Annotated in this window: 59 protein-coding genes (1 of these 59 only partly in view); 23 read left to right on the top strand and 36 right to left on the bottom strand. The window is 67.4% G+C overall.

Going from position 1 to position 54,606, the window contains the following annotated elements:
* The 17 genes from N7590_RS03405 to N7590_RS03325 all read right to left on the bottom strand — a co-directional run.
* On the bottom strand, positions 1–564 hold the 5' end (the start) of the coding sequence (locus tag N7590_RS03405) for a phage tail sheath C-terminal domain-containing protein (protein WP_164240538.1). The gene continues 639 nt to the left of window position 1, outside the view; only the first 564 of its 1,203 coding nucleotides appear in the window; the start codon lies at positions 562–564; its stop codon lies beyond the left edge, outside the window.
* 102 nt (positions 565–666) lie between these two features.
* Entirely contained in the window at positions 667–1,299 is a 633-nt protein-coding gene (locus tag N7590_RS03400; RefSeq protein ID WP_008264619.1) for a hypothetical protein, read from the bottom strand.
* A 1-nt stretch (position 1,300) separates the two neighbouring features.
* Entirely contained in the window at positions 1,301–3,502 is a 2,202-nt protein-coding gene (locus tag N7590_RS03395) for a tail fiber domain-containing protein (protein ID WP_164240536.1), read from the bottom strand.
* A 7-nt stretch (positions 3,503–3,509) separates the two neighbouring features.
* Complete coding sequence (locus N7590_RS03390) at positions 3,510–4,037, bottom strand: phage tail protein I (protein WP_239544111.1); 528 nt, start codon at positions 4,035–4,037, stop codon at positions 3,510–3,512.
* A gap of 244 nt (positions 4,038–4,281) precedes the next feature.
* Positions 4,282–5,178 (bottom strand): baseplate J/gp47 family protein, encoded by an 897-nt coding sequence (locus N7590_RS03385; protein ID WP_164240532.1) that lies wholly within the window; start codon positions 5,176–5,178, stop codon positions 4,282–4,284.
* Between the two features lie 2 nt (positions 5,179–5,180).
* The gene (locus N7590_RS03380) at positions 5,181–5,519 is read right to left on the bottom strand and encodes a GPW/gp25 family protein (protein ID WP_049457610.1); all 339 of its coding nucleotides are present in this window, start codon (positions 5,517–5,519) and stop codon (positions 5,181–5,183) included.
* A gap of 52 nt (positions 5,520–5,571) precedes the next feature.
* On the bottom strand, positions 5,572–6,162 hold the full coding sequence (locus N7590_RS03375; RefSeq protein WP_164240531.1) for a phage baseplate assembly protein V: 591 nt from the start codon (positions 6,160–6,162) through the stop codon (positions 5,572–5,574).
* Complete coding sequence (locus tag N7590_RS03370; protein ID WP_164240529.1) at positions 6,159–6,713, bottom strand: hypothetical protein; 555 nt, start codon at positions 6,711–6,713, stop codon at positions 6,159–6,161. The genes N7590_RS03375 and N7590_RS03370 overlap by 4 nt, the downstream gene beginning before the upstream one ends.
* Positions 6,714–6,805: 92 nt before the next feature.
* A complete protein-coding gene (locus N7590_RS03365; protein WP_164240527.1) occupies positions 6,806–7,081 on the bottom strand; it encodes a hypothetical protein in 276 nt (91 codons plus the stop codon).
* Positions 7,056–7,433: a hypothetical protein gene (locus N7590_RS03360; protein WP_164240525.1), complete on the bottom strand. Its 378-nt coding sequence runs from the start codon at positions 7,431–7,433 to the stop codon at positions 7,056–7,058. Before N7590_RS03360 ends, N7590_RS03365 begins: the two co-directional genes overlap by 26 nt.
* Complete coding sequence (locus N7590_RS03355) at positions 7,430–7,915, bottom strand: glycoside hydrolase family 104 protein (RefSeq protein ID WP_164240523.1); 486 nt, start codon at positions 7,913–7,915, stop codon at positions 7,430–7,432. Before N7590_RS03355 ends, N7590_RS03360 begins: the two co-directional genes overlap by 4 nt.
* On the bottom strand, positions 7,912–8,262 hold the full coding sequence (locus N7590_RS03350; RefSeq protein ID WP_053448970.1) for a hypothetical protein: 351 nt from the start codon (positions 8,260–8,262) through the stop codon (positions 7,912–7,914). Before N7590_RS03350 ends, N7590_RS03355 begins: the two co-directional genes overlap by 4 nt.
* Entirely contained in the window at positions 8,259–8,687 is a 429-nt protein-coding gene (locus N7590_RS03345) for a Mor transcription activator family protein (RefSeq protein ID WP_230078891.1), read from the bottom strand. Before N7590_RS03345 ends, N7590_RS03350 begins: the two co-directional genes overlap by 4 nt.
* A 352-nt stretch (positions 8,688–9,039) precedes the next feature.
* A complete protein-coding gene (locus N7590_RS03340; protein ID WP_279935153.1) occupies positions 9,040–9,423 on the bottom strand; it encodes a hypothetical protein in 384 nt (127 codons plus the stop codon).
* A gap of 151 nt (positions 9,424–9,574) precedes the next feature.
* Positions 9,575–10,126 carry a hypothetical protein gene (locus tag N7590_RS03335; RefSeq protein ID WP_164240521.1) on the bottom strand — a complete coding sequence of 184 codons (552 nt, stop codon included), beginning with the start codon at positions 10,124–10,126 and terminating at the stop codon, positions 9,575–9,577.
* A gap of 40 nt (positions 10,127–10,166) precedes the next feature.
* Entirely contained in the window at positions 10,167–10,394 is a 228-nt protein-coding gene (locus N7590_RS03330; RefSeq protein ID WP_164240519.1) for a hypothetical protein, read from the bottom strand.
* 120 nt (positions 10,395–10,514) lie between these two features.
* Positions 10,515–12,851 (bottom strand): VapE domain-containing protein, encoded by a 2,337-nt coding sequence (locus tag N7590_RS03325; RefSeq protein WP_164240517.1) that lies wholly within the window; start codon positions 12,849–12,851, stop codon positions 10,515–10,517.
* A gap of 480 nt (positions 12,852–13,331) precedes the next feature.
* Between N7590_RS03325 and N7590_RS03320 the strand changes: the two genes are divergently transcribed.
* The 5 genes from N7590_RS03320 (at position 13,332) to N7590_RS03300 (ending at position 18,204) form a co-directional block, all read left to right on the top strand.
* Entirely contained in the window at positions 13,332–13,556 is a 225-nt protein-coding gene (locus tag N7590_RS03320; RefSeq protein WP_080375926.1) for a hypothetical protein, read from the top strand.
* Between the two features lie 11 nt (positions 13,557–13,567).
* Entirely contained in the window at positions 13,568–13,822 is a 255-nt protein-coding gene (locus N7590_RS03315) for a hypothetical protein (RefSeq protein ID WP_164240514.1), read from the top strand.
* A 211-nt stretch (positions 13,823–14,033) separates the two neighbouring features.
* Positions 14,034–14,420, top strand: coding sequence for a DUF2946 family protein (locus N7590_RS03310; RefSeq protein ID WP_164240594.1), 387 nt, complete (start codon positions 14,034–14,036; stop codon positions 14,418–14,420).
* Positions 14,421–14,548: 128 nt separating this feature from the next.
* Entirely contained in the window at positions 14,549–16,687 is a 2,139-nt protein-coding gene (locus N7590_RS03305) for a TonB-dependent receptor (protein WP_164240513.1), read from the top strand.
* Between the two features lie 11 nt (positions 16,688–16,698).
* Positions 16,699–18,204 (top strand): PepSY domain-containing protein, encoded by a 1,506-nt coding sequence (locus tag N7590_RS03300; RefSeq protein WP_279935151.1) that lies wholly within the window; start codon positions 16,699–16,701, stop codon positions 18,202–18,204.
* Between the two features lie 9 nt (positions 18,205–18,213).
* Here N7590_RS03300 and N7590_RS03295 read toward each other — a convergent pair whose 3' ends face one another.
* Both N7590_RS03295 and N7590_RS03290 read right to left on the bottom strand, forming a co-directional pair.
* Positions 18,214–19,347, bottom strand: a complete 1,134-nt coding sequence (locus N7590_RS03295) for an MFS transporter (protein ID WP_164240509.1) — start codon at positions 19,345–19,347, stop codon at positions 18,214–18,216.
* 11 nt (positions 19,348–19,358) lie between these two features.
* Complete coding sequence (locus tag N7590_RS03290) at positions 19,359–20,135, bottom strand: DeoR/GlpR family DNA-binding transcription regulator (RefSeq protein ID WP_053508597.1); 777 nt, start codon at positions 20,133–20,135, stop codon at positions 19,359–19,361.
* Between the two features lie 126 nt (positions 20,136–20,261).
* Here N7590_RS03290 and smqnr point away from each other — a divergent pair, with 126 nt between their 5' ends.
* Positions 20,262–20,909, top strand: coding sequence for a SmQnr family pentapeptide repeat protein (gene smqnr / locus N7590_RS03285; protein WP_164240507.1), 648 nt, complete (start codon positions 20,262–20,264; stop codon positions 20,907–20,909).
* Between the two features lie 15 nt (positions 20,910–20,924).
* Here smqnr and N7590_RS03280 read toward each other — a convergent pair whose 3' ends face one another.
* Together N7590_RS03280 and N7590_RS03275 are read right to left on the bottom strand one after the other, a co-directional pair.
* Positions 20,925–21,599: a class I SAM-dependent methyltransferase gene (locus N7590_RS03280; RefSeq protein WP_164240505.1), complete on the bottom strand. Its 675-nt coding sequence runs from the start codon at positions 21,597–21,599 to the stop codon at positions 20,925–20,927.
* Positions 21,600–21,677: 78 nt separating this feature from the next.
* On the bottom strand, positions 21,678–23,057 hold the full coding sequence (locus N7590_RS03275; RefSeq protein ID WP_164240503.1) for a PLP-dependent aminotransferase family protein: 1,380 nt from the start codon (positions 23,055–23,057) through the stop codon (positions 21,678–21,680).
* A gap of 132 nt (positions 23,058–23,189) precedes the next feature.
* Here N7590_RS03275 and N7590_RS03270 point away from each other — a divergent pair, with 132 nt between their 5' ends.
* From N7590_RS03270 to N7590_RS03260, 3 genes are all read left to right on the top strand, one after another.
* Positions 23,190–24,053, top strand: a complete 864-nt coding sequence (locus tag N7590_RS03270) for a DMT family transporter (protein WP_164240502.1) — start codon at positions 23,190–23,192, stop codon at positions 24,051–24,053.
* 201 nt (positions 24,054–24,254) lie between these two features.
* Entirely contained in the window at positions 24,255–25,091 is an 837-nt protein-coding gene (locus N7590_RS03265; protein WP_279935149.1) for an SDR family NAD(P)-dependent oxidoreductase, read from the top strand.
* Between the two features lie 38 nt (positions 25,092–25,129).
* Positions 25,130–26,008, top strand: coding sequence for a LysR family transcriptional regulator (locus tag N7590_RS03260; RefSeq protein WP_164240497.1), 879 nt, complete (start codon positions 25,130–25,132; stop codon positions 26,006–26,008).
* A gap of 13 nt (positions 26,009–26,021) precedes the next feature.
* On the opposite strand, the gene N7590_RS03255 is transcribed toward N7590_RS03260, so the two are convergent.
* On the bottom strand, positions 26,022–26,921 hold the full coding sequence (locus N7590_RS03255; RefSeq protein ID WP_164240495.1) for a LysR substrate-binding domain-containing protein: 900 nt from the start codon (positions 26,919–26,921) through the stop codon (positions 26,022–26,024).
* Positions 26,922–27,027: 106 nt separating this feature from the next.
* Between N7590_RS03255 and N7590_RS03250 the strand changes: the two genes are divergently transcribed.
* The gene (locus tag N7590_RS03250; protein ID WP_053508584.1) at positions 27,028–28,545 is read left to right on the top strand and encodes an MFS transporter; all 1,518 of its coding nucleotides are present in this window, start codon (positions 27,028–27,030) and stop codon (positions 28,543–28,545) included.
* Here N7590_RS03250 and N7590_RS03245 read toward each other — a convergent pair.
* Together N7590_RS03245 and N7590_RS03240 are read right to left on the bottom strand one after the other, a co-directional pair.
* Positions 28,529–30,616, bottom strand: a complete 2,088-nt coding sequence (locus tag N7590_RS03245; RefSeq protein WP_164240493.1) for a TonB-dependent siderophore receptor — start codon at positions 30,614–30,616, stop codon at positions 28,529–28,531. The genes N7590_RS03250 and N7590_RS03245 overlap by 17 nt on opposite strands.
* Before the next feature lie 331 nt (positions 30,617–30,947).
* Positions 30,948–31,352 carry a GFA family protein gene (locus N7590_RS03240; protein WP_053448989.1) on the bottom strand — a complete coding sequence of 135 codons (405 nt, stop codon included), beginning with the start codon at positions 31,350–31,352 and terminating at the stop codon, positions 30,948–30,950.
* Positions 31,353–31,523: 171 nt separating this feature from the next.
* Between N7590_RS03240 and N7590_RS03235 the strand changes: the two genes are divergently transcribed.
* Positions 31,524–32,498: a DUF4105 domain-containing protein gene (locus N7590_RS03235; RefSeq protein ID WP_164240592.1), complete on the top strand. Its 975-nt coding sequence runs from the start codon at positions 31,524–31,526 to the stop codon at positions 32,496–32,498.
* The gene (locus tag N7590_RS03230) at positions 32,498–34,519 is read left to right on the top strand and encodes an alpha/beta hydrolase (protein WP_164240491.1); all 2,022 of its coding nucleotides are present in this window, start codon (positions 32,498–32,500) and stop codon (positions 34,517–34,519) included. Before N7590_RS03235 ends, N7590_RS03230 begins: the two co-directional genes overlap by 1 nt.
* 87 nt (positions 34,520–34,606) lie before the next feature.
* Here the strand turns inward: N7590_RS03230 and N7590_RS03225 are convergent, their stop codons facing one another.
* Positions 34,607–36,028, bottom strand: a complete 1,422-nt coding sequence (locus N7590_RS03225) for an MFS transporter (RefSeq protein WP_053448992.1) — start codon at positions 36,026–36,028, stop codon at positions 34,607–34,609.
* A gap of 29 nt (positions 36,029–36,057) precedes the next feature.
* Between N7590_RS03225 and soxR the strand changes: the two genes are divergently transcribed.
* A complete protein-coding gene (gene soxR / locus N7590_RS03220) occupies positions 36,058–36,492 on the top strand; it encodes a redox-sensitive transcriptional activator SoxR (RefSeq protein ID WP_008267329.1) in 435 nt (144 codons plus the stop codon).
* 42 nt (positions 36,493–36,534) lie between these two features.
* On the opposite strand, the gene N7590_RS03215 is transcribed toward soxR, so the two are convergent.
* The gene (locus N7590_RS03215) at positions 36,535–37,137 is read right to left on the bottom strand and encodes a short chain dehydrogenase (protein ID WP_006422483.1); all 603 of its coding nucleotides are present in this window, start codon (positions 37,135–37,137) and stop codon (positions 36,535–36,537) included.
* A 100-nt stretch (positions 37,138–37,237) separates the two neighbouring features.
* On the opposite strand from N7590_RS03215, the gene N7590_RS03210 reads away from it, so the two are divergent.
* Positions 37,238–38,113 (top strand): LysR family transcriptional regulator, encoded by an 876-nt coding sequence (locus tag N7590_RS03210; protein WP_164240487.1) that lies wholly within the window; start codon positions 37,238–37,240, stop codon positions 38,111–38,113.
* A 39-nt stretch (positions 38,114–38,152) separates the two neighbouring features.
* Here the strand turns inward: N7590_RS03210 and proC are convergent, their stop codons facing one another.
* Positions 38,153–38,974 carry a pyrroline-5-carboxylate reductase gene (proC, locus tag N7590_RS03205; protein ID WP_164240484.1) on the bottom strand — a complete coding sequence of 274 codons (822 nt, stop codon included), beginning with the start codon at positions 38,972–38,974 and terminating at the stop codon, positions 38,153–38,155.
* 18 nt (positions 38,975–38,992) lie between these two features.
* Complete coding sequence (locus N7590_RS03200) at positions 38,993–39,670, bottom strand: YggS family pyridoxal phosphate-dependent enzyme (RefSeq protein ID WP_164240483.1); 678 nt, start codon at positions 39,668–39,670, stop codon at positions 38,993–38,995.
* A gap of 87 nt (positions 39,671–39,757) precedes the next feature.
* Here N7590_RS03200 and N7590_RS03195 point away from each other — a divergent pair, with 87 nt between their 5' ends.
* The 3 genes from N7590_RS03195 (at position 39,758) to N7590_RS03185 (ending at position 43,222) form a co-directional block, all read left to right on the top strand.
* On the top strand, positions 39,758–40,795 hold the full coding sequence (locus N7590_RS03195) for a type IV pilus twitching motility protein PilT (protein ID WP_006422551.1): 1,038 nt from the start codon (positions 39,758–39,760) through the stop codon (positions 40,793–40,795).
* Positions 40,796–40,894: 99 nt separating this feature from the next.
* Entirely contained in the window at positions 40,895–42,037 is a 1,143-nt protein-coding gene (locus tag N7590_RS03190; protein ID WP_006422552.1) for a PilT/PilU family type 4a pilus ATPase, read from the top strand.
* 201 nt (positions 42,038–42,238) lie between these two features.
* Positions 42,239–43,222, top strand: a complete 984-nt coding sequence (locus N7590_RS03185; RefSeq protein WP_279935146.1) for an aldo/keto reductase — start codon at positions 42,239–42,241, stop codon at positions 43,220–43,222.
* Between the two features lie 82 nt (positions 43,223–43,304).
* Here the strand turns inward: N7590_RS03185 and N7590_RS03180 are convergent, their stop codons facing one another.
* Positions 43,305–44,201 (bottom strand): LysR family transcriptional regulator, encoded by an 897-nt coding sequence (locus N7590_RS03180; RefSeq protein ID WP_279935145.1) that lies wholly within the window; start codon positions 44,199–44,201, stop codon positions 43,305–43,307.
* A 325-nt stretch (positions 44,202–44,526) separates the two neighbouring features.
* Here N7590_RS03180 and N7590_RS03175 point away from each other — a divergent pair, with 325 nt between their 5' ends.
* Together N7590_RS03175 and N7590_RS03170 are read left to right on the top strand one after the other, a co-directional pair.
* Positions 44,527–44,739 (top strand): DUF4287 domain-containing protein, encoded by a 213-nt coding sequence (locus N7590_RS03175; protein WP_053448999.1) that lies wholly within the window; start codon positions 44,527–44,529, stop codon positions 44,737–44,739.
* 110 nt (positions 44,740–44,849) lie between these two features.
* Entirely contained in the window at positions 44,850–45,557 is a 708-nt protein-coding gene (locus N7590_RS03170; protein ID WP_164240476.1) for a YitT family protein, read from the top strand.
* 73 nt (positions 45,558–45,630) lie between these two features.
* Here the strand turns inward: N7590_RS03170 and N7590_RS03165 are convergent, their stop codons facing one another.
* Entirely contained in the window at positions 45,631–46,173 is a 543-nt protein-coding gene (locus N7590_RS03165) for a DNA-3-methyladenine glycosylase I (protein ID WP_053449000.1), read from the bottom strand.
* 89 nt (positions 46,174–46,262) lie between these two features.
* On the opposite strand from N7590_RS03165, the gene N7590_RS03160 reads away from it, so the two are divergent.
* From N7590_RS03160 to N7590_RS03145, 4 genes are all read left to right on the top strand, one after another.
* Entirely contained in the window at positions 46,263–46,829 is a 567-nt protein-coding gene (locus tag N7590_RS03160; RefSeq protein WP_006422622.1) for a YqgE/AlgH family protein, read from the top strand.
* Positions 46,830–46,848: 19 nt separating this feature from the next.
* Positions 46,849–47,316: a Holliday junction resolvase RuvX gene (gene ruvX / locus N7590_RS03155; protein ID WP_180879650.1), complete on the top strand. Its 468-nt coding sequence runs from the start codon at positions 46,849–46,851 to the stop codon at positions 47,314–47,316.
* 16 nt (positions 47,317–47,332) lie between these two features.
* On the top strand, positions 47,333–48,283 hold the full coding sequence (locus N7590_RS03150; protein ID WP_279935144.1) for an aspartate carbamoyltransferase catalytic subunit: 951 nt from the start codon (positions 47,333–47,335) through the stop codon (positions 48,281–48,283).
* Between the two features lie 370 nt (positions 48,284–48,653).
* Positions 48,654–49,145, top strand: coding sequence for a transposase (locus N7590_RS03145; RefSeq protein ID WP_164240473.1), 492 nt, complete (start codon positions 48,654–48,656; stop codon positions 49,143–49,145).
* Between the two features lie 102 nt (positions 49,146–49,247).
* On the opposite strand, the gene N7590_RS03140 is transcribed toward N7590_RS03145, so the two are convergent.
* From N7590_RS03140 to N7590_RS03115, 6 genes are all read right to left on the bottom strand, one after another.
* The gene (locus tag N7590_RS03140; RefSeq protein ID WP_080376049.1) at positions 49,248–50,045 is read right to left on the bottom strand and encodes a prolyl oligopeptidase family serine peptidase; all 798 of its coding nucleotides are present in this window, start codon (positions 50,043–50,045) and stop codon (positions 49,248–49,250) included.
* A 70-nt stretch (positions 50,046–50,115) separates the two neighbouring features.
* Positions 50,116–50,382, bottom strand: coding sequence for a hypothetical protein (locus tag N7590_RS03135; RefSeq protein ID WP_053449002.1), 267 nt, complete (start codon positions 50,380–50,382; stop codon positions 50,116–50,118).
* Positions 50,383–50,442: 60 nt separating this feature from the next.
* Positions 50,443–51,804 carry a magnesium transporter gene (mgtE, locus tag N7590_RS03130; protein WP_164240471.1) on the bottom strand — a complete coding sequence of 454 codons (1,362 nt, stop codon included), beginning with the start codon at positions 51,802–51,804 and terminating at the stop codon, positions 50,443–50,445.
* Positions 51,805–51,998: 194 nt separating this feature from the next.
* Entirely contained in the window at positions 51,999–53,768 is a 1,770-nt protein-coding gene (gene ptsP / locus N7590_RS03125; RefSeq protein WP_164240469.1) for a phosphoenolpyruvate--protein phosphotransferase, read from the bottom strand.
* A gap of 2 nt (positions 53,769–53,770) precedes the next feature.
* Entirely contained in the window at positions 53,771–54,040 is a 270-nt protein-coding gene (locus tag N7590_RS03120; protein ID WP_005408385.1) for an HPr family phosphocarrier protein, read from the bottom strand.
* On the bottom strand, positions 54,033–54,425 hold the full coding sequence (locus N7590_RS03115) for a PTS ascorbate IIA component (RefSeq protein ID WP_006422749.1): 393 nt from the start codon (positions 54,423–54,425) through the stop codon (positions 54,033–54,035). The genes N7590_RS03120 and N7590_RS03115 overlap by 8 nt, the downstream gene beginning before the upstream one ends.
* Between the last annotated feature and the right edge of the window lie 181 nt (positions 54,426–54,606).

Here is a 54,606-nt window from a genome sequence, read left to right as displayed (position 1 = left end):
GGTGCTCTTGGCGGCCTCATCGTTGCTGTTCGGGCCGTCCTTGATGATCACCGCGCGCAGCTTGTCGGCGATGCCGAGAAGCTCGGCCACGACCGGGTTGGCCAGTACCGCCTCGGGCTTGGCCGGATCGGTGGGATGCACATGGGTGAAACCCGGTGCGACCAGGATGCGCGGCTTGACGCCGACGATGGACTTGGCCGCCAGCAGGGCATGCACGCCTTCATAGGCGCCGGTCTGTGCGTTCACACCGCCCAGCACGTTGGCCAGGGTGGCGCTTTCGTTGGCACCGTTCTCGACGCGGATGACGACGACGACAGCACTGGACTGATCGAAGATCGCATCGAGTGCGCCGGGCAGCGTGCCGGCTTCGGCGCCGGTCTTGGCCGACAGCTTGGCCGCCTGCGAGGGCGAGGTCACCAGGACGGGGGTGTTGATGGGGAACGCTTCGGTGTCAGCCAGCGGTGCGGTGCCGACGATGCCGATCACGCTGCTGGAGGCGATGGCAATCGAACGGGCACCGGTATCGATGCTGACGACCTGTACGCCATGGAGAAATTCGGTCATTCGGGGTTCTTCCTCGGTGTGGGTGTGTGCCGGCGTGTGCAGGCGACGGGGTAATGTTCGGAGAAGGCGGCGCTGGCGATAATTGCAATCGTGGCCGCGGCGTCATTCCATGATGGGTCCGGTGTCACCACGCGAGTGCGATGCGCTCATGTAGACCTGGTCTTCGCGCGCCAGGACGACGCCGGTGCTGGCTCGGCGAATCTCGACGATGAGGCTGCAGCCCGCGCTGCCGTAGACAACGTCGAATCCGCAGTAGCGATCGGTACCGAGATTCAACCAGGCACCCGTTCCGGAAGGATTCGCATCGCCTTCGACCTTGGTGTAGCGGATCTCGAAGTTGCTCGCGATACCACGGATGAGCCATGGACCGAAGGTGCGGGTGACGCCGTTGGGGTTGTTCGTCCACGTCTGCACCATGCCGTTGGACTTGAAGCTGAAGGCCGCGTGTCCATTGGGCGCAGCGCCGGCGTAGGACGAGCCACCGATGCTCGGGTTGGGGATGGTGACCGCGTCGTACTGCGCGGTGCCCCGGGCCGCCCACAGGTTCGACACGTCCATGCCGCCAATGCGATGCCCGACGTCCGCACGCTTGCTGCCGTACTGGATGTGGGCGTAGCGGCGGCTCAGGTCGGTGCCGCCGACGCGGCGGCCCGAATCCTGTGCCAGCGGACCCTCTACATAGGGATCGAACAGGTCATCGAAATCCGTGCCGCCGGAGCGATAGCCACTGGCCATATCAACGCTCCGCCTTCAGGGCGCGAACCTCGGCCGACAGCTCCTGGATGGCCTTGGCCAGGACCGGCAGCAGCTGGTCGAGCTTGACCGATGCCACGCGCTCGCCCTGGAACTCGACGCCTTCCAGGTCGACCGCTTCCGGGACCAGTTCGGCCAGCTGCTCTGCGACGAAGAACAGGCGGCGACGACCGTCATCGTTGTACTCGGGCTTGTAGTGGCCGGCTGCCAGTTCCATCCGCTCGACAGCTGCCAGGCCGTAGGGGAGCGTGCCTTCGATGTTCTTCAGCTTGCGCGAAGAGCCGAAGTCGTAGCCACCCGATGTGGTGAGCACGCCATTGCCCCCCAGCGTCATTGCGGCAGCCATGCTGTTCGGATAGGTGCTGATACCCCATTGCATGGTGCCGGCGGCCATCCACCACCCACCCTGCATCGAGTTGTCGAGCATTCCGAAGCCCCCGCCGAACGAGCCTTCAGAAGTGAAGCCAAAGCCCGTAATGCCGGTGCCGGGGTTCGTGGACTCCGGGCTGGTGGTCACCTGTCCGGCATTGGACATGCGGATGCCACGTCGCAACGAGGGGTTGTAGAAGTGGAAGCCGTTGCTGATCGCGTGCATTTCCGCGAAGCTGCTACTGTCACCCGTGACGGCTTCAATCGTGGTGCGCGGATAGCCGTTGAGCGTTTGTGAGTGGAATCGGATGCCTGGCTGGGAATCGCCCGCGGCGCGGATCATTGACGGACCGCTGGCGAAAATGCCGGAGTTGAAGGTGTGTCGTGTGCCGTAGTAGTTCATCGGCACGTATGCATCGACTGCTGGGTTGGTACCCATGATGCACGGATAACCGTCCCCGGAAACGGTGATGCGAACTTTGTTGCTGGCTGCTGGACCTGCGGTGATATGCGAGAGGTTCTTCAACTCGCCCGTCATCGTGTCGCCAGCTTTACTTACCTTGCTCGCCGGATCGAAGTTGCCGCTGGTCCAGACAGTGCCACCGGCGTTGAGCATGGCGGTGTATCCGCCTGCCGCATTGGCGAAAGTGAAATTCGATCCGTTCTTGAAGATGTACGAGTTGGCGTCGCCCAGCACGAGTACGCCATCGTTGGCCACACCATTCCAGCCATAGGAACGAAGCGAGTTTCCATTCACGCCGACGTGTCCGGTGAAAGTCCCTCCGGTCTTGTCCATTTTCGTATCGGGCGCGAAGTTGCCTGCATGCCACATCGCCGAGCCGTTCCAACGCGGCACGTCGTTGTGTGCGATGGTCAGTTCGCCTGCGGCGGTCCGGCCGGCATTCCATGACCTCCAGACCGACTTGCCGTCCCAAGCCCCGATGTACGCGGATTCCGCACCGTACTTGCCGAAGCCGAGCAGCGGGTATGTGCCGCCAATGAACTGCTGGTCGCGGAAGTCATTGCGCGACAGGTTGGCCTTGTCGTTGATCGCCTCCTGCAGCCCGGTCACATCAGCAATCACATGCTTGTGGCCCACCGTGGCGAAGTCACCGGCCAGGGCGAACTCGGAGGCGTGCTTGCCGTCCAGGGTGTCGGCGTCCAGGCCGTTGCCATGCCCGGTGTCCTTCAGTGCGGCGCTCTTCAGTTCCAGCGCGGTGCGGGCTGCCGTGGCGGTCGTGGCCGACAGCAGTGTCTTCGCCAGTGCGGTCGGGGCGCTGGCACCGAAGCGCTTGTCGGTGTAGGCGCGTACGCCACGCGGCGTCACCGCGCGCTGGGTGTCGGTCGCATCTTCGGCTTCGGTGCTGGTGGCCAGTTCGACCACACCCACGACCTCGGTGGTGGAGGGCGGATAGAGGAAGCCGGCGTCACCGAACTGGATCAGTGCGGTATCCACCTCGGCGAAGCGCGTATCGGTGGCCAGCAGCAGCATCGAGGCGGCCGACTTCTCCATGATCGGATCGGCTTGGCCATACGTGGCGAACAACGTGCCGTCGGCCAGGTACAGGCCGAACCCGCGCAGCGTGTAGGCCGTTGCGCTGTCGTCGCGGATGGTGACGTGCACGGTGTCATCGCCCACCGCCTGCCCGCCGAAGCTGGCGACGCGTTTGATTTCGCCTGGCAGCGCGGTAAGCCCTGCCGATGGAGTGAAGGCAGTGGATGTCAAACCAATCTGCGTAATCAGGACGGCGTTGGTGCCGGTGTTCGGCGGATTGACCAGCCTGGCGAAGCCGGCATCGGTGATTTTCAAGCGCATGCGGGGGTTACTCTCCGATCAGTTGAAGGCGGCGGAAGGCCGTGGCGTGGGCGGCTGCAAGGGCGCCGACGGCGGCGTCGGCCTGCATGCCCTGGGTGAAGGTGAAGTGCGATCGCACCGGCTTGGTCCGGCTGATCTCGCCGATGACGTCCTCGACGAACATCGCCGTGGCGGGCTGGCCGCCCTGGTTGGCGATGGTCATCACTGCTTCGAAGGTGTGCGGCGGTCCTTTGGGCTGCAGCTGCCACCATTCGCGGATAAGCACCGAGCCACCGAAGGCAGCGACCACGTCGCGCACACTGCCAGCGGTGCCCTTGCGGCGCTGGATGGCAATGGCCGTGCGTACCCGGGCGCGCTTGACGGCTTCGGGCCAATAGGCCTTCCACTCATCCACCGACAGCGCCCAGGCCAGCCAGGGCAGCAGTGCGGTCGGGCAGCGGTCGGCGTCCCACAGTGCGGTGATGTCCACCGGCAGCGGGCGCGCGACGCTGGCGCGGGCAAGCGCGCGCTCGGCACGGGTGGCATTGGCGGGCATCAGGTTCGCTGCCGACGGCACCACCACCTGGGCGTCACCGTCGATGATCTCGCCGGGTACCGGTGCAGCAGCCAGGGTCACCACGCTTCCCTCGATAATGCCGCCCTGCAGTGGCTGCCGTCCTTGCGCGTTGGTGCGGTACACCGCCTGCAGCGTCGCCAGCGCGCCACCGGGGTGGCGGAAGGTGCGGTTGCGGCCATCGATCGCGCCGCGCAGGCGCGCATTGATCAGGCGCGTGCTGGGCTCATTCATCGGTGCCGCCATGGGTCAGGGTCACGCCGGTGCAATGCGTGGCCTGGGTGCGATCCACCACCACGTCGGCAGCGGGGCGGGTGATCTCCACGCGCTGTACGCCCTCGGCGTGCAGTGCGGCGAACAGGCCCGAACGGGTGACGTCACGGCCGAGGCGGTGCGATTCGCTGATGTAGCGATCCAGGCGGCTGCGCGCCTCGGCCAGCACCACCTGCGAGTCCGGGCCGGCGAAGGTGAACAGCGCAGCCTCGACCGCGTAGTTGACGATCGTGGCCGGCTTCACCAGCACGTGATCGGTCAGCGGCCGTACGTCATCGGCACCCAGCTTCGCCTCGACGATGTCGAGCAGGCCCTGGGTGGCGGTTCCATCAGCCTCGCGCGACAGCACCGAGACCACGACTTCGCCGGGCGCGGGACTCGTCGCGCTTGCATCGAGTACGCGCGGATCGGCGCTGAGTGCATGGAACACATACGCGCCCTCCGGCCCCGCCACACTGAAGCCTTCCGGGCCCAGCTGGATACGGCGGCGGAAATCTTCATCGCTCTCGTAGCGTGGCGCGATGCCCTCCTGCGGCTTGCCTGGGGCCAGGACCTGGCGGGCGATGCCGAAGATCGCAGCGAGATGGTCCAGGTCACTGCCGACCGCGTAGGCCAGCATCACGCCACGCGCGGCGTCGTTGACGCGCTGGCGGTCGAGCAGGCGCAGGTAGGTGCAGACCTCCAGGATCTTGAAGGCCGGGTCCGACGGCAGCAGCGCGTCGAAGGTGGGATCCAGGGCCTGCAGCGCGGTCAGCGATTCATCGAACATGGCTTCGAAATCGAGCACTTCGATGACCGCCGGGGCAGGCAGCTGGGACAGATTGACACTGGTGAACGAGCCGGATGCCACGGTTAGCGAACCTCGATTCCTTCGATGGTGATGGCCTGCCCGTCGGGTAGATGGATGCCGGTGACTGCCAGGATCATCACGCCGGGGGCGGGGAGGGAGACGTCGACGTTCTCGACGTGGAGCCGCGGTTCCCATCGCGCCAGGGCGTCGACGGTGGCGGCAATCAGGTCCATGCGCAGCGAGCGATTCGTGGGCGCATCGATCAGTTCAAACACGCGTGAGCCGTATTCGCGGCGCAGTACGCGGGAGCCAAGGGGCGTGGTGAGGATGTCACGCACGGATTGGTGCAGATGGGCCAGCCCATCCAGGGATTTGCCGGTGTTGGCGTCGATTCCTCGCATGGTCTCTATCGTCGTGGACTGCAGGTTTTCAGGGCATTGCAGCCGTGGCCGGTCAGGCCTGGGCCGGCGTGGTCGGGGCGGTGGGGCCCTGCGCGGTGTGCTTGTGTGCCTTCAGGCCGATGGCGCCGGCCTTGATCTCGCCCGGGGTGCTGATGTCCTTGCCGGCGGTGATCGCACCGGTCACGTCCAGGTCGCCGGTGGCCTTGATCGACGGTGTATCGAGCAGCACCGATTCACTGGCGATCACCTGCGCGCTTGCACAGGTCACGATGACCTTGCCGCTGCCGACGTTGACGCTGAGCGTGGTGGTTTCCTGGTCGTACTCGACGATGCTGCCGTCGGCGTACTGGGTACGCTGCCGCAGGCGCGAGTCGGCCGGTGCGGCAAAGCGGTCCTGGTACAGGCTGCCCAGCACCAGCGCCTGGCCCGGGTCGCCGTAGGGACAGGCAAGCACCACCTGCTCGCCCGGTTCGGGAGCACACCAGCTGCGCGCGCCCGGCCCGGCCCGTCGTTCCAGCCAGGGAATCCAGTCGGTGAGCATGCCGTCGGCATCGACGCGTACGCGCGCTGCGGCTTCGTCGAGCTCGCGCACGACGCCGATCATCAACAGGTTGCCGATCAGCCGTGCGTGCTCGGCGCTCATGGCGCGTGCTCCGGCAGCGGCTGGTAGCGGGGCTCATGGGCACGGCCGATCTCGGGCGCGAAGCTGAAACTGGCGCGCGGTACCACACCGCCGGTCTCTTCCCAGGCGTTGCTGCCCAGTGCCATCGGAAGCGACCATTCGACGATCCAGCTGCGCAGCCCTGGCAGCGCCGTGGCGGTGTCTTCGGGCAATGCGGCGATCACGTCGATCGCGCCGCTGAGCACGCCGGGAAAGCGGCCGAGCTGGTGCAGCCAGGAGGCCAGGTCGACGGCGGTGTTGCGCAGCTGCAGTGCCACGCCGGGCGCGTCCGCGGCCAGAACAACACGTGCCTCGAAGCGCAGCAGGGCCTGCATATGCCCACTGCCGTCGGCGTTGTCCTTGCTGCGGTCGCAGCGGGTCATCGCCAGCAGGCACGCGGGCGTCGCCATGCCTTCGGTGCCGGCCTCCCGATGGAACTCGACGGTTGCGAAGTACGGGAAGCGCGCACGGATGGCCGCTGCGATGGCGGCAAGCAATGCATCCAGCGGTGGAGGAGAGGGGTCGGTCGCCATGTCAGCTCGTGCATTGAATGGAAAAAGGGCGTGGCCAGTGTTGCCATCACCGCCGTTGCGCGGCACTGCAGGCGTGGCCGCTCGCAGCCGGATCAGCGCTTGGTCGCGGCGCGCGGGGATGCAACACCGCTGTCACAGCCCGCAGGCATCAGGGGTTGCGCACCATTGAGCGTGATGCCGCGCTGGCCACCGAGGCTGCACAGCAGCGCGTGCAGCTGATCGGCGAGCGCGTGGTACCGACGTGCGACCTCGACGTGATTGCGCAACAGTGCTTCGTCATCAGCGCTATCGAGGTCGGGCAGCGCGGGCGCGACACGCAGTTGCGCCGGGGCGATGGCGAGGTCAATGCGGCAGTGCGCCGCCGGCATTGGCTTCGCGCCAGATGCGCACGAACTCAGCATCAGCGTCGCCGCGATCGCGGCCAGGAGTCTTGGCATGGGTGTCGATGTCCCGTTGCAGGGCGTTGAACTGCTGGGTGCGCTCGGCCTGCGTGGCCAGGCGCTGTGATTCGGCGCGGGCGCCGGCCCGGGCATTGGCGAGGTCCTGCTGATGTGCGGCCTGCGCCGTATCAGCGCGGGATGCCTGCTGTGCGGCCTGGGCGCTGGCAAAGGCCAGGTCCGCGCTGCGGTCCCGCAGGGTCCACCCCAGCCAGGCGCAGCCGGCATGGCTGCCGACGAGCAGCAGCAGGCCGACGCGCAGCCTCAGCGCGAGTGGGGTCATGCCAGGGCTCCACCCGCGGCGCGATAGGCAGCGCGCAGCGTTTCCAGTGCGTGTTCCTTCTGCCCATACCCGGCGCCCGGCAGCGATGCCCAGATGCGCCGTGCCGCGCTGACGGCGGCGTCGAATCGTCCCAGCCGTACCAGCTCGTAGGCACCGCATTGCTTGAGCAGGGCGACCGCGGCGCGATCCTGCGAGACCGGGCCGAAGTCGGGCAGGCCCAGGCGTGCGCGCAGGTCGTCCCAGGTACTGCGCAGGAACTGGTAACGGCCGGCGGCGCTGGATTTGATGCCATAGCGCGGCAGCGACACCAGGACGCGGGGATGGTCGCGGTAGGTGCCGAGCAGCTGGCCACCGACGATCACGTCGTAGCCGCGGTCACGTGAGCGCTGGCTGGGAATGTCGGTACCCTCGGACACGGCCAGCATGTCGAGGAACGCGGCCACATTGGCACCGCCGAGGGCGCTGGCTGCGGCGGCGGTCATGCGGCCGCCTCCGGCTGCTTGCGCACCAGTGCCAGCAGCGCGTCTATCTGCACGCTCTGCTGGGCGATCTGCGCGCGCAGGGCGTTGACCTCGCCACGCAGTTGCCCGATCTCCTGCGCCATCGCCTCGCGTTCGTGCATCAGGCCATCGGCGCGGGTGCGCTCGGCGGCGAGCTGCTCCTGCAGGGTGCGCAGGGTGTTGCTGGTGGCTTCATCGGCGGTGCGGTCGACCTTGGCCGACGACAGCCATTGGCGCAGCCACAGCGACACCGCGATCAATACGCCGGAGGTACCGCCCAGGTACTTGGCCCAGTCCGGCAGGCCGGCCAGCAGATCGCTCTCGTTCATGCGCGTGCGTATCCCTTGAGCAGGGCCGGATGGACCGCAGGCGGTGGCGCGGAGCGGGCATCGCGCAGGGCGCGCTTGATGGTGGTCTGCGAGACACCGAACTCACGCGCGACGTGGTCGCGTGGCATGCCGCTGGCAACGGCACGTGCGATGCGTTCGCGGCGCTGCTGCGCACCGGCAGCGAAGCAGGAGGCCAGGAACAGCAGTTCGCCACCGAAGTGCGCGACCAGCCGCTGGGCGACGTCGTAGCCGAGGATGTCGATCAGCCGGTGCTGGTCGGGCAGGGTGGACGGCACGTAGACGATGACGCGGTGGCGGCCGGTGGTGCTGGAGGTGGTCGGCGGCCATGCACGCACCAGCGTGAGGGCTGCGGATTCGCCGATGACCTCGGCGAGGGTCTGGATGCTGTCGGGCAGGGCGTTCATGAGGAGTGTCGTCAGTGGCATTGATCTCCACTGTTGCCCTCCCGCCCTTCCGGTCAACACCTTTCATCTACTTTCGAAATTACGTGCTGAAGGCATTCAGTGAGCCTGAGCACCGGTGAGGACAGCGCTGCGGATGCCTGCGGTGGCTCTCGCCGGGTTGTCGTTGCCGCGGCTGTTTTCCGTATTCCTGTACTCGCTGTCCTCACCGTGTGGAAACAGAGGCAGGTCAAGGGGAATCCGGCAGGTATGGGGTGAGGATGGCCTTGTTGCCCGCCCTCACGTCCGGGCGCAGGCCCGGAAACAAAAAAGCCCCGGACGATGCCGGGGCTTCAGGGCTGCAGGTGGGGCTGGATCAGAGGTCGAACACCAGGTTGCCGCCGGTCTTGCGGGGGATGTAGCCGGCGTCGCGCAGCCAGCGCGCCGCATTGACCTGATCCATGCGCTTGACCGGAAAGCGGTTGGCGAACATCAGGAAGCGCGCCACGGTGATCGATTCACCCTTGCCCTTCAGGGCGGCCAGGGTTTCGGTGAACCACGGTGCGGGCGGCTGCTGCCTGCCGGGGCGGGCCACGGTACGGGCCTGCGTCGTGCTGCCATCGCCCGCCTGGGTGCAGGCCTGCGAGCACAGCGAGATGAAGATCGCATCCAGGCTCACGATGTCCTTGTCACCCTTGGGCTGGGACTTGAACAATTCGATGGCCTTGAGGCGCGTCGACGCGAACTGTTCGACCTCCATGGGGTTTCCTCTCTGCGAAAATGATTGGGGGATGCAGGGTGACGACAGGTGTCGTCGGTGATGAGGCGACCTTACATCATTTTCGCCGATGATGGGCCACGACCTGCGCTCGGATGAGTGGGAAGAGAGATCACACGGCCCCGTGCCGCGTTCAGATCACGCCGCGCGACAGCAGCTGGTCCAGCGTCCTGCGCACCAGATCGGCCGGGGTGCCGTCATTGTTTACTTCGATGTCGACCAGATGGTCCGGCAAGGCCTGTTCGCTGGCATGGCCCGGACGGCTGACGCGGATCACGACACCGCCACGGCGGCGGATCGCGCGGGCTTCATCGGCCAAGCGCACATCCGGCACCAGTCCGCCTGCAGGCAGGCGTGCGAACAACGCGCGCACCCGCAGTTCGGGGAGGATGCAATCACGCCCCGATCCGGTTCCGGCGCTCTGCATCAGCTGCTGAGGGATGAGCTGAGCCAGCGCCCGCAGCGGTGCCGCAAAGCTGTCGCAGGGCAACGCCAGTGCCGAGGCCAGTCCATTGGCCAGGGTGTCCTTGCCCGCATGCTTGGCGCCGGCGATGCCGATGTAGAGCGGACCGGCTGCCTGCGGGGCAGGCCGCAGCCGAGTGCGGCGCAGGGCGGGGCCGGCACGGAATGCGGCCAGAGTGTCGGCGATCATGCGATGGCCGCTGTCGAGGGAGGCGGGAATCATGCGGAATCTATTCCTGGAAGAAGACGGTGGGTGGCGGCGGTCAGGAATCGCGACCGGCACCACCGCGCGCACGCAGCAGGCGCTGGGTGATGCGCCCTCCGCGGGCAACGGCCGCGACAGGGTCAAAGCACAGCATGGCAGTGCGGGTACGACGGCCAGCGGCAAGGTGATCGCGGATGGTCCGTTCGGACAGCACCGGTACCCGCTGGTGGATCTGCCGCACGGTCAACTGCTCGCCTTCGAAGGCATGAAGTTGGGGACGAGGCATGACGCAAGCGCTCCTGGAAGGTGGCGTGGCCGATACAGGCATCTTGCCTTCCTGGGCCCCTCTAGTCAACACCTTTCCTCTACTTACATCTTGGTTGGTGCGGCCGGTGGGCGCCCGGCATCAGAACGGGCCTGCCGCCTGCTCGCCGAGGTTGAGCCTGCGCGGCGGCATCAGCCAGACCTTGGCCCGCTCCTTGCCGACCACGCGGGTGCGTACGCCATGGCGCTTGACCACATAGGCGGCCGCCTCGTTGACATCGCGGCGGTTCGGCTTGTCGATGCCTGCGGCAATGACGATCTCGGTGGCGCGGTAGTGTGCGTTCCAGTGCTCGGTCGGCAGCGACCAGTCGAAACGGCGGTCGATCAGTTCGGCAATCGGCGAGATCGGTTCGTGCTCGCTGTTGGTGGCATTCAGCGCATCCAGCTCCTCACCGGACAGGTGCCAGGTCTCGCCGTTGCGGTACAGCGCATGGGCCTCGGACCACACCTGCTGCATGTCGATGCGCGCCGGTTCGCCCAGTGCCACGGCATGCACGGTCCACCAGCGCGTGTTGCCGGTCGCGTCGCGCAGGAAGCGCTCGTCATTGACACTGGCAAACAGGATGGTCCGGCGCGCGTAGCGCGACTCGTTGCGCGCGTATGGACGGCGGATCTCATCATGGCTGCGCGAGATGAACGATTTCAGCGCGGCGATATCGGTGCGGCGGAAGGTGGCATCCACTTCACCCAGTTCGACGATCCACTTGGAGATGACCTGCTTGACGCTGTCCTTGTTGGCCGGATCGAGCACCACGCCGTCGGCGATCAGCTGCAGTTCCGGCGGTGCCAGCTGCCGGGCCCAGCGTGTCTTGCCCAGATTCTGCTTCGAGACGAACGTCAGCACACCCCGCGCCACCACGCCATCCGGTTCAAAGGCCGCCGCCACGCCGGAGACCAGCCAGCGTCGCATCAGTACTTCCTTCAGGATGCGCCCGTCGGCCATGCGGGTGGGCTGCGCTTCCTGCACCGTATCGAAGAAGGCCTGCAGGCGGGACTGGCCATCCCACGGGCGTGAGGTGATCCAGCTGGCGACCGGATTGTAGGGGTTGGCTTCGGCCACCTGGCACAGGTTGGTTTCGAAGCTGGCGGTGGTCATGCCAGCGCGGTGCATGCAGTCCATCACTTCACCGGCAGCCACTTCCTTGGCATTGTCCACCGTGCTCTGCAGGCCCGGCACCAGGATCTCCAGGTCCTTGCGGATGACGTTGTAGCGCACGGTCACGCCGGTGCGCCGGCACAGTTCGGCCAGATTGCGCGCTGTGGGCAATGGGCGGCCGCGCGTGCTGGTATCGGGAAAGGGCGTGAAGGCATCGAATGCGGACAGGTTGCCAGGCACCTGATAGCTCGCGCTGGCTGCCGAAGGTGCGACGTCGCCGGCCGTGTCATCTTCCACCACGGCGGCTGGCGGTGGCAGGAGCTGCGCGCGGACTGCCTCGAGCCCCTCGCGCAGATGCAGGTCGTTGAAGTCGGTGGGGCGGTCACTGTCACCGTGCACTGCGGAGAACTCGGGCCATGCCACGCGTGCATCGATCTCCGCGGCGGCGCGCGTGGCCTGGGTGACGCCGGGATTGTCCACGGGCTGCCGGGTCCATTGATCGTTGTCCGCGCAGAGCACGAACACACCGTCGGGCACGGCGCTGCGCCAGGCGCGGGCGACCGCGGCGAGGTTGCCGGCATCCCAGGCGATCACCACGCACCAACCGGTGGCCTGATGGATGGAGGCGGCGGTGGCATAGCCCTCGGCGATGGCGATCGGCTGTGCAGCGAGCGGTTTGCCGATGACGTGAAAGCACCCCTGTTTGCGGCCACCGGACAGGAAGTCCTTGTCGCGTCCCAGTGCGGGTTCCATGCGCGGAAAGATCGCCTGCAGCGAAACGATCCGACCGGCAGCGTTCATCACCGGCACCAGCAGCGTGTTGTCGATGTGGCGGAAGACCAGGCCGTCGCTGTTGCGTACCGGCCACGGCGCCACGCGCAGGCCATGCGCAGGGATGCCCTTGCGCACCAGATAGGGATGGCTGCCGTCCGCCGGTACGGCGCGGTTCCACAGGACATTGGCGGCCTTGGCGGCGGCCTCCTCGCGCTCGCGCTGCTGCTGCTCGCGTTCGGCACGGGCCGCCTCCTGGCGGTGGCGGATGGCGCGCTGTTCGGCGGCGCTGAGCGTGCCGGGTGACTTCGCGCACCAGGCATGACGGGTGCCGGTGCGCCAGCTGCCGAACTCGCCTGCCGGTACCTGGTCGCCGAACAGTACGGCCCACCCATTGCGTGTGCCGGGGCGGTCACCCTCCACATGGAAGCGCACCAGCATGCCGTCGGCATTGAGTGCCTCGCGCCCGCGGGCGTCCGGCACGATGCCATGTGCGTGCATGACCTGCAGGAACGCGGGAACGACGTCCTGCGCTGGGTGCGATGTGTGCATTCGGCGAAGCCCCTTGAAGCGTGGTCCGGTTCACCGCAGCCTGTCGATGCGCAGCGTGATTCATGCCGGGCGCAGTGCACGTGGCGACCGGCCGACGCGGCAGGGTCAGCCGCAGAGGGGAGGCGGTGATGCGGCCATGGTGTCGGAACGACCTCTCTTTTGCAACACCTTACGTCACCTTGCATCCCTGACCTCGGCGTCGCAGCCCGGTACTCCAGGGATCTGCGATGACCTTCGCAGATTGTCGCTTCTGCGGCGGCGTGTCGCAGTTGGCGAGAACCGTTTTTCCGATAATGCCGTTGCCGTCAGATACGGCCTTCCGACTCGCCTTCCGCCCTTCCGGGCGCCCATGCACAAGGAGCCTGCATGCCTGAAATCCACTGCAACAACGAACGCCGATCCGATTACGGGCGCGTCTCGTCCACCGCCGTTGTGACGTTCTCAATCGGTGCGACCACCCCCCGATAAAATACAGCCGGCATGACGGACACCATCGACGAAGCGCAGGAACTGGAAGCGCGCCATCTGCAACAGGCATTGGCCCAGCACGCAACGCGGGCCCGCACTGTTGCCCCTCTCACACCCATTGGGGAATGCCACAACCCGGACTGCAGCGAAGACTTCGACAACGATCCGGCCAGGCTGTTCTGTGGGCCTGCCTGTGCCGAGCGCTACGAAGCCATCCATCAACACCGCAACGCATAGGAACAGGGGACATGTCTCTGAACAGCAACGACGCTGGCTTCACCGAGCGCATCGCCGGAGTGTCGGCCGAGCTCGCCGTGCTGGTGAGCCTGGTGGAGAACCACATCCATCTGCAATTGGCTGACCTGGCCGATTCGGGTGACGTGGATGCGCAGGAGCGATTCGCGGTCGCCGATCCGGAGCGCTGGTTGGAGAACGCCCGCAACAGCCTGCAGGCGGGCGTCATGTTCCTGGAACGCGCGGTGCGGCAGCCGGCCCGGTTCTAGCGTTGCCGCGTGGGGACGGAAGGGGCCGGTGTGGTCGCCTTCCGTCCCCACCGGAGTACGCAGCGCGCTGCACGGCGGGGGCTGCGTCATAACGTCGCACCGCCTGTGCAGCAACCCTGAACGTGGTCCAAGGTTGGGCGAGGCCCCGTAGAATGGCGGCGTGCGCCGTTCTGTTCTCCACCGCCGGTTCCAGGCCCTGGCATGGCTTGCCATGCTGCTGGTGCTGCTTGCCCCGCTGGTGAGCCGCTGGCTGGCGCATGCCCACGTTGCGGCCAGCGCAACGGTGGCGGCGATGGACCACAGCCTGCACGCACAGCATGCGATGGACGGCCACCACGACCATCATGCGATGACGATGCAGCACGGCGAAGCGGCACCGAAGCCTGTTGCCGATCCCCATGCCGATCATGAGATGGGCGTGGACTGCGATTACTGCCTGATCGCCGCACGGATGATCACCCTGCTGGTGGCAGCGTTGCTGCTGTTGGCACCGATGACACCGGTCTGCCGCGCGTTGCGCGGGGCGGTGCAGGCCCTGCCGCAACGGATCAGCGGCACCCTGGGAGCGCGTGGGCCACCGGTCCTCAGGACCGCCTGAGCCGCACGCGCGCTGCAGTGATCTTCCTGCCATGAGGCTGCCGGCCACGGCCGGTGCCCGCACGCGCGTGCCTATCCCTTTCTGATTGCTGCCCTGCAATGCGGGGTGGCCTTGCATGCCGTGACCCAATGAAAACCAACCCCAACTCCGCGTGCCTGTGCCGGGCGCTGCTGCCTGCGCTGTGTGCCTGGCTTCTGCAGGCGGCGCCTGCCCTTGCCGCCGATACGGCGCCTCCCACCACGCTGGATACCGTGCGCGTGGTGGATACCCGCAGCGGCGAGCTGTCCTCCTCCGCCAGCGCCGGTTCCGCGCTGGGCCTGAGCGTGCTGCAGACGCCGGCCGCGCTCACCGTCATCAGCCGCGACCAGCTGGAGCAGCGCGGCGATACCAACCTCAACGATGCGATCAGCCGCGCAGGTGCGATCAGCGCCATGCCGCATCCCGGCAACGGGCTGAGTGCGCTGTCCAGCCGTGGTTTCACCGATGGGGCGTCGGTGATGCGGTTGTATGACGGGCTGCGCCAGTACGGGGGCGTGGGCATCACCTTCCCGTTCGATACCTGGTCGATCGAGCGCATCGAAGTGCTGCGTGGGCCGGCCTCGGTGATCCATGGCGACGGCGCGATCGGCGGGGTCATCAACATCGTGCCGAAGAAGCCCTCGCGCGGCGCCATCGAGAACGAAGTCAGCGTGACCGTCGGCAGCGAGGACACCGCGCGCCTTGGATTCGGCAGCGGCGGCGCGCTGACTCCGGCGCTGGCGTACCGGCTGGACATGAGTGGCAATTACAGCGCGGGGTGGGTCGACCGCGGGCGCAACAGCGACGCCACCTTCTCCGGTGCGCTGTTGTGGCAGCCGCGCAATGACCTGCAGCTGACCCTCACCCATGCGCAGGGCCAGCAGAGGCCGATGCGCTACTTCGGCACGCCGTTGATCGACGGTCGCCAGCTGGACGCGCTGCGCCACCGCAACTTCAACGTGGAAGACAGCCAGATCCGCTTCCGTGACCGCTGGACCCAGCTCGACGCGCTGTGGACGCCCACCGCGAACGTCGAATGGCGCACCCGCGTCTACCAGATCAACAGCCAGCGCGACTGGCGCAACGCCGAGGCCTATGTCTACAACCCACGCACCGGCCTGGTTGATCGGTCCGGCAACACCCGGATCACCCACAACCAGGACCAGACCGGGTTGACCTCGACGCTGCGCGTGCAGGGTGAGGTGGGCGGCCTGGCGAACAGTTTCGCGGTGGGACTGGATGCCAACCGTGCGCACTTCAAGCACACCAACAACACCTATGCCGGCAGTTCGGGCCCGGTCGATCCGTTCCATCCGGTGCCCGGCACGTTCGTCAGCGATGCGCCGAACCTGCCGCGCTACCGCAACCGCGCCGAGCAGTACGCGCTGTTCGTGGAAGACCGGCTGGCACTGGGTGAGCGCTGGTCGGTGCTGGGCGGGCTGCGCCACGATCGTGCCGGCATCGATCGCACCGATCTGATAGGCGGCGAGCGTGTGCTCTCGAAGACCTACAGCAGCACCGGGTGGCGCGCGGGCACGGTGTTTGCGCTGCGCCCGACGCTGAACCTGTACGCGCAGTATTCGCAGGCAGCGGACCCGGTCAGCGGCCTGCTGATGATCAGCCCGGCCAACGGGGCGTTCGACCTGGCCAAGGGCCGGCAGTTCGAGGTGGGCATGAAGCAGGCCTTCGACGGTGGCGAGTGGACGCTGGCCGCCTACCGCATCCGCAAGACCGGTCTGCTCAGCCGCGACCCGCTGCAGCCTGACCGCCGCGTGCAGATCGGCGCGCAGACTTCGCGTGGCATCGAGGCTTCGTTGAACTGGAACTTCGCGCCGCAGTGGTCGCTCGATGCCAACGCGACGGTGCTGAAGGCCGAGTTCGAGGACTTCCTGGAAACCGCGGGGACGCCGCCGGTGCTGGTCTCGCGCGACGGCAATGTGCCGCCGAATGTGGCCGAACGCCTGGCCAACGTGTGGTTGAGCTGGCAGTTCCTGCCCGACTGGACCCTGGCCGGCGGCGCGCGCTACGTCGGCAAGCGCTACGCCGACAACGCCAACACGCTGGAGCTGCCGGGCTACAGCACCACCGACCTGGCGTTGTCCTGGCAGGCCGCGCCGCGGACGCGGGTGACTGCACGCGTGTTCAATGTGTTCGACAAGGCGTACTACGCCACCGCGTACTACACCAGTACACAGTGGTTGCTGGGTGCGGACCGGCGCGTCGAATTCACCGTCGATCATCGCTTCTGAGGGCAAGGGCCATGTCGCTGCGTTCCACCGCCAAGCGCTGGACCTACCTGGTGCATCGCTGGCTGGGCGTCGGAGGATGCCTGTTGATGTTGCTGTGGTTCGTCAGCGGCATGGTGATGCTGTTCATCGGCTATCCAAAGCTGACACCCGGTGAGCGCCTGGCGGCGTTGCCGGTGCTGGGTGATGCCGTCGATTGGCGAGGGCTGTCGGCGCTGCCATACGCTGTACAGGCCGAGCCGGAAGCCGTGGCGCTGACCACGCTGCGTGGCGAACCCACCTATGTGGTGCGCAGCGGCAGCAACGTCGGTGCGTGGTCGGCGCGGACAGGCCAGGCGCTGCTGCCCGTGTCGGCACGGCAAGCTGAAGCGTCGGCCGCGCAGTTCGCCGGCGGGCAGGCGTTCGTCGGCGCAATGCGTGTGGATGAGGATCGCTGGACGCACTCGCGCGCGCTGGATGCGCATCGGCCGCTGTACCGGGTGGAGGTGGGCGGTACCCAACCTGGGGACCTCTACGTGTCCTCGCACACGGGCGAGGTGGTGCTGGATGCACCGCATGCGCAGCAGCGCTGGAACTATGTGGGCGCGTGGCTGCACTGGCTGTATTTCCTGCGCATGCAATCGGTGGATCCTGTATGGACGTGGGTGGTGATCGTGCTGTCTGCGCTGTGCACGGTGGCGGCGATCAGCGGCATCGTGGTTGGCATGTGGCGCTGGCGTTTTCGCGGGCACTACCGCTCCGGCGCGAAGACGCCGTATGTCGAACCCTGGATGCGCTGGCACCACCTGATCGGGTTGGTCGCTGCTGCCTTCGTGTTCACCTGGATCTTCAGCGGCTTGATGTCGATGAATCCGCTGGGCGTGTTCAGCGGCACCTGCAATGCGATCAATGCCGACCGTTACCGCGGAGACAGGGTGGCGGTGGATGGGGCGCTGGCCGAACCGTCGGCGTTGCTGGCGGTGGCCGGCGACGCGCGGTTCCGGCCGGTGGAAATCCAGTGGCGTCGCATCGGTGGCGAGCTGTTCGCGCTGTTGCTGGACGGGCAGGGCGATACCCGCATCGTGTCCAATGTGGACGGGCGGCTACAGGTCGCGCGCCAGTTGCCTGCTGCGCGCCTGCAGCAGCAGGCAGGCCTGATGTCGGATGCCCCGCTGCAGGACTTCCGCGTCCTGCAGTCGCCTGATGCCTATTTCTATCCGCGCGCGCCCGAGGCCATGAACGGTGCGGCCGTGCGCCGCTTTCCGGTGGCGGTTGCCGACTTCGATGATGCCGAGGCGACGCGTGTCTACCTCGACCTGGGCAGCGGTGACCCGCTGCTGACCCTGGGCCAGCGCGAGCGGGTAGGGCGCTGGCTGTTCTACTTCCTGCACAGCTGGGACCTGCCGGCGATGCTGCGGCAGGACGTCGCGCGACTGGGCGTGTTGCTGCTGCTGAGCACGGCAGGCACCGCGCTGTGCGCGACCGCTACCGTGATCGGCTATCGGCGCGTGCGGATGAAGGTGCAGCGTCGGCGGCGCTGATGCGTCGGGTCACACCCGCAGCCAGCGGGTGGACATCGCCACCAGCAACAGGGCCGTCGCCACGCCGATGAACGCGGCGACCAGGCCGAAGTGATTGGCGGCGAAGCCGATCAGCGCCGGGCCGGCGAGGATGCCGGCAAAGCCAAGCGTGGACACCGCCGTAATCGCCAGTGCACCCGGCATGCGGGTCTGGTGGCCGGCCAGCGAGAACAGTGCCGGCGCGATGTTGGCGCAACCCAGGCCCACCAGCACATAGCCGAGCAGGGATGCCTGCCAGGGCGTGACCAGGGTCAGCACCAGCACGCCGCTGGCGGCGAGCAGGGCGCCGAACACGATCGCGCGCTGGCGACCGACGCGTGCCACCAGCGCATCGCCGAACAGGCGCGCGACGGTCATGGTCAGGGTGAAGGTCACATAGCCGATGCCGGCAAGGCTGGCGTCGACACGACGTACGTCGCTGAGGAACACCGCGCTCCAGTCCAGCATCGCGCCTTCGCCAAGGAAGGCGATGAAAGCCAGAACGCCGATGAACAGCACCACGCCGTGAGGCATCGCCAGCATCGGCGTGTCATGCGGCATGCGCTCGCGGTGCCAGTATGACGCCGACAACAGCATCACCAGCAGCATGGCGCCCACGCCGACAAGCACCGACGCCAACGGTGGCAGCTGTGCGCTGAGCAGTACGGTCATGGTGGCCGCACCAAGGAACCCGCCGATGCTGAAGAAGGCATGGAAGCCGGACATCATCACGCGCCGGGCTTCGCGCTCGACGATCACCGCCTGCACGTTCATCGTGCAGTCCATCGCCCCCACCGCGGCACCGAACACGAACAACACCAGTCCCAGCAGCCAGGCCGTGTCGGCCAACACCAGCCCTGGCACGCTGAGGCAGATCAGCAACGTGCTGGCCACCATCACCCGACGGCAGCCCAGGCGCGCGGCGAGCACGCCGGACAGCGGCATCGCCAGCAGCGAACCGGCACCCAGGCAGAGCAGCACCAGGCCCAGCGTGGCATCGTTGATGTCCGTGCGTGACTTGGCGAAGGGCACCAGCGTGGCCCACAACGCGGTAGCGAAGCCGGGGATGAAGAACGCAGCGCGGGTCGCGTGCTGTTCGGCACGCGCGCGGTTGGCAATAGGCATGGGCGGTTCGGTCAGGGCAGGGTGGGATGCACTGTGATGCCGGCGGCACGGAAGCGCGCGGCCAGTGCGGGAGGCGCCGACGTGGTCAGCACCAGATCGTCGATCTCGTCGAGGCTGGCGATCTGCCAGTTGCCGCGCGCGCCGAGCTTTTCAGTGGTGGCAGCGACGATGACGCGGCTGCTGCACGCCACCATTGCGCGCTTCAGTGTGGCTTCTTCCGAATCCATCGCCCACACGCCGGTATCGCCGTCCACCGCGCACGGGCCCGGCAGGTACACATCGGCGCGCAGGCGCTGCACCTGGGCCAGCGCTTCGGCACCGACCGCGCCGCCACCGCTGGCCAGGCGGCCGCCGATCAGCTGCACGGCGGTGCCTTCATGCACGCTGGCGGCGGTGGCGATCTGCGGCGCGTTGGTGATCAGCGTCAATCCCAACGCGGCGGGCAGCTGCTGGGCGATGGCCAGGTTGGTCGACCCGGCATCGAGCAATACCACCTGGCCGGGCTGCAGCAGCGCGCAGACGCGCGCGGCCAGTTCTGCCTTGTCGCCGCGATCGCGGGTCAGGCGTTCGCGCAGTGGGCGTTCCTTCGGCGGCGGCAGCACGGCACCGCCGTAGACGCGCTGGCACAGGCCCTGCGCCGCCAGCTCGCGGAGGTCGCGGCGGATCGAATCTTCAGAGACGGCATAGCGGCGCGCCAGGTCGGCGGCCACTACGCGGCCCTGCTGGCGCAGTTCCTCAAGGATCTGCTGGGTCCGCTGGGCGGGAAGGGGGCTGGGATCGGAGCTCATACCGGGAATCATGCATGATCGTGCATGAACGTGCAACATCCGGAATAGTGTTCCGCGACGCTGGCGGAGTTGGGAATACGGCGATTGCCCGGCATCATGGCCGCGCTCCCTGGCATGGAATCCCTGATGTCCCCCACCGTTCACCACAAGCTGCGCATCGGCGCCGACCAGTACACCGGCCAGAAGCTGGTCGACCAGCAGTTCCACGAATGCGACTTCTCAGGTGCGGACCTGACCGCCACCGAGTTCATCAACTGCAGCTTCTACGACGCCGAAAGCCGCAGCGGTTGCCGCTTCAACGGCGCCACGCTGAAAGAGGCCAGCTTCCGTGGCTGCGACATCAGCATGTGCCACTTCAACTTCATCAAGGCACTGGGCCTGGAGATCAGCGAATGCCGCGCGCAGGGCGCGGACTTCAGCAACGCCAGCTTCATGAACCAGATCACCACGCGCAGTGGGTTCTGCAGCGGCTTCATCAAGAAGTCGAACCTGCGCTACGCCAATTTCTCGCGGGTGACGCTGGAAAAGTGCGAGCTGTGGGAGAACCGCTGGGACGGCGCCAATGTGAGCGGCGCCAGTTTCTCTGGCTCGGACCTGTCCGGTGGCCAGTTCGAGGGCATCGACTGGAACAGCGCCAATTTCACTGATTGCGACCTGACCAACTCCGAGCTTGGCGAGCTGGACCTGCGCACCACCAACCTGCGCGGCGCGACATTGGACGTGCAGCAGGTGGCGCTGTTGATGCAGCGCATCGGCATCACCGTGGTGCCGTGATCCGGTCCGGTTGCATCACGTCGTGTAGGCCACCCAGCCCTTGAAGCTGAAGCCGGCGTAGAACAATTCCACGTCGTCGAAGCCGGCTTCCTGCAGCAGGGCGACCTCCTGTTCGGGCGACAGCAACGGCAGCCGCTCGGCAATGGCTTCGATCGCGCGCTGTGCATCCACGCGCGCAACGCCAGAGGCTTCGGCAAACGCCGCGTAGCGCTGCAGCCAGCGCAGCTTGCCGGCCGGATCCTGCGGCACGCTGTGATGGGCGACCACCAGGGGTGCACCCGTGCGCAGTCGCTTGTGTAGTTCGCGCAGCGTATGCAGGCGTTGCGTGGCGTCGAGGAAGTGCAGGGTCAGCAGGCAGCTGGCGCCGTCGAAGCGCACGTCCGGAGCATCGTCGATGTAGCCTTCCAGCAGTTCAACGCGTGCGTTCAACGGGCCCAGCGTCTGCTCGGCCAGCGCCAGCATCGGTGCGGCCGGGTCCACGCCCAGCAGCTGCCAGCCCGGTTGTGCCTCGGCAAAGGCTTTCAGCTCCAGGCCGCCACCGGCGCCCAGCACCAGCACGCGCCCCTGCTCGGGGACCCGTTCGGCCAGCAGCAGGCGACTCATCTGCTGCAGGGCGAGGTAGCCCGGCACCTGGCGCAACGGGCCCTCGGCATAGCGGGCCACGGCCTGCGGATCGGAGAACGACGACATGCGGGCACTCCTGCAACGGGGAACTACCACTGTACCGTGGCACGCAAGTGCCGGTGCCGCAGGGCACCGGCATCGCGCTCAGCGCAAGGCCTGCGCCAACACCTGCCAGATGCGCGGGTCCTGGCATTGCGAGACATTGAAGCGCAGGTAGTCGGCCGCGCGCTGCGATTGGCTGAAGGCGTTGCCCGGTGCCAGTACGATTCCCTCGCGCAGGCAGTGCCGCGCCAGGGCCGCGGCGTCGCGGCCATCGGGCAGCTGGCACCACAGGAACAGGCCGGCTTCGGGCTGCAGCCACGGGGTGATACCCAGCGCGTGCAGTTTCCGCAGCGCATGCCGGCGTGCATCGGCCAGGCGCGAACGTACTGACTGCATGTGGCGACGATAACCACTGTCGGTCAGCGCGATGTGCATCAGCTGCATCGCCAGATGGCCGCCGCCGAAGCTGGTTGCCAGCTTCAGGTCGGTCAGCGCGTCGATCCAGTCCTGGCGCGCCGCGATATAGCCGCAGCGTGAGGCCGCCGACAGCGTCTTGGAAAAACTGCCGACGTGGATCACCCGCGACAGACCATCCAGCGCGGCAAGCCGGGGGGCGGGATGCAGCTCGAAGTCGGCGAAGATGTCGTCCTCGACGATGACCAGTTCGCTGTGCTCGGCCAGGCCCAGCAGGCGGTGAGCGGTGCTGGCGGAAAGCACGGCGCCGGTCGGGTTGTGCAGGCCCGAATTGGTGATGTACAGCCGCGGCGAATGTGCCTGCAGCGCCTGCGCAAACGCATCAAGGTCCGGCCCGGTGTGGGTGTACGGCACGCCTACGGCCTGCACCTGGTGTGCCTTCAGCAGCGCGTGGTAGTTGAAGTAGCTGGGGTCATCCACCAGCACGCAGTCGCCGGGCTTGAGCAGGAAGCGGCAGATCAGGTCGACCGCGTGCGTGCCTGATTCGGTCAGCAGGATCTGTTCCATCGGTGCGTCGATGCCCAGTGCGGCAGCCCGCCGCTGCAACAGTTGGCGCAATGCGGGCAGGCCGAGCGGGCCGGCGTAGTCGACCAGCTGCGATGCATCGACACGTGCCAGCCGGCGCAGGCCACGACGCATGCCGTCCTGGTACAGCCAGTCGCTGGGCATCCAGCCGCAGCCAGGCTTGAGGTGGCCTGCCGGCGTTTCCAGCGATTGCCTCGATACCCACAGCGGGTCCACCACGCGATCCAGCCGCGGCTCCATCGCGGCCAGCGCCAGCGGTGCGGCCGGGCCACTGACGTAGAAGCCAGAGCCCGCGCGCGCGCTGATCACGCCTTCGGCCGCCAGGCGCTCGTAAGCCTCGACCACGGTGGAGACCGATACGCCCATCGCTGCCGCCTGCGCGCGCACCGACGGCAGGCGGGAACCGGGGCCATCCACGCGCGCGCTGATGCGGGTGCGGACGGTCTGGATGACTGATTCGATGCGGGTGAGCGGACGCGACATGGCGGGACTGTAGTGGAAGTGTGGGCAGTACAGTTACTTGCGACTGTACTGGATTGTAGCTGGGGTGACCCGGCGATGGATGTTCCCATGCAGGTTCCGCCGGGCGATGCCTGGCATGACAGGAATACAGGCGTGGAACGGTCAGCGAGCGGTTGGATCAATGGCTTCATCGGTGTGGTGATCTTCGCCGGCTCGTTGCCGGCCACCCGCCTGGCGGTGCTTGAACTGGACGCCGGGTTCGTCACCGCCGCACGCGCCACCATCGCCGCAGTGCTTGGCCTTGGCCTGTTGCTGCTGTTGCGCCAGCCCTGGCCGCGGCGCAGTGACCTGCCGGGGCTGGTGGTGGTCAGTCTTGGCGTGGTGGTCGGCTTCCCGCTGCTGACCGCGCTGGCGGTGCGCCATGCGTCATCGGCGCACACCATCGTGTTCGTCGGCCTGCTGCCACTGAGTACCGCACTGTTCGGGGTGCTGCGCGGCGGCGAGCGGCCGCGCCCCGCCTTCTGGTTGTTCTCGCTGTTGGGCAGCGCCTGCGTGGTCGGTTACGCGATGCGCAATGGCATCGAGGCCTCGCTGCAGGCCGACCTGCTGATGCTGGCCGCGATCCTTGCCTGCGGGCTCGGCTATGCCGAAGGCGGCCGGCTGGCCCGCCATCTCGGCGGCTGGCAGGTGATCAGCTGGGCACTGCTGCTGGCGTTGCCGGTGATGCTGCCACTGAGCGTGGTGATGCGCCCGGCCTCGTTCGCCGCGGTGGGCGCGCCTGCGTGGTGGGCACTGGGCTACGTGGCGGTGTTCAGCATGCTGGTCGGCTTCCTGTTCTGGTACCGCGGGCTGGCGCAGGGTGGAATCGCCGCGGTCGGCCAGCTGCAGCTGCTGCAGCCATTCTTCGGCCTGGCGTTGGCCGCGCTGTTGCTGCACGAATCGGTCAGCGCCGGCATGGTGCTGGTAACGCTGGGCGCGGTGGTCTGCGTGGCCGGCGCGCGCCGCTTCAGCCGCTAGAAAAAGGGGACGGAGGGGATTAAGTCGCTATTGCCCCTGGTGTGCCGGAAGCGACTTAATCCCCTCCGTCCCCTTTTCTGGCGATAGCGCGGGCATATCGTGGCGTGTGGTCAACGGTATTGGCCGGTGCCCCCGCCCGTGGTTGAAGCTGTGCGGATGCAACCTGTTTCGCGAATTTCCTTTGAAGGCCAAGTGGGGCTGGTGACCGGTGCCGCCGGTGGACTGGGCCTGGCCTACAGTCGCCTGCTGGCCGAGCGTGGTGCGCACGTGGTGATGCACGACGTCGGTGCCGGCACCAATGGTCGTGGCACCGATCCGCTGCGCATCCAGCACAGTGCCGACGCGTTGCGGGCGCGTGGGCTATCGGTGCAGGCCGTCAGTGATCCCATCGATCATCGTGCCGGTTGCCACGCGCTGGTGCAGGATCTGCTGCAGCAGCATGGCCACATCGACTTCCTGATCCACAACGCTGGCTGGGTGGAGTACCAGGCGTTGGAAGCCATCGAAGACGATGCGATGGAGCGGATGCTGTGCCTGGCCGCGAAGACGCCCCTGTGGTTGGCACAGGCAATGTGGCCGGCAATGCGCGCGGCGGATGGTGGCCGCATCGTCATCACCACCTCCGATCGCGCGCTGTATCCGCAGTACGCACAGCGCGGCCTTTCCGCCTATGCGATGGGCAAGCTGGCCGCGCTCGGCCTGGTCAATGTGCTGGCACTGGAAGGTGCCGGGCACGGCATCGTGGTCAATGCGGTTTCGCCGGTGGCCAAGACGCGGATGTGGGGCATCGACGGCGAGCCGGACGAGCTGCATCCGGAGGCAGTCGCGCACGGCGTGGCCTTTCTGGCATCGACGCGCTGCCAGGACGGCGGGTGGGTACTGCGTGCAAGCAATGGCCAGTTCCATGCATTGCGCCTGCAGGAAGCGGAACACGTTGCATATCCGCGCGATCTGCGCGCGGTCAGCGCCGACAGCATCGAGTCGGTGGCCCTGCAGTGGCCGGCCATCGCCCGCGCCAGTGTGGACGTGCGCAGCTGAGGGCGTACCCTAGCCGGGTTCCCACCGCCTGCATTGAGATGATCGACCTGCGCCTGCTTCGCCAGTTCGTGGCCGTGGCCGAAGAACTGCACTTCCACCGCGCGGCCGCCCGCCTGCACATGTCGCAACCACCGCTGACGGCGGCAATACGACGGCTGGAAGACGAACTGGGCAGTGAACTGATCGTGCGTGGCAACCGTACCCTGGGCCTGACCGTGGCCGGGCACACCTTGCTGGTGGAAGCGCGCGCGACGCTGCAGCAGGCCGAACAGGCGCTGCAGCGCACCCGTGAAGCCGCCGCAGGGCAGCGTGGCAGCCTGCAGGTGGGCTATGTCGGCAGCGCGTTGTACGGTCGGTTGCCTGGTTTGATCCGCCGTTTCCGCCAGCAGTATCCACAGGTGCGGCTGCATCTGCAGGAGGCGACCTCACGCCAGCAGCAGCTGTGGCTGAGAGAGCAGCGCATCGACGTGGGGGTGTTGATTCCACCGATTCCTGCCGCCGAACTACAGTTGCACGACTTCGACCACGACCATCTGGCGATTGCGCTGCCGCGTGCGCATGCATTGGCCGCGTTGCCCGAAGTGAGCGTGGCGATGCTGGCCGATGAACCCTTCGTGTCGTGGCCGGCGGGTGAGGGCATCGGCTTCCACGCACAGGTGCTGGGCCTGTGCACCGCGGCGGGATTCACTCCACGCGTGGTTCAGGAGGCGCAGGGCATGCATGCAGTGCTGTCGCTGGTGGCGGTGGATGCGGGCGTGGCAATCGTACCGGCCAGCATGGCCAGCTTCCGTCCGCAGGAGATCGTCTACCGGACGGTGGCCGGCGACGCAGCGCGCTTCGCCCTGCAGCTATGCGTGCGCCCTGAGCAACCTTCACCGGTGCTGTGCAATTTCCTGGACGCCGCGAACGCGAGCTGATTCTGCCGGCCGCTTAGGCGTGTTCGCCCTGGAACAGATGCGCCACGGCGTAGTCGATGAATACCCGCAGGCGCGCGCTGGGGTGGCGTCCACCCGGCCATAGCAGCGAGAACTGCCCCTGGTGCGTGGGCAGCGCAGGCAGCACCTGTTGCAGGCGGCCATCGTCCAGCGCGTCAGCGGCAAGGAAGTCAGGCATCCAGGCCAGGCCCATGCAACCAATCGCAGCGGCCAGCACGGCTTCCATGTTGTTGCAGGTCATCGCCGTCGGCAGGCCCGCTCCGGCATCGCCTTCGACGCCCGGCAGCTGCCACGGATGCAGCTTTCCGGTGGTCGGGTAACGGAAGCGCAGCGCGGCATGCATGCGCAGCTCGCTCACATCACCGGGCGTGCCGTGCGCGTGCAGATAGCCGGGGGCCGCACAGAGGATGAAACGAAACCCGCCCAGCCGCCGCGCGGTCAGGCTGGAATCGGCCAGCGCACCGCTGCGTATCACTGCGTCGAGGCCTTCGCTGACCACATCGACGATGCGGTCATTGAAATCCAGTTCCAGCTGCACCTGCGGATAGCGCTGCTGGAAACCGGGCAGCACCGGCAGCAGGAAGCGATAGCCGATGGTCGGCAGCCCGATGCGCAGCAGCCCACTGGGCGCGTGCTGTCGCTGCGCCAGGTCCGCCTGTGCTTCGGAAAGCTCGTCCAGGGCACGCCGGCAGCGTTGCAGGAGCAGATCGCCCTCATCGGTGAGGTGTACGCGGCGGGTGGTGCGATGGAACAGGCGCGTGCCCAGGTCCTGCTCGAGGCGGGCGATGCGCTTGCCCACCGCCGACGCGGACAGGCCGAGGACGCGGGCGGCACCGACGATGCTGCCCGCCTCCGCAGTGCGGACGAAGGCGAGCAGGGCAGAGATGGAATCCATGCCGGCATGATTGCGGAACATCAGGCCGCAATCAACGTCCATCGAGCCAGTTTCTCATCAATAACGGCCTGTCCATCATCAATACCCCTGATGGATGGAGGCCCGCATGGCCCCGGTTTCGATGCTCCCCTTGCCTGTCCGTGCGCAGCAGCGCTGGACGCTGCTTGCCGTCTGCCTGGCCGCGCTGGCGTTGCCGTTGTCCTTCTCGGCCGGCGCGGTCGCGGTGCCGGTGCTGGCCCGTTCCGCGGCGGCCTCACCCACTGCGCTGGCCTGGGTGACCAATGCGTTCATGCTCACCTTCGGCAGCCTGTTGCTCGCCGGCGGCGGCCTGGCCGACCGCTTTGGCCGGCGGCGGCTGTTCCTGCTGGGTACGGCAGGCTTCAGCGCCGCCACCGCCGTCGTCTGCCTGGCACCCACGCTGTTGTGGCTGGACCTGGCGCGCGGGCTGCAGGGCGTTGCCGCTGCAGCAGCGCTGGCGTCCGGCACCGCCGCATTGGCGCAGGCCTGGCAGGGACCGGCGCGCGCCCGCGTCTTTGCCCTGCTGGGCACGACATTCGGTGCAGGGTTGGCACTGGGGCCGCTGCTTGCCGGCCTTCTGCTGCAGGCACTGGGGTGGCGCAGCGTGTTCGCGGCGGGTGGCGTGCTGGCGTTGGCGGCCTTCGTGCTGGGCGCGCGCGTGTTGCCTGAAAGCCACGGCGAGCGCGGACACCTGGACCTCGGCGGCATGCTCGGCTTCAGCCTGATGCTGGCGGCGCTGACCCTGGCCCTGCTGTGGCTGGGCGAATTCGGGCTGCATGCCCTGCGCGTGCACTTGGCGCTGCTGGCGACGCTGCTGTTGGGCGGGGTGTTCGTCTGCATCGAACGGGTGCATCGCTCACCCCTGCTGGACCTCTCACTGTTCTCGCAGCCGGCGTTCCTCGGTGTCCAGCTGCTGCCGGTGGCCACCTGCTTCGGCTACGTGGTGCTGCTGGTGGTACTGCCGCTGCAGTTGTTGGGCGTGCATGGGCAAAGCGCGGCCGCGGTCGGATTGCAGATGCTGGCCCTGTCCGCACCGATGCTGGTACTGCCGATGCTGGCCGCGCGCTGGGTCGAGCGCATCGGAAGTGCGCGGTTGTGCACGCTCGGCCTGCTGGTCTGTGCCACCGGCTTGTACCTGCTGTCGTGCCACGCCTCGCACCCGTCGCCCTCGCAGTGGGTGCCGTTGTTGATGCTGATCGGTGCCGGAACGGCCTTGCCGTGGGGCCTGATGGATGGGCTGTCGGTCAGCGTGGTGCCGGTGCAGCGTGCAGGGATGGCTGCCGGCATCTTCGGAACGGTGCGGGTGGCCGGCGAAGGCATTGCGTTGGCCGCAGTGACCGCCTTGCTCGCGCTGCTGATCGGCCAGCGGCTGCAGGGCGCGTCACCCGCGTCGCTGGCCAGGGCCGGGGCCTATCTGGCAACCGGTGCGCATGCACAGGCGCAGGCACTGCTTCCGGCGATGCGCGGCGCACACCTGCAGCAGGCCAGTGCCGAAGCGCTGGCGATACTGCTGAGGGTGCTGGCGCTGCTGACCGCCGCCTGTGCCGTGCTGCTGCACGTATTGCTGCGGCGGCCAGCGTTGGCCGTGATCAGAACCGATAGGTGATGGTGCCGGTGACCACCCGCGGGTAGCCGGCGAAGCAGTCACCGAAGGTGCGGCACGGTGCGTAGTAGCGCTTGTCGGTGAGGTTGGTGATGTTCAGCGCCATCGTCCAGTCGGTCACCTGCACTTCCACCAGGGCATCGGCCAGCGTGTAGCTGGGAGTGATGATGCGCCCGCCATTGCCCAGCGACACGGTATTGCCGACATGGCGCACGCCCAGGCCCAGGCGCAGGCGTGCGCCGTCGTCCAGCGGGAAACCCTTCGAGACCCAGGCCGAGGCCAGGTCCTGCGGGGTGTCGTTGAGGCGTTGGCCCACTTCCAATGCGAAGTTGCTGCGGCTGACTTCGGCCTCGTTGCGCGCAACGGCGGCGGTGATCGTCAGCTCGTTGGCGAACTGGAACTGGCCCTCCAGCTCCACACCCCTGGAGCGGATCTGCCCGGTCTGCACCACGTTCAGCACGTTGTCCGGGTCGTTGGTCTGCCGGTTGGTTTCGGTGATGCGGTACGCGGCCATCGTCAGCAGCAGGTTGCGCGCGGGTTGCCACTTGATGCCGGCCTCGGTCTGGCGGCCGCGCATCGGCTTGAAGGCCTGGCCGAACAGGTCCTGGCCGGCGACCGGCAGGAACGATTCGCTGTAGCTCAGGTAGGGCGACAGTCCTGCGCCCAGTTCGCCGATCAGGCCGGCGCGATAGGAGGTGGCGTTGTCGGTCTGGCTGGGCTGGCCGTCGGTCTTCGAGCGTGCATGGTCGCGTCGTGCGCCCAGCACCAGTGAAACGCGGTCGGCCCAGCGGATCTGATCCTGCAGGTAGAGGCCGAGCTGGGTGGAGGTCTGGTCTGGCTGGCGCTCCCAGCCACGCACCGTCGGTGCCACTGATACCGGGGCGTAGATGTCGATCGGCGTGCCGGTCGCATCCAGGCGCTGCAGCTGCTCCCGGTACTGGCTGTAGTCGACGCCGGCCAGCAGCAGGTGCTGGAAGGCCCCCGTGGCGAAGTCGAACTGCAGGGCGTTGTCGGCACTGAAGATCTGCACGTCGGGGCGGGTGCCGTAGGCGGTGCGGTTGACCACGCGACGTCCGGCATCGATGAAGGGATCGGCCGGGTTGCTGTAGCTGTCCACGTACATCTGCTGCAGCGTGGTCTTGCCGTCGATGTAGCGCACGGCCGAGCGCAGGCTGAGCACGTCGTTGAAGCGGTGGTCGAACAGCGCGGTGAGGCTGTAGACACGCGAGTCGATGCGGTCGAAGTCAGGGTCACCGATGAACGTGGAGGGATCGAGGCGGCGTCCGGGGGGCGCCAGCAGCGTCGCCGCCAGCGGCAGGAACTGCTGGCTGGAGCCGGTCCTGTCGTGCTGGTAGCTGGCCAGCAGGCTGAAGGTGCTGCGTTCGCCGCGCCAGCTGATCGAAGGCGCAAGGTAGACACGGTCGTCCTTGAGCGTATCGGTCTGCATGTTTGACTCACGCAGCAGGCCGACGAAGCGCCCGGCCACCGTGCCGGCCTCGTTCAACGCACCGCCGATGTCGCCCTGAAGCTGCCTGCGGTCGAAGCTGCCAAGCTGCACGCCTACCTCGCCCGCCACGTTGCCGAACGTCGGGCGCTTGCTCATCGCATTGATGATGCCGCCGGTGGCGCCTGCGCCGTACAGCACCGACGAAGGACCGCGCAGCACTTCCACACGCTCCAGGCCATAGATTTCCGGCCGCGCCAACGGACTGAACCCGTAACTGCGGCGGAGGCCATCCTGGTACTGCACCGGATCCAGGCCGCGTACCGAGGTGGCATCGTTGCGAGTGTCCAGGCCCCACGCGTCGGCGGTGACGCCGGCGCTGTAGCGCAGCACTTCCTGCAGGTTGTGTGCGCCGCGATCGGCGAACAGCTGCTGGGTGACCACGCTGATCGCCTGTGGCGTCTGGGTCAGGACGGTGTCGGTCTTGGTCGCGGTGCTGGCACGCTCGGCCACCACGCTGACGCGGTCCAGGGTGCGGGGAGTCGGCGCGTCGTCGGCCAGTGCGGCGTGTGCGACGAGGCTGCCGGGCAGGGCGAGGGCAAGCGAGAGCAGGGTGCGGCGGGCGGGCATGGCGGTCGGTCCACGGAAGATCGCCGCGGATTATCGGGATTGCATCCTGTTGTTGCAAATGATTCTCAATGACGTGTCATCATCGAGACTTCGCCGCCTCACGCCCCCTATGCCGGCCAGCGCCTAGTCTCGGTTGTCCCCGTCCCCCGCGGAGACCCGCCATGTGGCTGCTCGACCATCTCTGGCCTGGCCGCAGGCCCCTTCCTCCCCCGGTCGCTGCCGAGCCGCAGGCAGCGCCCCGCCGCCCTTGGCTGAAACGCCCCGCACGCGCCGGTCGCAGTGGCATGGCGCCCTGGCAGAAAGTGGCGGCACCACTGCGACGCACGCGGCACTAGGCGCTGCGGTCGGCCGGGTGGTTGACGCCATCGTTGACCGGGATCACGCCCAGCGCGAACGGGTCGATGCCCTCCAGGCAGGCCACGTTGTAGCCGTACTGCTCGGGATTGGAACGACGCCGGTGGTGGGTGTAGATGCCGCACACACCGCAGAAGTAATGCTCGGCCACATGGGTGTTGAACTGGTACAGCCGCAGGTGGTTCTGCCCGCGCACCACCTGCAGTCCCGCACGGGTCACGCTGGCGGCGATGGCGCCACGGCGCCGGCACATCGAGCAGTCGCAGCGGCGTGGGTCGACGATGCCGTCCGGCAGATCCAGCAGCAGTTCGACCGTGCCGCAGTGGCAGGTTGCGCGGTGCCGGGGTTGGACCGGAACGCCGGCCACGGATGTAATGCCCATTGATGCTCCTGTGTGGTGAACCTGGCTTCGGGCGCCGCTGCCGACGGTGCGCCGGCCTGCCTGAACGGGCCGTAGATGCCACGCTGATGCGGCTTGTGGCTAACTATGCGGCTTGAATACCGCCACAGGATGCCAGTGAACACCGCAGGACGTTGGATGACAGGAAGTGCCATGGCGCTGGCGGCGCTGTGGGTGACCGGGCTGTTGGCCTACCAGCTGCCGGGGCCGGGTGCGCTGGCCACGACGGTGGCCGTGCTGTGGCTGCTGGTCGCGTTGTGGGCATCGTGGAAGGTCGCACGCGGCCGAGGCAACCGCCGGCTGGGCCTGGGGTTCGGCGCAGCACTGGCGCTGGCCGCGCTGTGGTGGCTGCTGCTGGCGCCGCGCCAGGACCGCGTGTGGGCCGATGACGTGGCCCAGCGCCTGCACGTGGTGTCGTTCGATGGGCGTCATGTGGTGCTGGACAACGTCCGTGATTTCACCTGGCGCAGCGAAACCGACTATGACGCGCGCTGGGTGCGCCGCGAGTACGACCTGGACCAGCTGCGCTCGGCCGATCTGGTGCTGTCGTACTGGATGGGCCCGGCAATCGCCCACACGCTGATCTCGTTCGGCTTCGACGATGGCCGCCACGTGGTGTTCTCGCTGGAGATCCGCAAGGAACGGGGTGAATCGTTCTCGGCGCTGGGCGGCTTCTTCCGCAAGTTCGAGATGACCCTGGTGGCCTCCGAGGAGACCGACATCATCCGCACCCGCACCAATGCGCGGGGCGAGGATGTCTACCTGTACCGCCTGCACGGCATGGACCGCACGCAGCTGAAGGAACTGTTCGCCGCCTACATCGAGCAGGCGCGCGAACTGGATGCGAAGCCGGGCTTCTACAACACGCTGACCAGCAACTGCACCACCATCGTCTTCGACCTGGCCCGCCACATCGCACCGCGGCTGCCGCTGGACTATCGCCTGCTGCTGTCGGGCTACCTGGCCGAGTACGCGCAGGAGGTTGGCGCGCTCACCCCGGGTGTGCCGTACGCCGAGCTGCATGACAAGGGCCGCATCACCCAGCGCGCGCTGGACCTGGGTGACGGGGTGCATTTCTCCACCGTAATCCGCCAGGGCGTGCCCGGCACCGAGCAGGACCCGCAGTAATGACCCAACGTCCCCTGGCCCGCTGGCAGCGCCTGCTGCCGGTGTTGTTCGCCGCCTTCCTGCTGCTGGGCAGCAGCGGCTGCGCGATGGTTACCGTCAAGCAGGTCACGTCCAGTGATTCGCTGGTCAACAAGCGCGCCGACGTGCTCAACACCGGCAAGCTCAGCCCGGCCGCGCGCGAGACGCTCAGTGCGGCAGGCCTGGATGAATCGCAGTGCGAAAAGGACTTCCTGGTCTGCCGCAGCACGCTGCTGATGACCGATGACCTCAACGTCGAACAGCGGCTGTCGGCGCTGTCCGAACTGTGGGTGAAGGCCGCACTGGCGTTGACGCCGAAGAAGACCGCCGCCGGCGATCCGCCGATGAGCGATGCCGCGCTGGATGCCTGGCTGGAAGCGGCCCGTTACGCCTATGCCTACCTGTTCTACAGCGGCCGTTCGCCGTCTGACCGCGCCTTCGAGGACCGGCAGACGCAGGTGCGCGACTACTACAACTACGCCGCCGAGAAGGCGGCGGTGGTGCTGTTCGTGCGCGCGCGTGCGTCTGCGCTGGCGGGTGAGGACTATACGAAGCCGATCTCGGTCGGCAGCTGGTCGCTGGCCTCCAACTACCAGCAGCTGGGCCTGAAGAGCATTCCCGCGCAGCTGGTGCCGGCCGGCACGGTCAGCTTCGTCGGCCTGCGCAGCACCTATCGCCGCGATGGCTTCGGTGCCGAACTGGTGATGGTGATGGACCCGCCGAAGCTGGTCGCGCCGGTGATCGCGCCCGACGGTCCGAAGGCTGAAACCGCTGCGGATGATGAGGATGACGCGCGTCGTGGCCGCCGCCATCGGCATGACGATTCGGTGCCCGAGTTCAGCGAAATGTCCTCGATCAACGTCACCGCGCTGCTGCGCTTCGAGGGCAGCAGCCTGGACGACGTGATGCGCACGCGCCGGGTCGAGCTGGATGCCTACTCGCCGGAAGCCACCGAGCGCATCACCCTGCACGGCGAGCAGGTGCCGTTGGCCGGCAATTTCACCGCAGCGTACGGCCTGTGGCTGGCGCAGAGCGGTTTTGCCCGGCAGTCGCTGCGCACCCTGTTCGGCATGAGCGAGGGCATCGGTGAGCCGCACATCTACCTGATGCAGCCGTGGGACCCGAACCGCCGCATCATCTTCATGCTGCACGGCCTGGCCAGCAGCCCGGAGGCCTGGGTGAACCTGGCCAACGAGATCATGGGCGACCCCGAACTGCGCCAGCAGTTCCAGGTGTGGCAGGTCTATTACCCGACCAATGCGCCGATCGCGCTGAACCGCTATGAGATCGCCAATGCGTTCAATGACACGCTGAAGCACTTCGATCCTGACGGCAGCACGCGGGCATCGAAGGACATGGTCTACATCGGGCACAGCATGGGCGGCGTGCTGGCCCGCCTGCTGGTCAGTGATTCCGGCGATGTGCTGTGGAATGACCTGCTGGCCAACTACGACCTGAAGGGCGAGCGCCTGAAGCGCGTGCAGGCCAAGCTGGGGCCGCTGCTGCACTTCAAGGCGCAGCCGAACGTGGAGCGCGCGATTTTCATCGCCGCGCCGCACCAGGGCACCGATATCGCCGGCAACAAGGTCGGGCGCCTGATCGGCCGGCTGGTGCGCCTGCCGCTGACCATTCTCGGCAAGTTCGAGGATGTGTTCATGGCACTGGCACAGGCCGAGCAGCAGGTCGACGGCACCGCCAAGCCGAAGATTCCCAACAGCATCGACAACCTCAAGGCCAGCGATCCATTCGTGAAGGCGGCCGCGCAGCTGCCGATCGAGGCCGGCCTGAAATACCACTCGATCATCGCCCAGCGCAAACCGGAGCTTCCGGTGGAGAAGTCAGATGACGGGCTGGTGCCGTACTGGAGCGCACACCTGCCGGGCGCGCTGTCGGAGAAGGTGATCATCTCCGGCCACAGCGTGCAGGAGACCCCGCAGGCGGTGCTGGAAGTGCGGCGCATCCTGCACCGGGACATCGATGACGTAGGCACCGGTAGCAGGTAGTGCCGGCCGCTGGCCGGCATCATCACGGCATTCCTGCGTGCGTGGAGGTTGCCGGCCAGCGGCCGGCACTACCGGAATCCCGGTGGCCTACACCCGCCGTGCGATCACCGTCGCCAGCACCGCCAGGCCGCAGGTGATCGCCAGGCACAGGACATAACCGGTGTGCGGTGCGGTTTCCACGAACAGCGCGAACAGCGCACCGGACACCGCCAGCGCGGTGGTCACCGACAACGCCTCGCTCAGTTGCAGGGCCGACGTGTTGGCGCCCTGCTCATGCGGCGCCGACAGCGAAAGCGTCAGCACCGACAGGCTGGCGTAGATCATGCCCATGCCGAAGCCGGTCAGGGCCCAGCCGACCAGCGCCACCGGCAGTGGCACGGGGTTGAACAGCACCGCCAGGGTGGCGACGATGCCGACCGTCATCATCGCCGTGCCCACGCGCAGCAGCTGCTGGCGTGACCAGCCGCGCTGCTGGTGGCCCTGCAGCCATGAGCCGGCGAACCAGCCCAGCGCGCCGAGGCTGAGCACCGCGCCGGCCCAGCTGGGCGAGAGCCCGCGCTCGCGTTGCAGCAGCAGCGGCAGATAGGCCTCGCAGGCGAAGAAGGCCGCAGCGGCGATGCCACGCAGCGCGATCACACTGGGCAGGCCACGGCGCAGCACCAGCGTTCCGGTCGGAAGCAGGCGGTGCACGCAGAGCAGCAGCGCCAGCATCGCCGCGCCGATGCAGAGCAGCGCCGGCAGGCCCTGCTGCTGGCCGCCGAAATACAACAGCAGCGCAGCCAGCGAGGCCCCGCTGGCCCAACGCACCACGTTGCCACGTCCATCGTCGCGGTCGCCGACTGCGGTGGACTGCATGCGCGCCAGTGCCGGGCGCAGCAGCAGGGCGGCAGGAACCGCCAGCAGCGGCACCGCCAGGAACACCCAGCGCCAGCCCAGATGCTGCACGATCAGGCCGCTCAACGCCGGGCCGATCATCGACGGCACCACCCAGCCTGCGGAGAAGGCCGCAAACACCTTCGGCCGCAGGTGCTCGGGGTAGCTGCGGCCGACCATCACATACAGCGAAACCGAGATCGCGCCTGCACCCAGCCCCTGCAGCAGGCGCCCGGCAACCAGCATGCCCATGCGCATCGCGAAACCGGCCAGCAGCAGGCCCAGTACGAAGCAGGCCAGGCCGTACCACAGCGGTCGCGCCGGTCCGTGGCGATCGGCCCAGCGCCCGGCCAGGGTCATGCCGATCACACTGGTGGCCAGGGTGCCGCCAAACGCCAGCGCATACAGGCGCAGGCCATCGAGCGCTTCGGCCACGGTGGGCATCGCGGCAGCCACGGCCAGCGCCTCGAAGGCGTGCAGCGCGACCAGCGCGACCATGCCGATGGTGGTGGCGCGGTAGCGGGCGGACAGGATCGAAGTATCGGCCGGCACAGGGGTATCGGCAGGGGAGAGCATGGTAGTCATACAGATGGGCTGCGGGCCGCGCTTGTCAACCGGCGGCGAAGATAGCAGCATGACACCTCAACCGTAGTTGAGGTCAAGTGATGGCGTCCCAGGAACTGAGCGTTGGTGAAGTCTCCCAGCGCAGTGGCGTAGCGGTTTCCGCGCTGCACTTCTACGAGCGCAAGGGGCTGATCAGCAGCCTGCGCACCTCGGGCAACCAGCGCCGCTACAGCCGGGATGTGCTGCGCCGGCTGGCGGTGATCCGCGTGGCACAGCGCGTGGGCATGCCACTGGAAGCGGTGGGCCGTGCCTTCGAGAGCCTGCCCGAGGGCCGTGCGCCGACCAAGGCCGACTGGGCCAAGTTGTCCGCGCGCTGGCGCACCGAACTGGAAGCGCGCATTCACATGCTGCAGCTGCTGCGCGATGAACTGACCGGCTGCATCGGCTGCGGCTGCCTGTCGCTGAAGCGCTGCCGCCTGGCCAACCCGGAAGACATCCTCGGCGAACGCGGCGACGGCCCGATGCGCTGGGAATGAAAAACGGAACGGAGTAGGTGCCGACCTTGGTCGGCACGCGTGTTACCAGACGGTGATCGTTTCGCCGCTCTGGATGCCTTCGACCGCGCGCTGGAAGGCCAGTGCCGCGCGTTGTGCGCTCACCGCTTCGAAGCCGGGGAAGTAGGGGCCGTAGGCCGCCATCGATTCAATCAGTACGTTCGGGCTGACCACGTTGATGCGCAGGCCGCGCGGCAGCAGCTCCAGCGCGGCCGCGCGCACGAAGCCTTCCAGCGCGGCGTTCACCGAGGTGGCGTTGGCACCGTCGCGGATCGGCTGTGCGCTGACGATGCCGCTGGTCAGGGTGATCGAACCACCGGCGTTCAGGTGGTGCTGCGCGGCCAGGGCGAGCCGCACCTGGCCCAGCAGCTTGTCCTGCAGGCCGATGTTGAACTGCTCGGGTGTCATCTCCTGCAGCGGGCCGAAGTACAGCTTGCCGGCGGTGGAGATCACCGCATCGACCGGGCCGGTGCGGGCGAACAGTTCGGCGACGCTGGCGTCGTCGGTCAGGTCGACCCGCAGTTCGCCGCTGTGGCGGCCGGCGGCGAGGATCTGGTGCTGCTGGCCGAGCTGGCGGGCGACCGCCTGGCCGAGGGTGCCGCTGGCACCGACGAGGAGGATCTTCATGGCCGTTCCTTGCGAGAGGGGGAATGAGTGAAGTCTGCGCGCTCATGGCATGGTTAGGTAAGTGGCGTATGCTTCGCAGATTCCTAACCTGGGGTTGGTAATGGATACGCTTCGCTGCATGCAGGCCTTCGTCGCCGTGGCCGAGCGCGGCAGCTTTGCCGGCGCCGCTGAACAATTGCAGGTGTCGGCGGTGATGGTCGGCAAGTACATCCAGCAGCTGGAGGCGCACCTGGGCACTGCGCTGCTGCAACGGAACACCCGCCGCCAGCGCCTGACCGAAGCCGGCAGCGCCTACCTGGCCGGGTGCCGGCAGGTGCTGGAACAGGTGCAGCAGGCCGAAGCCGATGTGGCGGGCCTGCAGGTGGAGCCGCGTGGCCTGCTGCGGGTCAGCGCGCCGAGCACCTGGGGCAGCTGCGTGCTGGCGCCACGGCTGGCTGCCCTGCTGCGTGCGCAGCCACAGTTGAACATCGAGCTGGACCTGAGCAACCGCCGCGTGGACCTGATCGAGGATGGATTCGATGTGGCGATCCGGGTCGGGCCGCTACCGTCGCAGGAGGTGGTGGCACGGCCGTTGCCGCCGTATGCAATGAGCCTGTGCGCCGCGCCGTCGTACCTGCGCCGGCGTGGCACGCCACGCACGCCGGCGGATCTGCAAGGGCATGACTGCCTGAGCCACCTGGCCTGGCGTGGCGGCCATGGCTGGCAGCTGGCCAACGGCGAACAGGTGGACTGGGAAGCGCGGTTGACCTGCAACGATGGCGTTGCACTGCGCGAAGCCGCAGTGGCCGGTGCGGGGCTGGTGCTGCAGCCGACGGCACTGCTGGCGGGTGAAATCGCGGCCGGGCGATTGAAGCCGCTGCTGCGCGACTACCTGCCTGAACCGCGGCCGATGCACCTGATCTACCTGCCTGACCGCAGGCCGCGCCCACGGTTGCAGTGTTTCGTGGATTTCGTCATGGCCACAATGGGGCAATGATGACGGTGGGTGCCGACCGTTGGTCGGCACACATCGGGATCAATCATTCGCCGCAGACAATTCCTGCCCGCGCACCTGCGCGGCGCGCAGCGCCTTGTCCACCAGCGCCTCGAACCCCCCAGCCTGGAAGCTCTCGATCGCCGCCTGGGTGGTGCCGTTCGGCGATGTCACGCGGCGGCGCAGTTCGGCCGGGCTTTCGCCGGCTTCATCCAGCATGCGCGATGCCCCCAGCAGGGTCTGCACCACCAGCGCACGCGCGGCATCGGCCGGCAGGCCCTGCGCGATGCCGGCCGCTTCCATCGCTTCGGCCAGCAGGAATACATAGGCAGGCCCGCTGCCTGAAACGGCGGTGACCGAATCCATCAGCGTTTCGCTGTCGATCCACACCGTGCGCCCGGCACTGGCCAGTACCTGTTCCGCGCGCGCGTGCTGCTGCGCATCCACTGACGGCGTCGCATACAGGCCGGTCACGCCGGCACCGAGCAGGGCGGGGGTGTTGGGCATCGCACGCACGACTGCCAGATCGCCGCCCAGCCAGCGCTCCAGTTGCGCGCTGGTGATGCCGGCGGCGATCGACACCACCAGCGGGCGCTGTGCCTGTGCCAGTGCCTGCAGCGACTGGCAGACATCGCGCAGCACCTGCGGCTTCACTGCCAGCAGCCAGGTGCGGCCCTGCGCGGCGGCATCGGCCGCGTTGTCATGCACCTGCACGCCGAAGTCGGCGACCAGCGCCTGGCGCAGTTCGGCCATCGGTTCGGCCACGTGGATGTGCGCGGCGGGCACGCCCTGGCGGATCAGGCCGGCAATCAGGCTGCGGGCCATGTTGCCGCCGCCGATGAAGGTGATGGAATCAGCTGCCATGGAAGTCTCCTTGTGATGTCAGGCCGGGCGCGGACGCGCGCCGAACAGGGCGGTGCCGATGCGCACCAGGGTGGCGCCCTCGGCGATGGCGTCGGCGTAGTCGCCGCTCATGCCCATCGACAGGGTGTCGACCTGCGCGTGCTGGGCCGCCAGCGACTGGAAAAGTGTGCGCATGCGCACGAATGCATCCCGACGGCGCTCCGCTTCGGGCCACGGTGCGGGAATCGCCATCAGGCCGCGCAGGCGCAGGCCGGGTTCGGCGGCAATCGCCGCAGCCAGTGCATCGACCTCTTCCGGCGCGCAGCCGTGCTTGCTGGATTCATCGTCGATGTTGACCTGGATCAGCACGTTCAGCGGCCCTCGCGCTGCAGGGCGATGGCGGGCCAGCGCGGTCACCAGCTTGCGCCGGTCCACGCTCTGCACCCAGTCGAAATGGCTGGCCACGGCATCGGCCTTGTTCGACTGCAGGTGGCCGATCAGGTGCCATTCCAGTGCCAGGTGTTGCAGCGCCTGCATCTTGGCCAGCGCTTCCTGCACGTAGTTCTCGCCGAAGGCATGCTGGCCCTGCGCGGCCAGCGCAGCCACGGCCTCGGCCGGCTGGGTCTTGGACACCGCCAGCAGGCGTGGGTCGGGCCTGCCAGCGGCCTCGGCGGCCGCATGCAGGTTGCTCAGGATCTGGGGCAGGGGAGTGGCCACGTAACGCGTTCCGTTGAATCAGGAGGCTATACTGCCGCCCGGGGAAAGATCCTTCCAGTCGAAGCCGTTATTGGGGAGTAGCCGCTCATGGATATCGCCGAGCTGTTGGCGTTTTCCGTAAAGAACAAAGCGTCCGACCTGCACCTGTCCGCAGGCCTGCCGCCGATGATCCGCGTGGACGGCGACGTGCGCCGGATCAACATCCCAGCGCTGGACCACAAGCAGGTCCACGCGCTGGTGTACGACATCATGTCCGACAAGCAGCGCCGCGATTACGAGGAATTCCTCGAAGTGGACTTCTCCTTCGAGATTCCGTCGCTGGCGCGCTTCCGTGTGAATGCGTTCAACCAGAACCGCGGCGCCGGTGCGGTGTTCCGTACCATTCCGTCCGAAGTGCTGACCCTGGAAGACCTGGCCTGCCCGCCGCTGTTCCGCGAGGTGATCCAGCAGCCGCAGGGCCTGATCCTGGTGACCGGCCCGACCGGCTCGGGCAAGTCGACCACGCTGGCGGCGATGATCGACTACATCAACAAGAACGAATACGGCCACATCCTCACCGTCGAGGACCCGATCGAATTCGTGCACACCTCGCAGAAGTGCCTGATCAACCAGCGCGAAGTGCACCGCGACACGCATGGCTTCAACGAAGCGCTGCGCTCGGCGCTGCGTGAGGATCCGGACATCATCCTGGTCGGCGAACTGCGCGACCTGGAAACCATCCGCCTGGCGCTGACCGCGGCGGAAACCGGCCACCTGGTGTTCGGCACCCTGCATACCAGTTCGGCGGCCAAGACCATCGACCGCATCATCGACGTGTTCCCGGCCGGCGAAAAGCCGATGGTGCGCTCGATGCTGTCCGAGTCGCTGCGCGCGGTGATCTCGCAGGCACTGCTGAAGAAGGTGGGCGGCGGTCGCACCGCAGCCTGGGAAATCATGGTCGGCACCCCGGCCATCCGCAACCTGATCCGCGAGGACAAGGTCGCGCAGATGTACTCGGCCATCCAGACCGGCCAGCAGTACGGCATGATGACCCTGGACCAGCACCTGCAGGACCTGGTCAAGCGCAGCCTGATCACCCGCAACCAGGCCCGCGACTACGCCAAGGACAAGCGCCTGTTCGAGTAAGGCGAGGCAGCAACGGCGCGGCGTGCGCCACTGCGCCGCCGTTCCGTGCCGTTTCCTCCATCGACCGTTTCCTGGTACATGCCCCATTGGGAGCCCGCCGTGAACACCACCGCGACCACCATCGATTTCACTTCGTTCCTCAAGCTGATGGCGCACCAGCGCGCCTCGGACCTGTTCATCACCGCCGGCATGCCGCCGGCGATGAAGGTCAACGGCAAGATCTCGCCGATCACCCAGACCCCGCTCACGCCGCAGCAGAGCCGCGACCTGGTGCTCAACGTGATGACGCCGGCACAGCGCGAGGAATTCGAGAAGACCCACGAATGCAACTTCGCCATCGGCCTGTCCGGTGTCGGCCGCTTCCGCGTCAGCTGCTTCTACCAGCGCAACCAGGTCGGCATGGTGCTGCGCCGCATCGAGACGCGCATTCCGACCGTGGAAGAGCTGAGCCTGCCGCCGATCATCAAGACGCTGGCGATGACCAAGCGCGGCATCATCCTGTTCGTCGGCGCTACCGGTACCGGTAAATCGACCTCGCTGGCAGCGATGATCGGTTACCGCAACCAGAACTCGACCGGCCACATCATCACCATCGAAGACCCGATCGAGTTCGTGCACAAGCACGAGGGCTGCATCATCACCCAGCGCGAGGTCGGCATCGATACCGACAGCTGGGAAGCGGCGCTGAAGAACACCCTGCGCCAGGCGCCGGACGTGATCATGATCGGCGAGGTGCGTACCCGCGAAGGCATGGACCACGCCATCGCGTTTGCCGAAACCGGCCACCTGGTGCTGTGCACCCTGCATGCCAACAACGCCAACCAGGCGATGGACCGCATCGTCAACTTCTTCCCGGAAGACCGCCGCAACCAGTTGCTGATGGACCTGTCGCTGAACCTCAAGGGCGTGGTCGCGCAGCAGCTGATTCCTTCGCCCGATGGCCGCTCACGCAAGGTGGCGATGGAGATCCTGCTGGGCACGCCGCTGGTGCAGGACTACATCCGCGACGGCGAGATCCACAAGCTGAAGGAAGTGATGAAGGATTCGGTCCAGCTGGGCATGAAGACCTTCGACCAGAGCCTGTTCGAGCTGTACCAGGCCGGCGAGATCAGCTACGAGGACGCACTGCGCTACGCCGATTCGCAGAACGAAGTGCGCCTGCGCATCAAGCTCAGCCAGGGCGGCGACGCGCGCACCCTGTCGCAGGGGCTGGATGGCGTGGAGATCTCCGAGATCCGGTGACCCAACGATCTGTAGAGTCGAGCTTGCTCGACTACAGGAACAGTCGAGCAAGCTCGACTCTACGAGCGCAGTCGAGCAAGCTCGACTCTACCGGGCGCGCTGGCGATTGATGAATTCCAGTCATGACCGACTGCCATCCCGTCGGTTCAATCCTGCGCCCGTGCAGGCGTATCGTCAGCGCTCCCCCTCTGGAGCACGACGATGCAGACACGTGAACTCGGCCGCAGCGGCCTGAAGGTTACCGCCCTGGGCCTGGGCTGCATGGGCCTGAGCCATGGCTATGGCCAGCCGGTCGAGCGCAGCCAGGGCATCGCCCTGCTGCACGCCGCCGTTGAACGTGGCGTGACCTTCTTCGACACCGCCGAGGTGTACGGCCCGTACACCAATGAAGATCTGCTCGGCGAGGCGTTGTCGCCGTACCGCGACAGGCTGGTGATCGCCACCAAGTTCGGCTTCAAGGATGCGCGTGTCGATACCGGCCTGGACAGCCGCCCGGAGATCATCCGTGCGGTGGCCGAGGCCAGCCTCAAGCGCCTGCGCACCGACCATATCGATCTGTTCTACCAGCACCGCGTCGATCCGAACGTGCCGATCGAGGATGTGGCGGGCACCGTGCGTGACCTGATCGCCGAAGGCAAGGTCGGCCACTTCGGCCTGTCCGAGGCCAGTGCCGCGACCGTGCGCCGCGCGCATGCGGTGCAGCCGGTTGCTGCCGTGCAGAGCGAGTACTCGCTGTGGTGGCGCGAGCCCGAGCGCGAACTGCTGCCGACCCTGCAGGAACTGGGCATCGGCTTCGTGCCGTTCAGCCCGCTGGGCCGTGGCTTCCTGACCGGCGCGATCAGCGCCGAGACCACCTTCGACGCCAACGACTTCCGCAACACCGTGCCGCGTTTCGAGGTGGAAGCGCGCCGCGCCAACCAGGCGCTGGTCGATCGCATCAGCACGATTGCCGCAGCACGTGGCGCCACACCGGCGCAGGTGGCGCTGGCCTGGCTGCTGGCGCAGGCGCCGTGGATCGTGCCGATCCCGGGCACCACCAAGGTCCACCGCTTGGACGAAAACCTGGGCGCGGCCGCACTGCAGCTGGCGCCGGAGGAGCTGCAGCGCATCGCACAGGCGCTGGACGAAGTGTCGATCGTCGGCGAGCGCTACAACGCGCAGCGCGCCGCCCAGGCCAAGGGCTGATCACCCGGTGGGTGCGGGCCGTTGGTGGTGGGTGCGGACCGTTGGTGGTGGGTGCGGACCGTTGGTCCGCACTCCTTGACCCTCACCCCATCGGCCCGCGCAATGCATCAAGCACCGTGCGCATCGCCACGGTGACGTGGCGGCGCGACGGGTAATACGCGTAGTAGCCATCGAAATGCGGGCACCAGTCGTCCAGCACGGATTGCAGGCGACCATCGTCCAGCATCGGCTGCACCTGGTCTTCCGGCAGCCAGGCCAGGCCGCTGCCGGTCAGCGCGGCGGCGCGGGTCATGCCCATGGTGTTGAAGGTCCATTGCCCGCCAACGCGCACGCTCAGCTCGGTGCCGTCCTGGCCGAAGTCCCACGGCATCAGCCCGCCATGCGTGGGCAGGCGCAGGGTGATGCAGTTGTGCCCGGCCAGGTCGTGCGGATGCCGTGGTACCACGTGCTGGCGGAAGTAGGCGGGCGCACCGACCACGCGCATGCGCAGTGGCGGGCTGATCGGCACCGCGACCATGTCGCGGGCCAGGCGCTCACCCAGGCGGATGCCGATGTCGTAGCGCTCGGCAACGATGTCGGCCAGCCCGTAGTCGGCGGTCAGTTCCACCTTCAGCTCCGGATACTGCTGCAGCAACGGTGCCAGCCGCGGCCAGGCGATGTACTCGGCGGCATGGCCGGTGGCATTGATGCGGATGGTGCCGGCCGGGCGTTCGCGGTACTCGGCCAGTGCGGCCAGCCCGTCCTCGATCTCGGCCAGGCGCGGGGCGAGCGTTTCCAGCAGGCGGGCGCCGGCCTCGGTGGTGGACACGCTGCGGGTGGTGCGGGTCAGCAGGCGCACACCCAGGCGCTGTTCCAGGCCGCGCATGGCATGACTGAGCGCGGACTGGGAGACGCCGAGCTGGGCGGCGGCCTTGGTGAAGCTGCCCGCGCGGGCGACGTGGACGAAGGCTTGCAGGTCGTTGAGGTTTTCACGGGGCATGAGGGGATGATACGGCCGGGCTGCGCCCGGCACCTGCCGAAACAACGGCAACGTCAACTTCAAAAGCGGGCTTCCTGCGGGAGGCGGGGTGGCTCAGGTTGCGGGGGACGGCGCAAGTACGTCCATGTAGCCTCGGTCGCGCCATCCATGGCGCTCACGCCCCCGCAACCTGAGCCACCCCGCCTTCGACAGTTTCCCGCGAGCTGTTGGAACCTGCTGCTGGTGGTAGGTGCCGACCGTTGGTCGACACGGGGTCGGATATGTGGGGATGTCGAATTCCACGTCTGTGGTTCGTCGAATGAATGACTTTCAACGGGAGCAGCACATGAGCACTGACACCACGCCGAAAGGCCCGGCTTCGTATTTCCCGTCCATCGAGAAGACCTACGGCCAGCCGGTAGCACACTGGTTCGGGTTGCTGGCGGGCAAGAAGGGCCTGAAGCACATGGAACTGGTCAGCTTCCTGAAGAGCGAGCACGGGCTGGGCCATGGCCATGCCAACGCGCTGGTGGCGCACCATCTGGCCGGCAAGGGCTGAGCAGCCATGGGTCGGGGCAGGGCGGAGCGCCTTCAGCTGAACGATTTCATCTGCAACTGTCATGCAGATCGTGTCTAATACCGCTCCCCACCCGTTGTTCCCCCACCCGCATGTCCCTTGAATCCCATGGCCCCGCGCCGTGCGACGACGCTGACGGCCACCTGGTCACCGCCGGTCCGCTGACCCCGCCGCCCGACAGTGCCGGTACCACCGCCGACGAAACTGCACTGAGGCACTCGATCGCCGAGGACGTGCAGGGCATGGTGCTGGCCACGATGGTGGCCTCGCTGGGCCTGGCCATCTTCGCCAAGGGCGGGTTGATGATCGGCGGCATGGCCGGCATGGCGTTCCTGCTGCACTACGCGATGGGCTGGAACTTCGGCCTGGTGTTCGTGCTGGTCAACCTGCCGTTCTACTGGGTGGCGCTGCGCCGCATGGGCTGGGAATTCACCCTGAAGACCTTTGCCGCGGTCACTGCCTGTGGCGTGCTGACCGACCTGCTGCCGCGCTGGATCGACTTCTCGCACATCAACCCGCTGTACTCGGCCATCGTCGGTGGCGCGCTGTCCGGCCTGGGCATCCTGTTCTTCATCCGCCACCGTGCCAGCCTCGGCGGCATCGGCATCCTGGCGGTGTACCTGCAGCGCACCCGCGGCTGGAGCGCGGGCAAGGTGCAGATGTCCTACGACGCCTGCCTGATGGTGGCCGCGTTCTTCGTGCTGTCGCCGTCGAAGGTGCTGTATTCGGCCATCGGCGCGGTGGTGCTCAGCCTGGTGCTGATGTTCAACCACCGCCCCGGCCGTTACATGGGCGTGTGACGATTCGAAGGTAGTGCCGGCCGCTGGCCGGCAACACCTGTGGCCTGGCGAGGCTGCCGGCAAGCGGCCGGCACTACCGGGAGGCCTGCAACCACGGTGGCGACAGTTTCAGCAGCCGCGCATGCACCGGGCAGTCCGCGGCGTGCGCACCGGGCAGGTAGCCCAGGCTCATCAGGAATTCGCCGGTGATCTCGCCGCCGGTGAAGCGGAAGGTCTTCTTGAACAGCTTCACCCAGTCAGCCTTGCTGAGCGGGTGGTGGGCATCGAGCCAGGCGGCGAAGCTGCCATGGCTGGCCCGCAGCTGCTGGATCACCTGCGCGTTGTGGATCGCCGCCAGCACCTTCAGCCGGTTGCGGATGATGCCCGCATCCGACAGCAGCCGTTCGATGTCCTGCTCGGCATAGGCCGCCACGCGGTCCACGTCGAAGCCGTCATAGGCCGCGCGGAAGCCTTCGCGCTTCTTCAGGATGGTCTCCCAGCTCAGGCCGGCCTGGTTGATTTCCAGCACCAGCCGTTCGAACAGCTCGCGTTCGTCGCGCTGCGGGAAGCCGTACTCGTTTGCGTGGTAGTAATCGTGCACCGGATGGCCCGGGGCGATGAGGCAGTAGCCGGACACGTTGAGTTCCTGCGGTACGGGCTGGTCATTATGCGCGCCGTGACCGCCGGGTGGAGGCGCCCGGCGCGCCCAGCCGCTAGAATGGCGCCATGCCAGTAACGCCGACCTCCCTTGCCGATCACCTGCTCGTCGCGCTGCCGTCGCTGCTCGACGCGACCTTCGCCCGCAGCGTCGCGCTGATCTGCCAGCACGACGAGAACGGCGCGATGGGCGTGCTGGTCAACCAGCCGTCCGAATACACCCTGGGCGAGGTGCTCGCCCAGATGGACATCACCACCGGCGACGGCGACCTGCAGGCGCGCATGGTGCTCAATGGCGGCCCGGTGCACCCCGAACGCGGCTTCGTCATCCACGATGATGCACGGGCATGGGATTCCAGCCTGACCGTGGGTGAGGGCCTGTACCTGACCACCTCACGCGACATCCTTGAAGCGATGGCGCGCGGCGAAGGCCCGGCCAACGCCGTGGTCACCCTCGGCTGCGCCGGCTGGGGCGCAGGGCAGCTGGAAAGCGAGCTGGCCGAGAACAGCTGGCTGACCGTGCCGGCCGACGCCGAGCTGGTGTTCCAGCTGCCGCTGGAACAGCGCTGGCAAGGCGCGGCCTCGCGCATCGGCGTGGATCTGTTCCGATTGACCGACTACAGCGGCCATGTCTGATCCGGCGGCCCCCGTACCGGTGTCTGCTGCCCCGGCCATCCGCCGCGACGGCACGGTTCTGGGTTTCGATGTCGGCTCGCGGCGTATCGGCGTGGCCATCGGCAGTGCCTTCGCCGCCCATGCACGCGCCGTGGCCGTGGTCGATGTGCACGGCAACGGGCCGGACTGGGCGGCGATCGAACGCCTGCTCAAGGAATGGAAGCCCGATGGCCTGGTGGTCGGCGACCCGCTGACCCTGGACGGCCAGGACCAGCCCAACCGCAAGCGCGCGCAGGGCTTTGCCCGCCAGCTGCGGGAACGCTTCAAGCTGCCGGTGGTGATGATCGACGAGCGTTCCAGCTCGGTCGAGGCCGCCCGCCGCTTCGCCGTCGAGCGCGCCGAAGGGCGCAAGCGCCGCCGCGATGCGGCCGCCCTCGACGCCGTGGCCGCGGCGGTGATCATCGACCGCTGGCTGTCGTCGCCGGACGACGCCACCCCCATTCCCTGACTGCACGACTCCCGCCATGACCGCCCAGCAAATCGATGCCTCCGGACGCCTGCGCCACCTGTTGACCCTTGAGGGGCTGCCGCGCGAAACCCTGCTGCAGCTGCTCGACCGCGCCGGGCAGATCCGCGACGCCGCAGTCGGCCGCGTCGGCAACAAGCGGCACGTGCTGGCCGGCTCGGCGGTATGCACGCTGTTCTTCGAACCGTCCACCCGTACCCGCAGCTCGTTCCAGCTGGCCGCGCAGCGCCTGGGCGCCGACGTGCTGAACTTCGATGCCTCGACCTCTTCCACGCGCAAGGGCGAAACCGCCTGCGACACGCTGCGCAACCTGGAAGCGATGGGCGTGCGCGGCTTCGTGGTGCGCCACCCCGATGATGGCGCCGTCGCCGCACTGGCTGAAGCGGCGGGCGAGGGCACCGCGCTGATCAATGCCGGTGACGGCCGCAGCTCGCACCCGACCCAGGGCCTGCTGGACATGCTGACCCTGCGCCAGGCCAAGGGCCCGGACTTTTCGAAGCTGAAGGTGGTGATTGTCGGCGACGTGAAGCACTCGCGCGTGGCCCGCACCGACCTGCATGCGCTGCGTACGCTGGGCGTGGGCGAGATCCGCGTGTGCGGCCCGCAGTCGCTGCTGCCGGACGACGAGACCCTGAAGGGCTGCGTGGTGGGCGATGATTTCGATGCCATGCTGGAAGGCGTCGACGCGCTGATGATGCTGCGCCTGCAGCGCGAGCGCATGGAAGAAGGCCTGGTGCCGTCGCTGGAGCAGTACCACGCCGAGTACGGGCTGACCAACGAACGCCTGGCGCGCGCCGGCAAGGATGCAGCCGTGCTGCACCCGGGCCCGATCAACCGCGGCGTGGAAGTGACCGACGAGGTGGCCGACGGCCCGCAGTCGTGGGTACTGCGCCAGGTCGTCAACGGCGTCGCCGTGCGCATGGCCGTGCTGGAAACCCTGCTGGGCTGACCGCTCTGGTGGGTACCAACCTTGGTTGGCATTGCTGCTGTGATGGGTGCCAACCTTGGTTGGCACTGCTGGTGTGGTGGGTGGCAACCTTGGTTGGCACTGCTGCTGTGATGGGTACCAACCTTGGTTGGCATTGCTGCTGTGATGGGTGGCAACCTTGGTTGGCACTGCTGGTGTGTTGGGTGGCAACCTTGGTTGGCACTGCTGGTGTGGTGGGTGCCAACCTTGGTTGGCACTGCTGGTGTGGTGGGTGGCAACCTTGGTTGGCACTGCTGGTGTGGTGGGTGCCAACCTTGGTTGGCACTGGCCTACCGGGGCGAAGGTGATTTCCCGATGTTCAGGGGACATGCGCCCGCCCATGCTCTTCTGCATGAACAGCACCCGCCTCCTGCTAGGCCGTCATTCCAGTATCGGCCAGAGCTACATCCTGACTACGAACGTGCATGGCCGAGTGGCTCTGTTCGCCAATGACGCCGCTGCGGTTACCGCCATGCAGGAGTTCCAGCGTCTGGATCTGGAAGGTCTGACCCATTCCATCGCCTACGTGGTCATGCCGGATCACGTCCACTGGTTGATGCAGCTGCGCGCGGCATCACTCGACGTTGTCATGAGGCGCTTCAAGTCGCGTACGGCGGTGTACGCAAACAGCGTACTGGGCAGGGTGGGACGCTTCTGGCAGTCCTGCTACCACGATCACGCGATCCGCTCTGATGAATCGCTGTTCCGGCACGCAATGTATGTGATGGCGAATCCGATCAGGGCGGGGTTGGCAACGCAGCTTGGCGAGTACCCGCATGCGTGGTGTGAGTGGGAGCTCGAAGGTTCCCGTGCCAAGGCGGAGTTCATGGGTGCGGTCAGATGAGTGCCAACCAAGGTTGGCACCCACCGAAAGCAGGTTCCGACCTTGGTGGGTACCCACCCAAACCAGGCTCCAACCTTGGTGGGCAACCAGCGGACGCTATGGTCAGCGCTTCTGCGCGAATAGCCAGGCCCACATCGCCGGATCGGCGTAGGTGGCGTCCCAGGCGTTATGGTTGCCTTCCGGGTACTCGGTGTAGCGCACGTCGCGCGCGTTGGCGCCCTGGAAGGCACTGTGCAGCCTGCGGTCGTCGTCCGGTGGCACCACATCATCCAGTGCGCCGTGGAAGATCCAGATTGGTGCGTGCTGCAGGCGCTGGGCGATCACCGCGTAAGGATCGGACTCATGCGCGACCTGCTCGACGAACAGGGTCGGTCGCTTCGCGCGCGGTGCCAGCACGGCGCCGCATACCGGCACGATCGCGGCAAAGCGGCGTGGGTCGTCCAGGGCGATGTTCCAGCTGCCGTAGCCGCCCATCGACATGCCGGTCAGGTACTGGCGCGAAGGATCGGCGCCAAACTCGGCGATCGTTGCGTCCAGCGCGGCCAGGGCCATGCGGTTGTTGTGGCCGCTCCATTCCGAGTGCTTTGCCGCCTGCGGGAAGACAACCAGGGCGGGGAAATCGGGATGCTCGCGCAGATAAGGGCCCAGCCCCGCGTGGGTCTGCCTGATGCCGTCACTGCCGCGCTCGCCCGAGCCATGCAGGAACAGGATGACCGGAACACTGGCGGACGCCGGGGCCTTCAGCCCGGCCGGAATGAACACCTGGTAGTAGGCGGTCTCGCCGTCCACTTTGACTGCGCGGGCTTCGAAGCGACCACGCGCGCTGTCCGGCAGCGAGGCACAACCGGTCATCATCAGCAGGGCCAGCAGCGGCAGCCAGCGCGACATGGAACGGACCATGGGAATTCCTGGGGCGGCGGGAAAGCCTCCATCGTAGTCCGCTGCCGTCAACGCGGCATCATGCGCCGCGTCACTGCGGGCGCGGGAAACTGGCGATGATGTCCAGCTGTTCCTGTGCTTCGGCATTGCCTTCAGCAGCGGCGGCCTGCACCTGCGCCATGTCCGGGTGCAGCACCACCAGCAACGGGTTTTCGCAGACCGGGCAGTCGTACTCGGTTGCGTCCTCGTCCAGTTCCATCTCCATGCCGCGCGAGCTGCCCTTCCATTCGCAGGCCGGGCAGGTGTGCTGCTGGTCGCGCCAGCCGGGCTGGAAGTAGTTTTCGATCGTTGTTGCCATGGGTGTTTCAGTTGGGATCGGGTCAGAGCCCCGCGTGGCGGGGATCCGACCCTGCAGGGTTCAGTGCAGCAGCACCAGGGTGGCCAGGCCGAGGAAGGTGAAGAAGCCCATCGAGTCGGTCACCGCGGTCAGGAAGATGCCGCTGGCCAGCGCCGGGTCGAAGCCGAAGCGTTTGAGCGTCAGTGGCACCAGCACGCCGGCCAGCGCGGCGAACAGCAGGTTGCAGGTCAGCGCGATCGCGATCACTGCCGATAGCCCGGGCGAGTGGAACCAGGCCAGCACGATCAGCCCCAGCACCGAACCCAGCATGACGCCATTCAACACGGCGACCCGCACTTCCTTCCACAGCAGCGTGCGCGCATTGGATGCGCCCACCTGGCCCAGGGCCAGGCCGCGCACCATCAGCGCCAGCACCTGGGTGCCGGCATTGCCGCCCAGGCCGGCCACGATCGGCATCAGCACCGCCAACGCCACCAGCTTGTCGATGGTGCCTTCGAAGTGGCCGACCACGCTGGAAGCCAGGAAGGCGGTGCACAGGTTCACCGACAGCCACATCAGGCGCCGGCGCATGGCGCGCCAGACCGGGCTGAACAGATCCTCGTCCTCGTCCAGGCCGGCGGCGCCCAGCGCCTGGTGCTCGGCCTGGCCGCGGATGATGTCGACCACGTCATCGATGGTGATGCGGCCGATCAGGATGTTGTTGTCGTCCACCACCGGCGCGGAGATCCAGTCATGGTCGGAGAACTGCCGTGCCACTTCCTGGTCGCTCTCGCCGACGTCGATGGCCGGCTGCTCGTCGTCGATCAGGCGGTTGATCGGGGTGGTGTCCTCGTGGGTCACCAGCGCGGCGAGCGAGACCCGCCCGAGGTACTGGTGCCGCCGGCTGACCACGAACAGGTGGTCGGTGTGGTCGGGCAGTTCGCCGCGCAGGCGCAGGTAGCGCAGCACCACATCGACGTTGACGTCGGCGCGCACGGTCACCACGTCCGGATTCATCAGGCGGCCGGCGCTGTCCTCGGGGTAGGACAGCACCTGTTCCAGGCGCTCGCGATTCTCGCGGTCCATCGACTTGAGGACTTCGTCGATGACCGTGTCCGGCAGGTCTTCGACCAGGTCGGCCAGATCATCGATGTCCAGGTCTTCGACCGCGGCGATGATCTCGTCCGGGTCCATGTCCGCGAGCAGGCTTTCGCGCACGTCCTCGCCGACGTGGACCAGCACCTCGCCGTCATCTTCCGGATCGACCAGGCCCCACACCACCTCGCGCTTGCCCGGCGGCAGCGATTCGAGCAGGTTGCCGATCTCGGCCGGGGCCAGGGTGTTGACCAGCCGACGCACCGGACCCAGCCGGCCGCTGTCCAGTGCATCGGACAGCATCCGCAGTTGGCGCGCAGTCTTGTCGTGGCGTACAGCTTCAGCCATCGCAGCTCCCGCGGGATAAGAAAAGCCGCGATCCCGGCAAGGATGCGGCAACAGGGGTGTTCAGCGCGTCATTATCGCAAGGGGATGTTTCAACGCATAGCCGCTGGGTGAGGGTAGTGCCGGCCGCTGGCCGGCAATCGTCCCCATCGAAGTCCATGAGGTTGCCGGCCAGCGGCCGGCACTACCCTGGGTGGTCAGGGCGTGTCCGCCACCAGTGCCAGCCAACGCTCGATGCCGCGGCGGTCGCGCGCCGCCAGCAGCTTTGGTGCACGCGCGAGCAGCGCGGCCAGATCGGCCTCGCGGATCGCCCGGCGTACCTCCAGCAGGGTGCCCGGGTGCAGGCTGAATTCGGTCAGTCCCAGTGCCAGCAGTAGCGGGGTCATCCGGGCATCGCCGGCCATCTCGCCGCAGACTGCCACCGGGATGCGATGGCGCGCGCCGGTGGCGATCACCATCTGCAGCAGCCGCAGCACGGCCGGATGCAACGGCGAGTAGAGCTCGCCCAGCGCCTCGTTGTTGCGGTCGGCGGCGAGCAGGTACTGCACCAGGTCGTTGGTACCGATCGACAGGAAATCGACCAGATCGATGAAGCTCTCCAGCGCCAGTGCGGCCGCGGGGACTTCGATCATCGCGCCCAGCGGCACATGGTCGGACACCATGTGGCCCTCGCCGCGCAGCTGTTCGGTCAGCTTGAGCATGCGCCGGCGCACCGCCAGCAGCTCCTCGCGGGTACTGACCATCGGAACCAGCACGCGCAGCTTGCCGTAAGCCGAGGCGCGCAGGATCGCGCGCAGCTGGGTGTCGGCCACCTTCGGCCGCGCCAGCGACAGGCGCACGCCGCGCAGGCCCAGTGCCGGATTCTCTTCGTTGCTCAGGGTCAGGCCGGTGCGATCGGCTTTGTCCGCGCCCAGGTCGAGCGTGCGGATGGTGACCGGACGCCCGCTCATGCCCAGCGCGGCATCGCGGTAGGTCTGGAACTGCTCTTCCTCGTCCGGCAGCTCGTTGCGCTGCAGGAACAGGAATTCGGTGCGGTACAGGCCCAGCCCCTGCGCGCCCAGTGCATGCGCCTGGGTCACGTCCTCCAGCGATTCGGCGTTGGCCAGCAGGGCGATGTCGACCTGGTCGCGGGTACGGCTGGGCTTGCTGCGCAGGCGGCCGAGCTCGCGCTGTTCACGCGCATGCTCTTTCAGTCGCGCGCGGTAGTCACGCAGGTTGTCGGCCTGCGGGTTGACCGTGATGCTGCCGTCGGCGCCGTCGATGATCAGCACGTCGCCATCGGCGATGCGGCTGAGCAGCTGCGGTACGTTGACGATCAGCGGCAGGTGCAGGCTGCGTGCCAGGATCGCACTGTGCGACAGCGCGCTGCCGGCGGCGGTGACGATGCCGACCACGCCCTGTGCCTGCAGCTGCGCCAGCTCGGACGGGGCGATGTTGTCGCAGACCAGGATCTCGCCGGCCAGGCCCTTCATCACCGGCGGGCGCTCGGGTTGCAGGAAGGCGTGGATACGGCCGATCACATGGTCCAGGTCGTCCATGCGGCTCTTCAGGTAGGCATCGTCCATGCCATCGAAGACCCTGGCCAGGCGGTCGCGCTGCAGGCGCAGCGCATAGCCGGCGCTGTACGGGCCGCTGCGGATCAGTTCGTCCAGGCCATACAGCAGCTCGGGGTCGTCCAGCAGCAGCGCGTGCAGGTCTAGGAACTCGCCCACTTCCTGGTTCAGTGCCCCATGCAGGCGCTGGCGCAGCTCGTGCATTTCCGTGCGCGCCGCATCCACCGCATGGTGCAGGCGCGCGAGCTCGGCCTCGACCTGGTGGGCGGCGACACGCTGTTCGGCCACCTCCAGGGCATGCGGCAGGCGCACGCGGGCGCGGCCCATGGCCGTGCCGCGCGCTGCGCCATGGCCGGCCAGCAGCTGCACCGGCCGCTGGCCGGAGGGGAGCTGGCCGGCGCGTGCGCGTGGCACGCTCAGCTGTCCTCGTCGAAACGGCGTTCGAACAGGCCGACCACCGCCTCCATCGCGGCGGCTTCGTCCTCGCCGTTGATGCGCACGGTGACCGGAGTGCCTTGGCCGGCAGCCAGCAGCATCACGCCCATGATGCTTTTGGCGTTGATCTCACGGCCCTTGGCGGCCATGGTCACGTTGCAGCGGAACGGCGCCAGGGTCTGCACCAGCTTGGCGGTGGCCCGGGCATGCAGCCCCAGGCGGTTGCTCACGGTGAGTTCTCGTTCAAGCATCGTCGACTATCGCTCCATTACGGGTACCCGCCGCGGCTGTGGCGGGCAGTTGATCCAGTCCCTGTTCCGGATAATTCATCACCCGCAGCAACATCGGCAGGCTCAGCGCCGACACCCGGCGAACCGGGGTCCCCAGCCGGGCCAGCTGCCCGGCAAGGTTGGCGGGGCTGGCGCCGTACAGGTCGGTCAGGATCAGCACGCCTTCCCCACCGTCGACCCGCCGCAGGGCGGCCGAGGCGAGCGGGAGCAGGGCGTCCAGGTCTGCGTCGAACGGTACTTCGAAAGCTTCGGTCTTCAGCGGCAATTGCCGCAGGAGCCGGGTCGCCACCTCAAGCAGGGCGGTCCCGACCCCGGGATGTGTTACGAGGAGAATGCCACAGGTCATTACTGCACGTTAACAGGTCAAGGTGAATCGGCGATAGCAGCAGGAGAGGGGCACTGTGTCCCGTATTCAGCGTTGCCCGGGTGGCATCCCCGTTTCGCCGAAAAAGCGATCCGACCCTGTCCGTCTTTCCGATGCCTGACAGAGGTTCATCCACGCATGGCGTGGATCCATCGTGTCGACC

The organism is Stenotrophomonas sp. GD04024, from assembly GCF_029837545.1.
Lineage (GTDB): Bacteria > Pseudomonadota > Gammaproteobacteria > Xanthomonadales > Xanthomonadaceae > Stenotrophomonas > Stenotrophomonas forensis.
The sequence above is the reverse complement of the archived record's forward strand: the minus strand, read 5'-3'. Positions and strand labels throughout refer to the sequence as shown.

Excerpts from the sequence above, each read along its gene's own strand:
- N7590_RS03400 (WP_008264619.1), bottom strand. The coding sequence starts at position 1,299 with ATGGCCAGTGGCTATCGCTCCGGCGGCACGGATTTCGATGACCTGTTC.
- N7590_RS03395 (WP_164240536.1), bottom strand. The coding sequence starts at position 3,502 with ATGCGCTTGAAAATCACCGATGCCGGCTTCGCCAGGCTGGTCAATCCG.
- N7590_RS03390 (WP_239544111.1), bottom strand. The coding sequence starts at position 4,037 with ATGCCCGCCAATGCCACCCGTGCCGAGCGCGCGCTTGCCCGCGCCAGC.
- N7590_RS03380 (WP_049457610.1), bottom strand. The coding sequence starts at position 5,519 with ATGCGAGGAATCGACGCCAACACCGGCAAATCCCTGGATGGGCTGGCC.
- N7590_RS03375 (WP_164240531.1), bottom strand. The coding sequence starts at position 6,162 with ATGAGCGCCGAGCACGCACGGCTGATCGGCAACCTGTTGATGATCGGC.
- N7590_RS03370 (WP_164240529.1), bottom strand. The coding sequence starts at position 6,713 with ATGGCGACCGACCCCTCTCCTCCACCGCTGGATGCATTGCTTGCCGCC.
- N7590_RS03365 (WP_164240527.1), bottom strand. The coding sequence starts at position 7,081 with ATGCCGGCGGCGCACTGCCGCATTGACCTCGCCATCGCCCCGGCGCAA.
- N7590_RS03360 (WP_164240525.1), bottom strand. The coding sequence starts at position 7,433 with ATGACCCCACTCGCGCTGAGGCTGCGCGTCGGCCTGCTGCTGCTCGTC.
- N7590_RS03355 (WP_164240523.1), bottom strand. The coding sequence starts at position 7,915 with ATGACCGCCGCCGCAGCCAGCGCCCTCGGCGGTGCCAATGTGGCCGCG.
- N7590_RS03350 (WP_053448970.1), bottom strand. The coding sequence starts at position 8,262 with ATGAACGAGAGCGATCTGCTGGCCGGCCTGCCGGACTGGGCCAAGTAC.
- N7590_RS03345 (WP_230078891.1), bottom strand. The coding sequence starts at position 8,687 with ATGAACGCCCTGCCCGACAGCATCCAGACCCTCGCCGAGGTCATCGGC.
- N7590_RS03340 (WP_279935153.1), bottom strand. The coding sequence starts at position 9,423 with ATGGAGGTCGAACAGTTCGCGTCGACGCGCCTCAAGGCCATCGAATTG.
- N7590_RS03335 (WP_164240521.1), bottom strand. The coding sequence starts at position 10,126 with ATGATTCCCGCCTCCCTCGACAGCGGCCATCGCATGATCGCCGACACT.
- N7590_RS03330 (WP_164240519.1), bottom strand. The coding sequence starts at position 10,394 with ATGCCTCGTCCCCAACTTCATGCCTTCGAAGGCGAGCAGTTGACCGTG.
- N7590_RS03325 (WP_164240517.1), bottom strand. The coding sequence starts at position 12,851 with ATGCACACATCGCACCCAGCGCAGGACGTCGTTCCCGCGTTCCTGCAG.
- N7590_RS03320 (WP_080375926.1), top strand. The coding sequence starts at position 13,332 with ATGACGGACACCATCGACGAAGCGCAGGAACTGGAAGCGCGCCATCTG.
- N7590_RS03315 (WP_164240514.1), top strand. The coding sequence starts at position 13,568 with ATGTCTCTGAACAGCAACGACGCTGGCTTCACCGAGCGCATCGCCGGA.
- N7590_RS03310 (WP_164240594.1), top strand. The coding sequence starts at position 14,034 with ATGCTGCTGGTGCTGCTTGCCCCGCTGGTGAGCCGCTGGCTGGCGCAT.
- N7590_RS03305 (WP_164240513.1), top strand. The coding sequence starts at position 14,549 with ATGAAAACCAACCCCAACTCCGCGTGCCTGTGCCGGGCGCTGCTGCCT.
- N7590_RS03300 (WP_279935151.1), top strand. The coding sequence starts at position 16,699 with ATGTCGCTGCGTTCCACCGCCAAGCGCTGGACCTACCTGGTGCATCGC.
- N7590_RS03295 (WP_164240509.1), bottom strand. The coding sequence starts at position 19,347 with ATGCCTATTGCCAACCGCGCGCGTGCCGAACAGCACGCGACCCGCGCT.
- N7590_RS03290 (WP_053508597.1), bottom strand. The coding sequence starts at position 20,135 with ATGAGCTCCGATCCCAGCCCCCTTCCCGCCCAGCGGACCCAGCAGATC.
- smqnr (WP_164240507.1), top strand. The coding sequence starts at position 20,262 with ATGTCCCCCACCGTTCACCACAAGCTGCGCATCGGCGCCGACCAGTAC.
- N7590_RS03280 (WP_164240505.1), bottom strand. The coding sequence starts at position 21,599 with ATGTCGTCGTTCTCCGATCCGCAGGCCGTGGCCCGCTATGCCGAGGGC.
- N7590_RS03275 (WP_164240503.1), bottom strand. The coding sequence starts at position 23,057 with ATGTCGCGTCCGCTCACCCGCATCGAATCAGTCATCCAGACCGTCCGC.
- N7590_RS03260 (WP_164240497.1), top strand. The coding sequence starts at position 25,130 with ATGATCGACCTGCGCCTGCTTCGCCAGTTCGTGGCCGTGGCCGAAGAA.
- N7590_RS03255 (WP_164240495.1), bottom strand. The coding sequence starts at position 26,921 with ATGGATTCCATCTCTGCCCTGCTCGCCTTCGTCCGCACTGCGGAGGCG.
- N7590_RS03250 (WP_053508584.1), top strand. The coding sequence starts at position 27,028 with ATGGCCCCGGTTTCGATGCTCCCCTTGCCTGTCCGTGCGCAGCAGCGC.
- N7590_RS03245 (WP_164240493.1), bottom strand. The coding sequence starts at position 30,616 with ATGCCCGCCCGCCGCACCCTGCTCTCGCTTGCCCTCGCCCTGCCCGGC.
- N7590_RS03240 (WP_053448989.1), bottom strand. The coding sequence starts at position 31,352 with ATGGGCATTACATCCGTGGCCGGCGTTCCGGTCCAACCCCGGCACCGC.
- N7590_RS03235 (WP_164240592.1), top strand. The coding sequence starts at position 31,524 with ATGGCGCTGGCGGCGCTGTGGGTGACCGGGCTGTTGGCCTACCAGCTG.
- N7590_RS03230 (WP_164240491.1), top strand. The coding sequence starts at position 32,498 with ATGACCCAACGTCCCCTGGCCCGCTGGCAGCGCCTGCTGCCGGTGTTG.
- N7590_RS03225 (WP_053448992.1), bottom strand. The coding sequence starts at position 36,028 with ATGCTGCTATCTTCGCCGCCGGTTGACAAGCGCGGCCCGCAGCCCATC.
- soxR (WP_008267329.1), top strand. The coding sequence starts at position 36,058 with ATGGCGTCCCAGGAACTGAGCGTTGGTGAAGTCTCCCAGCGCAGTGGC.
- N7590_RS03215 (WP_006422483.1), bottom strand. The coding sequence starts at position 37,137 with ATGAAGATCCTCCTCGTCGGTGCCAGCGGCACCCTCGGCCAGGCGGTC.
- N7590_RS03210 (WP_164240487.1), top strand. The coding sequence starts at position 37,238 with ATGGATACGCTTCGCTGCATGCAGGCCTTCGTCGCCGTGGCCGAGCGC.
- proC (WP_164240484.1), bottom strand. The coding sequence starts at position 38,974 with ATGGCAGCTGATTCCATCACCTTCATCGGCGGCGGCAACATGGCCCGC.
- N7590_RS03195 (WP_006422551.1), top strand. The coding sequence starts at position 39,758 with ATGGATATCGCCGAGCTGTTGGCGTTTTCCGTAAAGAACAAAGCGTCC.
- N7590_RS03185 (WP_279935146.1), top strand. The coding sequence starts at position 42,239 with ATGCAGACACGTGAACTCGGCCGCAGCGGCCTGAAGGTTACCGCCCTG.
- N7590_RS03180 (WP_279935145.1), bottom strand. The coding sequence starts at position 44,201 with ATGCCCCGTGAAAACCTCAACGACCTGCAAGCCTTCGTCCACGTCGCC.
- N7590_RS03175 (WP_053448999.1), top strand. The coding sequence starts at position 44,527 with ATGAGCACTGACACCACGCCGAAAGGCCCGGCTTCGTATTTCCCGTCC.
- N7590_RS03170 (WP_164240476.1), top strand. The coding sequence starts at position 44,850 with ATGTCCCTTGAATCCCATGGCCCCGCGCCGTGCGACGACGCTGACGGC.
- N7590_RS03160 (WP_006422622.1), top strand. The coding sequence starts at position 46,263 with ATGCCAGTAACGCCGACCTCCCTTGCCGATCACCTGCTCGTCGCGCTG.
- N7590_RS03150 (WP_279935144.1), top strand. The coding sequence starts at position 47,333 with ATGACCGCCCAGCAAATCGATGCCTCCGGACGCCTGCGCCACCTGTTG.
- N7590_RS03145 (WP_164240473.1), top strand. The coding sequence starts at position 48,654 with ATGAACAGCACCCGCCTCCTGCTAGGCCGTCATTCCAGTATCGGCCAG.
- N7590_RS03140 (WP_080376049.1), bottom strand. The coding sequence starts at position 50,045 with ATGGTCCGTTCCATGTCGCGCTGGCTGCCGCTGCTGGCCCTGCTGATG.
- N7590_RS03135 (WP_053449002.1), bottom strand. The coding sequence starts at position 50,382 with ATGGCAACAACGATCGAAAACTACTTCCAGCCCGGCTGGCGCGACCAG.
- mgtE (WP_164240471.1), bottom strand. The coding sequence starts at position 51,804 with ATGGCTGAAGCTGTACGCCACGACAAGACTGCGCGCCAACTGCGGATG.
- N7590_RS03120 (WP_005408385.1), bottom strand. The coding sequence starts at position 54,040 with ATGCTTGAACGAGAACTCACCGTGAGCAACCGCCTGGGGCTGCATGCC.
- N7590_RS03115 (WP_006422749.1), bottom strand. The coding sequence starts at position 54,425 with ATGACCTGTGGCATTCTCCTCGTAACACATCCCGGGGTCGGGACCGCC.